This window comes from Pseudomonas sp. NFACC24-1 (assembly GCF_900115235.1).
Classification (GTDB): domain Bacteria; phylum Pseudomonadota; class Gammaproteobacteria; order Pseudomonadales; family Pseudomonadaceae; genus Aquipseudomonas; species Aquipseudomonas fluorescens_AA.
The window spans coordinates 1-57,671 of the sequence record NZ_FOVS01000008.1 but is presented as its reverse complement, the minus strand read 5'-3'; the positions used below and the strand labels follow the sequence as shown (position 1 = coordinate 57,671).

Annotated in this window: 41 protein-coding genes; 23 read left to right on the top strand and 18 right to left on the bottom strand. The window is 62.1% G+C overall.

Annotated elements, in window-relative coordinates; translation table 11 throughout:
* Positions 1-156 precede the first annotated feature (156 nt).
* Entirely contained in the window at positions 157-3,225 is a 3,069-nt protein-coding gene (locus tag BM317_RS09895; RefSeq protein ID WP_092474140.1) for a D-2-hydroxyglutarate dehydrogenase YdiJ, read from the bottom strand.
* Positions 3,226-3,382: 157 nt separating this feature from the next.
* Between BM317_RS09895 and BM317_RS09890 the strand changes: the two genes are divergently transcribed.
* Positions 3,383-4,285, top strand: a complete 903-nt coding sequence (locus tag BM317_RS09890) for a LysR substrate-binding domain-containing protein (RefSeq protein ID WP_092165426.1) — start codon at positions 3,383-3,385, stop codon at positions 4,283-4,285.
* 8 nt (positions 4,286-4,293) lie between these two features.
* On the opposite strand, the gene BM317_RS09885 is transcribed toward BM317_RS09890, so the two are convergent.
* From BM317_RS09885 to BM317_RS09870, 4 genes are all read right to left on the bottom strand, one after another.
* Complete coding sequence (locus BM317_RS09885; RefSeq protein ID WP_092474138.1) at positions 4,294-6,036, bottom strand: OPT family oligopeptide transporter; 1,743 nt, start codon at positions 6,034-6,036, stop codon at positions 4,294-4,296.
* Positions 6,037-6,352: 316 nt separating this feature from the next.
* Positions 6,353-6,760 carry a VOC family protein gene (locus BM317_RS09880; RefSeq protein WP_092165422.1) on the bottom strand — a complete coding sequence of 136 codons (408 nt, stop codon included), beginning with the start codon at positions 6,758-6,760 and terminating at the stop codon, positions 6,353-6,355.
* Between the two features lie 23 nt (positions 6,761-6,783).
* Complete coding sequence (locus tag BM317_RS09875; protein ID WP_092474136.1) at positions 6,784-7,209, bottom strand: YciI family protein; 426 nt, start codon at positions 7,207-7,209, stop codon at positions 6,784-6,786.
* Positions 7,210-7,363: 154 nt separating this feature from the next.
* On the bottom strand, positions 7,364-8,383 hold the full coding sequence (locus BM317_RS09870) for a substrate-binding domain-containing protein (protein WP_092474261.1): 1,020 nt from the start codon (positions 8,381-8,383) through the stop codon (positions 7,364-7,366).
* A gap of 445 nt (positions 8,384-8,828) precedes the next feature.
* Between BM317_RS09870 and BM317_RS09865 the strand changes: the two genes are divergently transcribed.
* Positions 8,829-10,079, top strand: a complete 1,251-nt coding sequence (locus tag BM317_RS09865; RefSeq protein WP_092474134.1) for an MFS transporter — start codon at positions 8,829-8,831, stop codon at positions 10,077-10,079.
* A gap of 113 nt (positions 10,080-10,192) precedes the next feature.
* Here the strand turns inward: BM317_RS09865 and BM317_RS09860 are convergent, their stop codons facing one another.
* The 3 genes from BM317_RS09860 to gcvA form a co-directional block, all read right to left on the bottom strand.
* Positions 10,193-10,954: a glucose 1-dehydrogenase gene (locus BM317_RS09860; RefSeq protein WP_092165416.1), complete on the bottom strand. Its 762-nt coding sequence runs from the start codon at positions 10,952-10,954 to the stop codon at positions 10,193-10,195.
* Positions 10,955-10,988: 34 nt separating this feature from the next.
* On the bottom strand, positions 10,989-11,816 hold the full coding sequence (locus tag BM317_RS09855; protein ID WP_092165414.1) for a DMT family transporter: 828 nt from the start codon (positions 11,814-11,816) through the stop codon (positions 10,989-10,991).
* A gap of 68 nt (positions 11,817-11,884) precedes the next feature.
* On the bottom strand, positions 11,885-12,790 hold the full coding sequence (gene gcvA, locus BM317_RS09850) for a transcriptional regulator GcvA (RefSeq protein ID WP_092165413.1): 906 nt from the start codon (positions 12,788-12,790) through the stop codon (positions 11,885-11,887).
* A gap of 818 nt (positions 12,791-13,608) precedes the next feature.
* Between gcvA and BM317_RS09840 the strand changes: the two genes are divergently transcribed.
* Complete coding sequence (locus BM317_RS09840) at positions 13,609-14,049, top strand: hypothetical protein (protein ID WP_092165411.1); 441 nt, start codon at positions 13,609-13,611, stop codon at positions 14,047-14,049.
* Positions 14,050-14,079: 30 nt separating this feature from the next.
* Positions 14,080-16,989: a DUF4132 domain-containing protein gene (locus BM317_RS09835; protein ID WP_092474132.1), complete on the top strand. Its 2,910-nt coding sequence runs from the start codon at positions 14,080-14,082 to the stop codon at positions 16,987-16,989.
* A gap of 54 nt (positions 16,990-17,043) precedes the next feature.
* On the opposite strand, the gene BM317_RS09830 is transcribed toward BM317_RS09835, so the two are convergent.
* Positions 17,044-17,958 (bottom strand): LysR substrate-binding domain-containing protein, encoded by a 915-nt coding sequence (locus BM317_RS09830; RefSeq protein ID WP_092142397.1) that lies wholly within the window; start codon positions 17,956-17,958, stop codon positions 17,044-17,046.
* A gap of 186 nt (positions 17,959-18,144) precedes the next feature.
* Here BM317_RS09830 and BM317_RS09825 point away from each other — a divergent pair, with 186 nt between their 5' ends.
* The 16 genes from BM317_RS09825 to BM317_RS09750 all read left to right on the top strand — a co-directional run bounded on the left by BM317_RS09825 (position 18,145) and on the right by BM317_RS09750 (position 39,227).
* On the top strand, positions 18,145-19,665 hold the full coding sequence (locus BM317_RS09825; RefSeq protein ID WP_092474130.1) for an ABC transporter substrate-binding protein: 1,521 nt from the start codon (positions 18,145-18,147) through the stop codon (positions 19,663-19,665).
* Between the two features lie 104 nt (positions 19,666-19,769).
* Positions 19,770-20,687 (top strand): ABC transporter permease, encoded by a 918-nt coding sequence (locus BM317_RS09820; protein WP_092474128.1) that lies wholly within the window; start codon positions 19,770-19,772, stop codon positions 20,685-20,687.
* A gap of 9 nt (positions 20,688-20,696) precedes the next feature.
* The gene (locus tag BM317_RS09815) at positions 20,697-21,599 is read left to right on the top strand and encodes an ABC transporter permease (protein ID WP_092474126.1); all 903 of its coding nucleotides are present in this window, start codon (positions 20,697-20,699) and stop codon (positions 21,597-21,599) included.
* A 47-nt stretch (positions 21,600-21,646) separates the two neighbouring features.
* Positions 21,647-22,663: an ABC transporter ATP-binding protein gene (locus BM317_RS09810; RefSeq protein ID WP_092474124.1), complete on the top strand. Its 1,017-nt coding sequence runs from the start codon at positions 21,647-21,649 to the stop codon at positions 22,661-22,663.
* Entirely contained in the window at positions 22,660-23,649 is a 990-nt protein-coding gene (locus tag BM317_RS09805) for an ABC transporter ATP-binding protein (protein ID WP_092474122.1), read from the top strand. Before BM317_RS09810 ends, BM317_RS09805 begins: the two co-directional genes overlap by 4 nt.
* Complete coding sequence (locus BM317_RS09800; protein WP_092165404.1) at positions 23,646-25,070, top strand: M20 family metallopeptidase; 1,425 nt, start codon at positions 23,646-23,648, stop codon at positions 25,068-25,070. Before BM317_RS09805 ends, BM317_RS09800 begins: the two co-directional genes overlap by 4 nt.
* Positions 25,067-26,221, top strand: coding sequence for a M20 family metallopeptidase (locus BM317_RS09795; protein WP_092474120.1), 1,155 nt, complete (start codon positions 25,067-25,069; stop codon positions 26,219-26,221). Before BM317_RS09800 ends, BM317_RS09795 begins: the two co-directional genes overlap by 4 nt.
* Before the next feature lie 375 nt (positions 26,222-26,596).
* Positions 26,597-27,556, top strand: a complete 960-nt coding sequence (locus tag BM317_RS09790) for an AAA family ATPase (protein WP_039589986.1) — start codon at positions 26,597-26,599, stop codon at positions 27,554-27,556.
* A gap of 9 nt (positions 27,557-27,565) precedes the next feature.
* Positions 27,566-28,510: a DUF58 domain-containing protein gene (locus BM317_RS09785; protein WP_092165402.1), complete on the top strand. Its 945-nt coding sequence runs from the start codon at positions 27,566-27,568 to the stop codon at positions 28,508-28,510.
* Positions 28,507-29,001, top strand: coding sequence for a DUF4381 domain-containing protein (locus tag BM317_RS09780; RefSeq protein WP_092474118.1), 495 nt, complete (start codon positions 28,507-28,509; stop codon positions 28,999-29,001). Before BM317_RS09785 ends, BM317_RS09780 begins: the two co-directional genes overlap by 4 nt.
* On the top strand, positions 28,994-30,073 hold the full coding sequence (locus BM317_RS09775) for a vWA domain-containing protein (protein WP_092165400.1): 1,080 nt from the start codon (positions 28,994-28,996) through the stop codon (positions 30,071-30,073). Before BM317_RS09780 ends, BM317_RS09775 begins: the two co-directional genes overlap by 8 nt.
* Positions 30,070-31,806 carry a tetratricopeptide repeat protein gene (locus tag BM317_RS09770; protein WP_092474116.1) on the top strand — a complete coding sequence of 579 codons (1,737 nt, stop codon included), beginning with the start codon at positions 30,070-30,072 and terminating at the stop codon, positions 31,804-31,806. The genes BM317_RS09775 and BM317_RS09770 overlap by 4 nt, the downstream gene beginning before the upstream one ends.
* Positions 31,803-33,440: a BatD family protein gene (locus tag BM317_RS09765; protein ID WP_092474114.1), complete on the top strand. Its 1,638-nt coding sequence runs from the start codon at positions 31,803-31,805 to the stop codon at positions 33,438-33,440. The genes BM317_RS09770 and BM317_RS09765 overlap by 4 nt, the downstream gene beginning before the upstream one ends.
* Positions 33,441-33,745: 305 nt before the next feature.
* Positions 33,746-34,990, top strand: coding sequence for an exonuclease SbcCD subunit D C-terminal domain-containing protein (locus BM317_RS09760; protein WP_092165397.1), 1,245 nt, complete (start codon positions 33,746-33,748; stop codon positions 34,988-34,990).
* On the top strand, positions 34,987-38,628 hold the full coding sequence (locus tag BM317_RS09755; RefSeq protein ID WP_092474112.1) for an AAA family ATPase: 3,642 nt from the start codon (positions 34,987-34,989) through the stop codon (positions 38,626-38,628). Before BM317_RS09760 ends, BM317_RS09755 begins: the two co-directional genes overlap by 4 nt.
* The gene (locus BM317_RS09750; RefSeq protein ID WP_092474110.1) at positions 38,625-39,227 is read left to right on the top strand and encodes a glutathione S-transferase; all 603 of its coding nucleotides are present in this window, start codon (positions 38,625-38,627) and stop codon (positions 39,225-39,227) included. The genes BM317_RS09755 and BM317_RS09750 overlap by 4 nt, the downstream gene beginning before the upstream one ends.
* Before the next feature lie 172 nt (positions 39,228-39,399).
* On the opposite strand, the gene BM317_RS31055 is transcribed toward BM317_RS09750, so the two are convergent.
* The 7 genes from BM317_RS31055 to BM317_RS09720 all read right to left on the bottom strand — a co-directional run bounded on the left by BM317_RS31055 (position 39,400) and on the right by BM317_RS09720 (position 45,760).
* Entirely contained in the window at positions 39,400-39,525 is a 126-nt protein-coding gene (locus BM317_RS31055; protein ID WP_256573475.1) for a hypothetical protein, read from the bottom strand.
* 174 nt (positions 39,526-39,699) lie between these two features.
* On the bottom strand, positions 39,700-39,879 hold the full coding sequence (locus BM317_RS09745; RefSeq protein WP_092165391.1) for a hypothetical protein: 180 nt from the start codon (positions 39,877-39,879) through the stop codon (positions 39,700-39,702).
* 156 nt (positions 39,880-40,035) lie between these two features.
* On the bottom strand, positions 40,036-41,211 hold the full coding sequence (locus BM317_RS09740) for a lactonase family protein (RefSeq protein ID WP_092165389.1): 1,176 nt from the start codon (positions 41,209-41,211) through the stop codon (positions 40,036-40,038).
* Positions 41,198-41,494, bottom strand: a complete 297-nt coding sequence (locus tag BM317_RS09735) for a DUF5629 family protein (protein WP_170842262.1) — start codon at positions 41,492-41,494, stop codon at positions 41,198-41,200. The genes BM317_RS09740 and BM317_RS09735 overlap by 14 nt, the downstream gene beginning before the upstream one ends.
* 160 nt (positions 41,495-41,654) lie before the next feature.
* Positions 41,655-43,235 carry an aldehyde dehydrogenase (NADP(+)) gene (locus BM317_RS09730; RefSeq protein ID WP_092474108.1) on the bottom strand — a complete coding sequence of 527 codons (1,581 nt, stop codon included), beginning with the start codon at positions 43,233-43,235 and terminating at the stop codon, positions 41,655-41,657.
* A gap of 12 nt (positions 43,236-43,247) precedes the next feature.
* Positions 43,248-44,240, bottom strand: a complete 993-nt coding sequence (gene araD1 / locus BM317_RS09725; protein ID WP_092474106.1) for an AraD1 family protein — start codon at positions 44,238-44,240, stop codon at positions 43,248-43,250.
* Positions 44,241-44,437: 197 nt separating this feature from the next.
* On the bottom strand, positions 44,438-45,760 hold the full coding sequence (locus BM317_RS09720; RefSeq protein WP_092474104.1) for an MFS transporter: 1,323 nt from the start codon (positions 45,758-45,760) through the stop codon (positions 44,438-44,440).
* A 193-nt stretch (positions 45,761-45,953) separates the two neighbouring features.
* Between BM317_RS09720 and BM317_RS09715 the strand changes: the two genes are divergently transcribed.
* From BM317_RS09715 to BM317_RS09705, 3 genes are all read left to right on the top strand, one after another.
* The gene (locus tag BM317_RS09715) at positions 45,954-47,690 is read left to right on the top strand and encodes an IlvD/Edd family dehydratase (RefSeq protein ID WP_092165380.1); all 1,737 of its coding nucleotides are present in this window, start codon (positions 45,954-45,956) and stop codon (positions 47,688-47,690) included.
* 268 nt (positions 47,691-47,958) lie between these two features.
* Entirely contained in the window at positions 47,959-48,678 is a 720-nt protein-coding gene (locus tag BM317_RS09710; protein WP_060741988.1) for a FadR/GntR family transcriptional regulator, read from the top strand.
* Positions 48,679-48,926: 248 nt separating this feature from the next.
* Positions 48,927-53,612, top strand: a complete 4,686-nt coding sequence (locus BM317_RS09705) for a dermonecrotic toxin domain-containing protein (protein WP_092474102.1) — start codon at positions 48,927-48,929, stop codon at positions 53,610-53,612.
* Between the two features lie 230 nt (positions 53,613-53,842).
* Here BM317_RS09705 and BM317_RS09700 read toward each other — a convergent pair whose 3' ends face one another.
* A complete protein-coding gene (locus BM317_RS09700; protein WP_092165378.1) occupies positions 53,843-56,218 on the bottom strand; it encodes an efflux RND transporter permease subunit in 2,376 nt (791 codons plus the stop codon).
* A gap of 43 nt (positions 56,219-56,261) precedes the next feature.
* Entirely contained in the window at positions 56,262-57,314 is a 1,053-nt protein-coding gene (locus BM317_RS09695; RefSeq protein ID WP_092165377.1) for a WD40/YVTN/BNR-like repeat-containing protein, read from the bottom strand.
* Positions 57,315-57,671 lie beyond the last annotated feature (357 nt).

The following is a 57,671-nucleotide window of genomic DNA, read 5'->3' as shown; positions in this document are numbered from 1 at the left end:
GAGCATAAAGGTTCTACGGTTCATCAGAACGCTCCTTCGCGCGCAGTCAGGTGCACGTTACGGCAGCGCTACTCCAGCGTTTAGGTTATGGGAGGCCAGAAAGGGGGCTTTAGCGGCCATGCTTCATTGCCTGCCCCACCGCCTTCGCGAGCAAGCTCACTCCCACAGGGGATCTGTGCCTATCTCTTTCACCCGCGCCAACAGAACCTGCAGGGGATGAAGCACAGTGACACCCTCTTGCCGCTTCACCTGGCTGCGGCAAGAGTACCCATCGGCGACCACCCTGCCCGACTGATTGAGTTTCTGCAGGAGCGGCTTCCAGGACTGCCCGTAGATCGTGTCGGACGTTCCAGCATTTCGCGCTTCATGCCCGTAGGTGCCCGACATCCCGCAACAGCCGCTGGCCTGCACTTGAAGCGTCAGCCCCATGCGCTGGAAAATCTTCTGCCATTGCCCGATGCTGCCTGGCTCATTGGTCTTTTCCGTGCAATGGGGCAGGAAGTGGTAAGGCTCTCCCTCCTCCACTGCTGCATCTTCCGGCAGCGCATCCATCAGCCACTCCTGCGCAAGCATCACCTGGGGAGCGTTGCCGCTATCCAGTGTCTTGGCATACTCCTGTCGATAGACCAGGGTCATCGCCGGATCAAGCCCCACCAATGGCACTCGATACTGCTGGAGGCTGAGCAAGGTCTGGCCGTTGAAGCTGGCGGCCTTCTCGAACGCGTTCAGGAAACCCTGAACCTGAAGCGGCTTGCCGTTGGGCGCGTACGGGGCCAGGAAGACTCGGTAGCCCAGCCTCGAGATCAGCTCAACCCAGTCAACAAGCAAGGGCGTTTCAAAAAAACGGGTGAAAGCGTCCTGAACGAGGATGACACTTTTCTCACGCTGCTCAGCGCTAAGCGCTTCCAGGCGCTCCGGAGTTGCCACCTCCACGTTCCAGCGCCGGCACACGGCGGCAAAATCCACCAGGCTGAGCAACGGGCTATCGACCATCCCGGCTACACGTTCGAGCCCCCAGCGGATCGGCCAGGCACTCATCACGAAGTTGTACAGCCGCGGCATCTTGGCGAGATACGGAACCGTGTATTCCAATGAGCCAATCAGGTAGTCCTTGAGGGGACGCAGGTAGCGGCTGTGATAAAGCTCAAGGAAGCGCGAGCGAAACTCCGGCACATTCACTTTGACAGGGCATTGGCCCGCGCAGGATTTGCAAGCCAGGCAACCGGTCATCGCCTCATAGACCTCATGGGAAAAGTCCGGCTGCCCCATCTTCCGGGCCAGGCTATTCACGGCCCGACGCGCAACGCCCGGCGCCCCGCCAGCCCCTCGAACCCGCTCGCTGGCCGCCAGTACATCGACACCCTGCTCGCCCTGCAACCTCAGCCATTCCCGGATCAACGAGGCCCGCCCCTTGGGCGAGTGAATGCGATTGCGCGTCGCCTTCCAGGACGGGCACATGGCGTCGTCAGGGTCGAAGTTGTAGCACGCGCCATTGCCATTGCAATGAACCGCCGTGTCATAGCTTTGCCAGACACGTTCATCGATAGTGCGATCCAGGGCACCGCGTATGTCCACTTCATCGACGCGGGTCAATCGTGCGCCGGGCACTGTGCTCGGGGTGGCGATCTTGCCTGGGTTGAGTTGGTTGAATGGATCGAAGGCCGCCTTCAGCGCTTGCAGCGCGGGATACAAATCACCGAAGTAATCGGGCACGTATTGCGACCTCAAGCCCTTGCCATGTTCGCCCCACAACAGTCCGCCATACTGTTGCGTCAAGGCCGCGACCGCATCGGAAATCGGCCGGATCAAGGCGGCCTGGGCCGGGTCCTTCATGTCGAGGATCGGCCGCACATGCAAGACCCCGGCGTCGACGTGACCGAACATGCCGTACTGCAGATCATGGCTATCGAGCAGCGCACGGAACGCCTGGATGAAGTCCGCCAGGTGTTCGGGTGGAACAGCGGTGTCTTCGACAAACGGCTGGGGCCTGGCCTCGCCCTTGACGTTGCCCAACAACCCCACGGCCCGCTTGCGCATCGCATAGACACGCTTGAGCGCATCGGCGCCGATGGCCAGTGTGTGGCCCAAGCGGACCACGGAAGTATCGCGCTGCAGGTGCAGGACGAACTCATGAACCTGCTGCTGAACCGCCGCTTCGTCATCCCCACTGAACTCGATGAGATTGATCCCCAGCGTCGGTGTATCAGGGTCTTCAGGGAAATACTCGGCGACGCCGTGCCAGACAATGTCCTTCATCGCCAGCATCAGCACTTTCGAGTCCACGGTCTCGATCGACAGCGGCTTCATTGCCATCAACGCCTTCGCGTCACGCAAGGCCTCCATGAACCCGGCGTAACGCACGTTCACCAGGATGGAGTATTTCGGGATAGGCAGGACGTTCAGTTTGGCTTCGACGATGAAGCCCAGGGACCCTTCGGAGCCGCAAAGAACGCTGTTCAGATTGAAGCGCCCATCGGCTTCGCGCAAATGGGCCAAGTCATAACCGGTCAGGCAACGGTTGAGTTTCGGGAAGGTGTCCCTGATCAGCTCGGCGTGGGTATCGGCGATGTCCAACGCGCACTGGTAGACCTCCCCCACCCGATCCTGGCGCTCGACCAACGCCGGCAACAGCGCGGCGTCGACAGCTGAACTGGTGAGACGATCACCGCCCAGCAACACCGTCGAAAGTTCGAGCACGTGATCGCGCGTCTTGCCGTAGGTGCAGCTCCCCTGGCCACTCGCGTCCGTATTGATCATGCCGCCAATCGTGGCGCGGTTCGACGTCGAGAGCTCGGGGGCAAAGAACAAACCGTAGGGCTTGAGCGCTGCGTTCAGTTGATCCTTGACCACACCGCTCTGTACCCTGGCCCAGCGTTCCTCGACGTTGATTTCCAGGATGCTGTTCAGATGACGGGAAAGGTCAACCACCACACCATCGGTGAGCGATTGCCCGTTGGTGCCGGTACCGCCACCGCGTGGCGTGAGCACGACCGCACGGTGCGCGGGTTCGGCGGCCAGGCGTGACAGGATCATCACGTCCTGTTCGTCCAGGGGGAATACCGCCGCTTGGGGCAGGCGCTGGTAGATGGAATTGTCGGTGGCCAATACCGTCCGGTCGCCATGGTCGCGGGCAATCTCGCCTTGGAACCCCGCCACTTGGAGCGCATTCAGAAAAGCGTCATAGGTCGCTTTCTGGGGATCAGGAGGCGATAACCGGGCAATCATGATGTATTCCTACAGGCTGAAAAGCTAATCTATGCATTCACATTACGTATGCTCAGTACAGGACGTATCGAGCAGCTGCATAAGTTTTTCATGATTCTTGCCTGCCTATACGGTCGGAGCAAACGTAATTCCTGCTGTTTTTGCATGAGCTTTATGAATGAACCCTAGACGCCTGACGCCCTCGATGTCGCTGCTGGTTGCCTTTGAGGCCGCCGCACGCCACGGCAGCTTCACCAAGGCCGCGGAAGAGTTGGCACTGACCCAAAGCGCCGTCAGCCGACAGGTGCAGACCCTGGAGGCGCAACTTGAAATCGAACTCTTCCGTCGCGAAGGCCGAAAGATTGAACTGACCGCCGCCGGCGCGCTGTATCAGCACGAACTGGCGGCCGCGTTGGGGCGTATTCGAAGCGCAACGTTGCAGGCCATCGCCTACAAGAGCGACAGCGGCCCATTGAACCTGGCCGTGCTGCCAACCCTCGGTTCCAAATGGCTGCTGCCGCGGATGCATGAATTCTATGCCAGGCACCCGGACCTGCTGGTGCACATACATTCGAGGATCATCCGCGAAGACGTTCAATCCTCCACCCATGACATGAATGCAATCATCTGCGCAGGCTCGGGGGAGTGGCCTGGCTACATTGCACATCAGTTGCTCACGGAAAAGCTGGTGGTGATCGCCAGCCCGACCGCACTGCCCGAGTACCGGACAATGTCGCCGGCGAACGTTGCCGAGCATGCCTTGTTGAACGTTGTATCAAGGCCGGGTGTCTGGTCGGACTGGTTCGACAAGCACACCGTCGACCACCGCAACATGCGATCCGGCCCGAGCTTCGAACTCACGGCCCACCTGATCCAAGCCGTGTCGGCGGGGATCGGGATTGGGCTGGTTCCACAAATCCTGGTCCAGGATGAACTGAAGAGCGGCGACCTGGTTGCGCTGTTTGAACCAATGGAAAGTGGACGCCGCTATTACCTTGTCTACGCGAGCCGATACCAACACCTGCCGGCGTTGAAGGCCTTCAGCGCCTGGCTTCTGTCGTTGCCATTTCCTGACAACTGAGGTTGCCCTCACCCATTGCCAAGCATCTGCCACAACGACGCCCCCACCCCGGTAATGCTCTCCCCGGCAATCAACCCCGCCGCCGCGGTAATGGCGAAGCGTTCCGTGAGGCTCGGCCAGCGACAGCTCACCAGCCACGTCAGCACCGCACCGAGCGCCATCATCAAGGACACGGAGGCCGGCAGGACGAAGGCCAGGCCCAGGGCCGCCGTGCTCGGCAGGTAGCGGGCCCGATGCGCTGGCAGCAGGCTGTCGAGGATCCCCAACAACAAACCCACCAGGCCGCCGATGAAAATCGCCCAGCGAATGCTCGCTGACAATGAATCCAGGCCCAGGGTCAGGGTTTGCGCCACGGCCTTCCAGGTGGCGACCGCCGGGGCCGGCCACTCTTCGGTGAGCAGCATGGTTTGCGGGTCCGGGATCAGGGCCAGATAGGCCAGCACGCCGACGATGCTACCGATGAAAATACCCAAGGTCTGTGCGATCAATTGCTTACGCGGCGTGGCGCCAATCGCCCGGCCGACCTTGAAGTCGTTCATCAAGTCGGTGCACTGCCCGGCCGAACCACCGGCGGTATTGGCGCTCAACAGGTTGATTGGCACCTGCCCCGGGGCGACGATGCCGAAACTCAGTTGAGACAATTGCCCGATGGCCCCGATCGGCGGAATACCCGTGGCGCCGACCACCCGGGCGGCCACCGCCGCCAGGCAGATCGCCAGGGGAATGGTCAACAAGGCCATCCACGGGTTGATACCGAACAACAGCACTTGCAGGCTGACCACCAGGATGATCGACAGTGCGAAACCGGCGGCAGGCCCAGGCTTGGGTATCGTCCAGATCGCCCCGCCGCCCGCCTTGGTGGACCGGTGCAATGCCCACAAGCGAATCGCCAGTGAGGCCAGGGTCGAACAGACCATCAGGCTCACCCCCGGCCAGAGCAACCACTCCACCAGCGCCGCGAACTGCGGGCCGCTGCTGCCGTGCGGCAACGTCACCAGGCCCTGTTCCAACAGCCACGGCGCCAACCCGCCCCACGCCAGCACAGCACCGAGCAGCAGGGTCAGGCCCACGCGAATACCGATGATCCCGCCGAACCCCACCAATAGCAGCGAAGGGTCAGCGGTAAAGGTCAGGCGCTCCAGTTGAGCGCTCGGAGACCAGCGCGGGATGGCCCACATGAAGGTGTCGACCGCCTTGACCAACCCGGACAGCAGCGCGGCGCTGAGCAGCACCTTCAAACGCGTCGCGGCTTCGTGGCCGTGGTTGTAGATGTGCAGCAGCGTTTCCAGGGTCGCCATGCCTTCGGGAAATTTCAGCGCCTTGTCATTGAGCAGTGAGGGTCGCAGGTACCAGGCAATCCAGATCCCCAGGAAACTCACCGAAAAGACCCAGGCCACCATGGGAATGGCATCCAACTGCTGGCCGGTCAGCAGGGTGTAGGCCGGGATGGGCGCGACCAGCCCACCGGAAATGATCGACGCCGCGGCGGAAGCCACGGTCTGGTTGATGTTGCTTTCGTGCAGGGTCCAGGGCAGTCGCCCCACTGACCGACTGGCCAAGCCTTGCCAGATGCCATAGCCGATCAGCAAGGCAATGATCGACATGTTGAACGACCAACCGATCTTCAACCCGGCGTAGACATTGGAAGGTGTCAGCAGGATACCGAGGACGATCCCCGTACTGACCGCACGCGGGCTGAGTTCGCGTTCGACTGTGGCGTTCAAAGGGATAGTGGATGAGGTTGGGTGCATGCGAAGTCCTTATCGGCACTGGGGCCACCGTCAGATTCAGACTGCCCCCTTGTGGGAGCGAGCTTGCTCGCGATGACGGTGGATCAGTTACAAGGATAGAGACTGACGCTCCGTCATCGCGAGCAAGCTCGCTCCCACTGGGTCATGTAAAGCGGCAACTCAATAAGTGAACGCAGTATTGGCGCAAGGTTCACACGATGGAGGGAATACCTGGCAAGCGTACTCGCCAGAATCGTCAATCCATGGGCAGGAAGTGAGGCCTGTCGCGAGCGCTGCCAAGGGCCAGGCGGCGCATTGCGACCAGGCAGCGTTCGACTTATGGCTGGCCCTCGCAATTGACCATCCAGGCGATTCCGAAACGGTCCTCGAACATGGCGAAGCGTTCCGCCCAGAAGGTCTTGTCCAAGGGCATCTGCACGTGACCGTCCTCACTCAAGCGTTCGAACAGCCGCTCGGCCTCCTTCACGCTGTCGACATTGAGGGAAATCGATACGCCTTGTGGTTTGCTATACGGCTGGCCCGGTGGGCAGTCGGACGCCATCAGGCTGAAATTGCCCACGGTCAGGCAGGCGTGCATGATCAGGCTGGCGTCCTTGGGCATGCCGACGTCCTCCGGCGCCTCGGCATAGGACATGGAAAACAGATCGCCGCCAAGCACATCCTTGTAAAACGCAAAGGCTTCCTTGCAGCGGCCGTTGAAGGTCAGGTAAGGGATGATTCTCATGCTGGGTTCTCCTGTCGTCGGCGTCACGATTGACCGGTCATCTGCGCCCGCAAGCGATCTTCCTGCTCGCGCAACTCGGGGGTAAAGGACTCGCCGAACTCCTCGAGTTCGAAGATCTGGCGGATTTCGATTTCGCTGTCGCTGACCATGGGGTTCGGGCAACGCTTGACCCAGTCGATGGCCTCCTGCAATGACTGGACCTTGAAGATCCAGAAGCCGGCGATCAGCTCCTTGGTCTCGGCAAAGGGCCCATCGACGACAGTCCGGTTCTTGCCGGAAAACTGCACACGCACGCCTTCGGCACTGGGATGCAGGCCTTCACCGGCGAGCATCACCCCGGCCTTGACCAACTCTTCGTTGTAGGCGCCCATGGCCGCCAGCAGTTCTTCGCTGGGCATTTCTCCGGCTTCAGACTCCGGACTGGCCTTGACGATCACCATAAATCGCATACTCGTATCTCCTGAGAATGGTCGCCCTTGTGGCGGCTCTACGGGCTAATCGAATGGCAATGGTCGAAATCGACAGCTCGACGGGATTATTTTTCGATAGATTGCTGGCGGCCTGGGAGCCAAGGCTCCCCTGCCGTGAAGTCACGTCCAACGCTCAGGGATTCCACTGGAATCGATAGATGTCTCGATAACCATTGCTTGGGTCGTACAGGAGCTTCGTCCCGCCGTCCAAGGTGATATTGTCGGCGTTGACCAAGTGAACCGGTGCCACGAAGCCGCTCACCGGCTGGCCAGCCATCAGTCGATTCAATTCATCGATCACTTGCCAGCCATGCACATTGAGCGGTTCGGCCACGGTGACGGTCTGGTAGTTTTTTTCCTGTATGCGCAAGAACGCCGAAGCGCTACCGTCGCCGGCAGACAACAGACTGATGCCGTCGCGGGGTATCGCGGCGCTGGCCAAGGTGTCAACCGCATAGTCGAAATAGATATCGTTGATGGCCAGCGTATGGGTCCAACGCTTGCCATGGCGCTGAAGCAGTTCCGTGGTGATCGCCGGCATCTTCTCGCGACTTTCGGAGATCGCGACATCGCGCACCTCCAGCAACGAGCACTCCCGACAGGCTCGAATGACGCTTTCCATGGCCTTGGCTTTCGCCATCGCGATGCTGTACCTGGAGTCGGTCAGGATCACCACTCCGGCCTTTCCGTTCGACTGCGCCACTGCCGCCATTGCCGTGATGCGAGCCACTTCCAGCGGGTCGGTCGTGACGTTCATGGCCATCGACGTGCCAACAATCGGCCCGGGGCGCTCCCCGGCGTGCCAGCCCACCACCGGCACGCCCTTGTCGGCGAAGACAGCCAGCGCCGCCTTGTTTTCAAGGGCATCGGCGCCACACAGGATGAGCCCATCGGGGTTCGCCGCCAGGGCATCGGCAAAGGCCTTTGCACGCCCGGCCGAGGATCCAGCGCCATCGAATACCCTCAGCGTCCAGCCCATCGCCTTGGCGGCCTCGCGGGCGCCCTGGGCGACGCCGACAATGCCGCCGTTGCGCATATCTTCTGCGACAATGGCGATGCTCTTGCCGCGCTGGGCCCGCGGGCCGGACTCAGGGCCGCTCCAGGGAACGGCGCCGAGGGTGGCCTTGGCCACCATTTCCTGCGCTTGCGTCACCGTCACCGGCGTGTCCGTCGCGGCTGGCAGGTCCTGGGCATACCCAGGCGTTGCCGTGAAAAGACAGAGTATCGTCATTGAAACTATCCGGAGCAACCGGGACTTGATCAAACAGGTTCGATCACCGCGCGTGATGCCGGGTCTGGAGCCGATGGCGCAATCATAATGTGACATGGCGTCTCTTTTTTTATGGATGCAGCGTTTACGTTCAGTGTCCGCAAGGATAGTCGGCTCTGCTGTCATCGGCCCAAAAGGGAAATAGCAAGTTTGTAACATCCTTTCTGCCCCGGCCCTCTGATCAGTTCCGGATCGCTGAAGGCCCACCCTTGCCGCGTCCGGCCTGGATCTGGCCAAGCCATCGTGCTCGACATCCATTGTTCGACGCACCACGAAGTGAGGAGCCTGTCGCGCGCATAGTCTGCGAGCCACCCTGGAGGAGATGGCGATGACACATACCCGTTTTTTTGGCAAAACCGTACTGGCCTGCACGTTCATCCTGGCGATGATCGGTTGGGGAATCGGCTTCTATGGCCCGCCAATTTATATGCAGGCGGTCATTGAGCGCACGGGTTGGCCAATCGCCCAGGTCTCGGCTGCCGTGACCTTGCACTTTCTCAGCGGCACGATGGTCATCGCCAACCTGCCACGACTTTATGCACGCTTCGGCATCCCCGCCATCACCTTGCTTGGCAGCATCGTCCTGGGCATCGGCGTGAACCTCTGGGCGCAGGCCAACCAGCCCTGGGTGCTGTATGTCGGCGCCGTCTGCTCGGGTATCGGCTGGGTGACATTGGGGGCCGCGGCCGTTAACACCCTCATCGCGCCGTGGTACGTCAAGGAAAGACCCAAGGCCTTGGGCAAGGCCTATAACGGCGCCAGCCTGGGAGGCGTGATCTTTTCGCCGCTGTGGGTGTGGCTGATCGAGCGTTTCGGCTTTGCCCCGGCGGCGGCGCTGATCAGCGTCATCGCCGTGCTGCTCATAGGCGCTTTCGCCTTTCTGGTTTTCAACAAAACCCCACAAAGCCAGGGACAACATCCCGACAATGCAGCCCCGCCGGCCCCCGTACCAATCAGCCCCAGCGCCGCGCCGTGGACCGTCATGCAGACGCTCAGGTCGGCCAGTTTCCGCACCCTGGCAGCCGGCATGTCCTTGGGGCTGTTCGCCCAGATCGGCTTGATCGCGCACCTGTACTCGATCCTGGTGGGACGCATGGGGGCGTATGACGCCTCATTCGCCATGGGCCTGGCCACCGCCAGTGCGATAGGCGGGCGATATGTCGCCGCACGCTTGATGACCCAAGGTATGAATCGCCGACAGCTGGCTTGCCTCGGTTACACCGTACAGATGCTGGGCACGCTGATGCTTCTGGGCCTGGACCTTCACCCGACAGTGGCCTGGATAGCCGTGGTGCTGATCGGTTCGGGCATTGGCAATGCCACCTCCTTGCCGCCGCTGATAGCACAGGCCGAGTTCAGCCGTGAACACACCGCCAGGGTGATCGCCCTGATGGTTGCGATCAGCCAGGCCACCTACGCCTTCGCCCCGGCCTTTTTTGGCCTGTTGCGCGCCGCCTTCACTGATCCGAATCACGCCATCGTCGCTGTCGTGACAGCAGCGGTCATCGTGCAGGTGCTGGCCATTTTGTCGTTCTATCGGGGCATCCCCGCTCGCCCCTTCAAGAAAACCGTTTTCTGACCTTCACTTGTGCACCTCGCCTTCCTGCAGGAGACGCATCAAGCTGACCTGCACATCGTGGTGCAGCGGCAATAATCGGACGCTGTCATTTGAAAGAAGCACTTGATAGCCGCCTACTTCCCTCCGGTCACATCCAGAAAGGTCCCCGTCACAAACGAAGCCTGCGGCCCCGCCAACCAGAGAATGGCCCGCGCCACCTCCTCCGGCTGGCCGCCACGCCCCATGGGGATCGTCTCCTTCACCCGGTCGACTCTGCCCGGTTCTCCCCCACTCGCATGCATCTGGGTATAGATATGCCCGGGGCGAACGCAGTTGACACGAATGCCCTCCCGGGCCACTTCCTTGGCATAACCGGTCGTGAACGTTTCAACCGCCCCCTTGGACGCTGCGTAGTCCACGTATTCATTCGGGCTGCCGAGGCGGGCTGACGCCGAAGAGATATTGATGACCGCACCACCACGCCCGCCATAACGGTAGGCCATGCGCCGGGTCGCGTGTTGCGCGCAGAGCATCGGGCCCAAGGTGTTGACCGCAAAGATTCGCTGCATGCGCTCGAAACCAAGATCCTCCAAGCGAGATTGGCGGGCCAATATCGAAGCGTTGTTGACCAGCACATCGATTCGTCCGAAGCGCAGGTCCAGGGTGGCGAAGAGTTCGGCAACCTGGGCTGGGTCGGCGTTATCGGCACGCACTGCCAAGGCACGGCCCCCCTTGGCTTCGACTTGCGCTGCCACCGCCAATGCCGACGCCTCATCGGCGATGTAGGTCAGCACGACGTCGTAACCTTGCTCAGCGGCCAGCAGGGCGGTCGCCGCCCCGATCCCGCGCCCGCCTCCGGTGATCAGGATCACGGGTTTTTGCGAACGGTCATTCATGGTCAATCCTCACAGCCAAATGAAAAAAGCGGCGTCAGCCGATCACCAGCGTACCGAGGGCAATGACGGCGCAGGCCAACAGCTTGCGCAAGGTCAATGCTTCGCCAAGAAATGCGTACCCGATCAAAGCGGCGAACATGACACTGGTTTCGCGCAGGGCGGACACCGCCCCCATCGGGGCATGGGCCATGGCATAGATCACGACGCCGTAGGCCAACAATGAAACCAGGCCGCCAGCGAAGGCCACGGCGATACCTGGCCGCAAGGCAAAGAGGCTTCTGGCATCCCGCAGTCCGATATAAACCAGGGGCATCATCACGCCCCACAACAGGCACATCCAGGCGGTGTAGGCCATTGGCGCCCCGGAGAGGCGAACACCTATGCCATCGACAACGCTGTAGGCGGCGATGAAAAAACCGGTGCCCAGTGCGTAGGGCAAGTCAGGCAACGCCCGCCGGCGCCCGGTATAAGCCAGCGACAGGATTCCGGTCGACACCAACGCAATACCCAGCAGTCCACTCGGCGCCACGCGCTCGCCCGCGAACAGCGAGGCGGCCAGGACAATCAGGATCGGGGATACACCGCGGGCGATTGGATAGGTCTGGCCCAGGTCGCCGGACTGGTAACTGCGCACCAGGAACAGGTTGTACCCCACGTGCAATACAGCGGAGAGTCCGATGCAAAACCAGCTGGCACGGGCGGGTAGCGCCAACAGCATCGCCACGACGACGCTCGCCAAGGCTATCGCCACGCACATGATGGTCATGGACCACAAACGGTCGGTGCCCCCACGCAGCATGGCATTCCAGCTGGCGTGTAGCAGCGCGGCGAACAAGACGAGGCAGATGATGTGTAAGGGCATGCATCATCCTAGACCGATCCAGTAGCGCTGAAAAAGCGAAGTCTCTTCATCCCTGCATGAGGAAAACCTCATGCATAAGCGTGCTGAGCGTCCAGGGCCTGGGTCACCAGCCAACGACGAAAACGGGTGATATGAGGCTGAGTCTCGATCCCTTTGGGGCATACAAAGTAATACGCCAGAGGCGAGGCGCACGGCAGTTCGAAAAGCCTTTCAAGACGGCCGTCATTGAGTTCGGCTTCGACATGCCCGCTGCGTGCCAGCGCGATACCTTGTCCCAAGAGCGCCGCCTCGATAGTCATATTGGTATCTGCGTAGCGAATGCTTTCCTTCAAGGTCGTGACCTCGACGCCCACCTGGGCAAACCACTGCTCCCATTTCGGCACCAACGCCGCGCCATCGCGTGTAAGCAGTGGATAGCGCAGCAATTCGGCGGCCGTTTGAGGCGTACCAAAGCGGGCAAGCAACACTGGGCTGGCGACCGGGAAAATCTGCTCGCGGAACAGGAATTCTGAAAACAGCGAAGGGAAATGCCCGTTGCCCAGGCGGATAGCCACGTCCGGGTCTGTCGTCGAGAAGTTGATGGGGCTATCGGTGCTGTCCAGGGTAAGCAGGATTTGCGGATGCGCTTGCGCCAAATCAGGAAGCCTGGGCAGCAACCACTTCAAGGCGAAAGAATAGGTCGTGCTCACACTCAGCCGCTGCCGCCCGTTTTGCTCGCGCAAATCGGCCAGGGTGGCCTCGAGCTTCATGAAGAACTCCCGCACGATGGGCGCAAGCGCTGCGCCTGCCGAGGTCAGGTGCAGCGAGTTACCGCGATGAAACAGTTGCAGTCCCCAGAGCTGTTCCAAATGCTTGAGCTGGTGGCTCACTGCGCTCTGTGTGACATGCAACTCCTCTGCTGCCGCGGTGAACGTGGCGTGCCGCGTAGCGGCTTCAAAGGCGCGCAGGCTCGAAGAAGGAGGAAGGTTTCGCATGATGTTCCCTTCTATGAGTAAACGCTCATGCTAGCGCCTTTGCCTCTGTCGTTGTAGGCAAGCCGTGCAACGACGGGCTTGCCGGCGCGGGGTCAGCTTGTAGTGATGTTGGATGTACCGACGCTATCACGAGCAAGCTCGGCTCCCACAGGGGTTCCCGGGTGTTCATGGCCCCCGCGTTCACCCCCTCCCCTGCGCACGGATGACGCCAATTTTCCGGCATAAAAATCAATGAAATAAAAATATATTAATAAAGCGACAGTTTCCCGACGCGCGGTACCAACGTGCCATTGCTGGCTATTTAAATCGAAGCTCATTATCCGCAGGCAACTCCCGCTAAACGTTTAGGCCAGCCGACCTGAACTACAGGATGTAATCACTCGCATCGCGCAAGGGAGCAATACTGAGATGATGACTGTTTACTTTGTTGTGATGACGATCTGCAGTGGCATCGAAGGTTGTGTCGAGGAGCGAAAACCAGGGCCTACCTTTGCTACCAGGGCAATGTGCATGGAGACAGCCCGGGTCATGGCGCCGCGCAAAGGTGTGAAGTTCAAATGTCGCAGCGAGCGTACGACGGTGGTCGAGACCTCGCCGATAGAAGGGTACGGCAAAATCGTCTCCACCAAGAGCACTGTCCAGCCTTAGCATTACGGTTTTTTCGCCGACAACAGAGGTTCATCGGTAGCTCGGCAGAGAGAGGCTGACCGCGAATATCGTCAAGATGAAAAGAGAACGCGGCGCGATGATATTTATTGCACACAGGGCTATGCTACGGTGCCATCCGCCCGGCTGGCCTGGCTTGCAAGGAACGCGTCATGGAGTTCGTGGTTCATAGCTATTGCCTGAAAGGCGCACGCCAAGAGCCTTTGCTGCCCCCTGTCACCCTGACGCCGACCGCGTCGACCTTGACAGTCGCCGAGCTCATTCGCCTGACCGTTGCCGAGCAGATCGCCGCGCTGTCGGTCCAGCACTGGCTGGAACAGATGTCGATGCGTGAAGTGCTCGACCGCCAATACCTGAGCGAGCGGGACATTCTCCGACAAGCCAGTGAAGGCGCGGTGCTCATGCCTCAGGCCAGCGCGCCTCCAGACCTGGATGTCGACGTTGAGGTCGAACGAGCCTTGAAGGGTTTTGAAAGCCGTGCGTTCCGCGTCCTGCACAACGGCGTCATGCTGCAAGGACTCGATGAGACAATCGAACTGAGTCCCCCTTCCACCCTCGCGTTTATCCGCTTGGTGCCGCTGCTTGGCGGTTGATCCTCGTTACTCACTTCTTCGGACAACATCATGCCGTCACGCCGTCCTGTGCCTGAACAAGCCACACGCCTCGCAGCACTGCGAGCATTCTGTGATAGAGCGCTGGATGACTATCCAGAGCTCAGCCACCATGACGAATTCGAGCCCGACTTCTGGGACGGCATCGACTTCCTGCGCCTGGCCGATGACTGGGTCAGGCAGCATCCCAAGGATGGACCCAAGGCACTGGCTGATGGTTTTGTGTTCCCGACCGTTTGGGACGATCTGGAGGACCGTCGCGATCAACAGCGCTACGGTCTGCAACATCGACTCTGCGATGCCTGGGTCACGGCTCATCCGGATGCCTATGGGCTGGAGCAGATCTGCGCCCGACTGCGGCACATGCTGCAATTTGCCTTCGAGGACAGCGACTATCCATTGCCCACTGACGAAGATGGCCCTGCCTATTACCGAAGAAGCCCAGACCAGGCCTGGGCCTTCCCCGATGTTCAGGCCTGCCTCCAGCGCCTGAGCGATTACCCGTCCACCCCGGCCTGGCAGACCTTCGCCGAATGGTTGCTGGATGGCAGCTGGAACCGCGAGCAGCCCCCTTCAACGCCGGGTGGTGAACAAAGGACAATCGCCGATGCGTATATCTATGGGCACAAGGAAACCAGGCGCATCGCCCTGGGCCTGATGGAAGCAGGTCGCCTCGATTACCCGCGCTTCGTTCGGGCGGCCAATACCTGGGGCCGCGCCATGATGTTCTACTCAGACGACACCGGACTGGACAGCGATGATGCGGACCTGAATCGGTACGTCGATGAAGATTTCGACGAAGACGACTCAAACGACGATGACCCGCAAGACCTCGATGATGAGTCATCTCAGCCTGACGACACTCCCACCGAGGTGCCCTCGGAACTGGCGAACTTCACCGTTCGTTACGTCGAGGACGCCCTGGCTGGATTACCCGACAACGCCGTGAGGCTGGCTGACACCTTCCGCTCCGTCGAGGTGTATCAGACACGCTGGTTGCTAGAGGCCTTGGCGGTCATCGAACGACTGGGCATGACGCCGGATGACTTTGACAGCTTCGGCGATACAGCCGCGGTGCTCCAATGCTTCCTGCTGCTCCAGGATTTGCCCAAAGACCAATCGGCAACGCTGCTCGCGGCGTTGTCCGGCTTTTCAAGAAATACCCTGCTGACCGCCCTGCCCTACGCCGGACAAGCCAGTCGGGTGGTGCTCGACGCGCTTGGCTGGCGTGATCTGCAAGCCTTCCAGCGCGAATACCTGAACATTGCACTGGCACCTCGATCCGGCTGGGGCACCGACCTGCCCAATACGCTGGATGAAACCGTGGGCGTGGTGGACCGCTACCTGCTGGACAAGGCGCTGGCCGAGGCCGACCCAGACCACCTGCGCGAGTACCTCGCGGCGCTCGAACCCTCGCATTGGGCATTTCCCGAGACGCGTGTGCTGCTCAACGCCTACCAGGGCATCGGTCGAGCCGCGCTGGAAAAGAAGTTGACCCGCCATGCACAGGCGGCAATGCGTATCTATGGCCTGCTGCCCGTCACGGATTCGGACGATGTACGCCAGCGTTATCTGACGCTCAAGAAACTGCACAAAGAGGTGCGCAAGTACGGCGCTGAACGCCAGGCCAACTCCCACGCAGCGGTGCAGGCAGGCCTGGAAAACCTGGCGCGTGTCGCCGGCTACCCCTCGGCGATTCGCCTGGAATGGGCCATGGAATCGGAGATCGCCGAATCCACCCTGACCGCCGCCACCATCGATGACTATGACGTCACCCTCGTCATCGACGGCTTGTCACCCACGCTGCACATCTGCAAGGCCGCAAAGACGCTCAAGACCGCACCGCCGGCGATTCGCAAGAACGCAGACTTCATCGCCCTCAAAACGCAGCAGACCCAGCTCAAGGAGCAGATCGGCCGCTTCTGCCGCACCCTGGAAGCGATGATGAGCAGCGGCGAAACCCTCGCCCTGGACGACCTGAAGCCGCTGTTGAAAATGCCCGCCGTTCGCCTGCTGCTGGAACAACTGATTGTGCAGGCCGACGACGCTGCGCTGGGCTGGCTCGATGCCGCGACGCTGACGGTGACTGACCTTGAAGGCCGCCAACACGTCGCTGAAAAGACTCTGCGTATCGCTCACCCTTTTCATCTGTTCACAGCAGGGCAACTGTCGGCCTGGCAGAAAGACGTGGTGACCCATCGCCGCGTGCAGCCGTTCAAACAGGCCTTTCGCGAGCTGTACCTGCTCACACCGGCCGAGCGAGACACCGGCCTATGGTCCAACCGCTTTGCCGGTCACCGCCTGAAAGCCAACGTCGCCGCCCGGTTGCTACAGGTGCGCAACTGGTCGACCGCCAGCGTCGAGGACATCTATTACGAGAGCAAGGAGCACGGCATTTACGCCCTGTTCAACTTTCTGGATACCGGTCATTACCTCTCGGAAACAGAACACTTTACCTTCGACACGATTGCGTTCCTCCGCGACCACAAAGCCATCCCCCTTGAGCAAGTACCGCCGCTGCTGTTCTCGGAAGTCATGCGTGACGCCGACCTGCTGGTCTCCGTGGCCCACGCCGCAGACGACTACAGCACCAGCCACGAAACCGTGCAACGACGCGCCGAACTGGTCGGCGAGCTGATTCGAGGGCTAGGGTTGCAAAACGTTAAATGCGAAGGACATTTTCTGCACATTACCGGCCAGCGTGCGAACTACCGCATTCATCTGGGCAGCGCCGCCATCCATATCGAACCCGGCCATTACCTGTGCATCGTGCCCGCAGGCAGCCACGTCACGGAGTTCTACCTGCCGTTCGCCGACACCGACAAGAAAATGGCCGAGGTGCTGAGCAAGATGTTCCTGTTGCTGGATGACATGAGCATCACCGATAGCCTGATCCTGGAGCAAATACAGCGCGGCGGCTGACGGTCAAGAAAATCGAATGACGTCATTCAAGCATTGAAAACACACTCACCCGGCTCAGAGCTTGGCTTTCGCCAGATCCGCAATCAGAAAATCCCTGAATGCACAAACCGCTGCCGGTAAATTGCGTCCAGCCATGCTTTGCAGTTCGATGCGCCGCGCATGCATGCCTTCGTCGAGGATCGGCAAGCATTGCAGTGCCTTGTCCGCCACCTGCTTGTGCAAGGTCATTTCGCTGGCCAGGCTGATGCCCCCCTCTTCGCGGACGAAGCTATAGAGCGAGGCAACGTAATTGGTGGTCAACACCGGGTCGAACAACAACCCCTGCACACCGCAACAGATGTCGAATAACTGCCGTATCGTGGTGTCGGCCTTGGGTAACGCAATGGGCCAGGGTTGCAACTCCGCGAGGCTGACCGCTTCACGCCCGGCCAGAGGATGAGCGTTGGAGACCACGGCAAAAATCGCCCCGCTCAGGACATGTTCGACCTTGATTTCCTTTTGCGGCGTCAGGCTGAAGGTCATCGCCAGATCGGCTTCGCCGGAGCGAACCTTCTCGGTCGCTTCGGCAGGCGCACAGACCTCCAACGTGAAATGAATGCCCTGATACTCACGCCGGAACGCGCTGATGGTCCTGGGCATGTATTCCAGCGCAAATCCTTCCGAGCAGGCCACATGCACATGACCTCGTTGCAAGCCATGCAGCTCGGTAATTTCCAGCACCACCTGCTCAGCCTCAAGCTGCGACTTGCGCGCATAAGCCGCCAGTCGTGCCCCCGCCTCGCTCAGCACCATGCCCCGGGCACGACGCTCGAACAGGCTGGCATCCAGGGCCAATTCAAGCTTGGCAATCTGCCGGCTCACCGCTGACGCCGCGACGTTCAGCCGTACCGAGGCTTCGCTGATCGATCCGCATCGCGCCACTTCAAGAAAATAGCGCAGTGCCGTGGACTGCACACCATACAGCTGCATCGGCGCCCCCAAGGTTTGCCTTTTCGGCAAAGGAAGTATCGAAATATTATTCTTGTGGCATTGATAGCCTTTCCCTACATTCGTGTCCAGATCAAAAAAAACATGACCTGGTCTTTTTACCCTCCTTTCCGCGTTTGCGATTCGCTGCCCTTTGATTCAACCACTCTCGCCAACGGAGACGACGGCATGGGCATCAAAGGTTTCGCCTGCACTATCGCGCTGATGGGCCTCATCAGCAGTTTTCCGGCTCATGCCGGTAAAGCCAACGACACCCTGGTTTACGCTTCCGACAGCGAGCCTGAAAACATCAGTCCCTATCACAACGACCTACGCGAAGGCGTGATTCTCGGCCGGCTGATCTGGGACAACCTGATCTACCGCGATCCCAACAGTGGCGAATACAAACCCATGTTGGCCACCCGCTGGACACAGGTCGACGACACCACCATCGACTTTGAGCTGCGCAAAGGCGTCAAATTTCACAACGGCGACGCCTTCACCGCCGACGACGTGGTGTTCACCCTCAATTACGTGGTGTCGCCCGAAGCGAAAGTCGTGACCGTGCAAAACGTGGACTGGATCAAGAGCGCCGAAAAAACCGGTGACTACAGCGTCCGCCTGCATTTGAAGAAGCCCTTCCCTCCGGCGCTGGAATACCTGTCCAACGCCGTTCCGATGTTCCCCAAGCAGTATTTCGAGAAGGTCGGCCTGGCGGAATTCAGCCGCAAGCCAATCGGTACCGGGCCCTATAAAGCGGTGTCGGTGGTGGCTGGCGAAGGCGTGACCATGGAGATCAACAAGGACTACTTCCCGGACAGCCCGCAAGGCAAGCCCCATATCGGCCACCTCAAGTTCCGGGTGATCCCGGATGCCGAAACCCGCCTGGCCGAGTTGATGACCGATGGTGTCGACTGGACCTGGCGTGTGACCCCGGACCAGGCTGTCGATCTCAAAGGTATGTCGAACCTGACCGTGACCAGCGGAGAAACCATGCGCATCGGCTTCCTGATTCTTGATGCGCGAGGCACCTCCACTGAAAACTCGCCGATGAAAAACCTCAAGGTGCGTCAGGCCATCAACCATGCGATCAACCGCAATGCGCTGGCCACGCAATTGGTAGGGGGCGAAGCCAAACCCCTGCAGGTTGCCTGTTATCCAGGCCAGTTCGGCTGCGATACCTCCGCGGCCACGGTCTACAACTACGACCCGGCCAAAGCCAAGGCGCTGCTCGCCGAAGCCGGTTACCCAAATGGCTTCGAGACCGAAATCTTCGCTTATCGCGACCGTGACTACGTCGAAGCCATCATCGGCAACCTGCGCGCCGTGGGCATCAACGCCAAGCTGCGCTTCTTGAAGTACGCCGCCCTGCGCGATCAGCAACGTGGCGGCAAGGTGCCCATGTCGTTTCAGGCCTGGGGCTCGTTCTCGATCCTCGACACCTCGGCGTCGGCCGGCACCTGGTTCAAGGGCAACCCGGACGACAACATCAAGGATCCGCAAGTCCAGGGCTGGCTGCAGACCGCTGACAACGCCCTCGACCCGCAACTGCGCAAGGACAACTACCGCAAGGCGTTGCAGCGCATCAGCGAACAGGCGTACTGGGCGCCGCTGTTCAACTACTCGATGAACTACGCCTACACCTCCGAACTGGCGTTCACGTCGTACCCGGACGAGCTGCCGCGTTTCGTTCAGTCCAGCTGGAAGTAATCCGCAACCGAGCGGATTGATCGAGAGGTGCCGTGGCTTGCGGACCAACCGCACCACGGACACCTCCTCACACCTGCCATCCATTGGATATGAGGAAACTTGCCATGCTTGGATTCCTTCTGCGCCGGCTGGGCATCGCTATTTGCGTGGCCATTACCGTGTCGGTGATCAGCTTTTCCCTGTTGCACCTGTCCGGTGACCTGGCCACGGCCATTGGCGGACCGGAAGCCACCAGCGAACAGATCGAACAGATCCGCGTGCAATACGGTTTGAACAAACCGCTACCGACCCAGTACTTCAACTGGCTGGGCGATTTGATGCGACTGGACTTGGGTAACTCGTTTTTCTTTCAGGAATCGGTCTACAACCTGGTCGCCAGCCGCTTGCCGATCACCCTCGGGTTAGGGGCCCTGGCGCTGGGCATCGCCTTGTTGGTGGCGATTCCACTGGGGGTGCTGGCCGCGGTCAAGCGCGACACCTGGGTCGACCGACTGGCATTGAGCATTGCCGTACTGGGCCAGGCCATGCCCAGCTTCTGGTTCGCGCTGATGTTGATCGTGGTGTTCGCGGTGACACTCAAGTGGCTGCCGGTGTCCGGCAACTCGACCCTGCTGCACTTCGTCATGCCGGCCATTGCCCTGGGCTACTACGCGACGCCGGCGATCATGCGCCTGACCCGCGCCGGCATGCTTGATGTGCTCAGCTCCGATTACATCCGCACCGCCCGCGCCAAGGGCCTGCGCCCTGCCCGCGTGTTGTTCAAGCACGCACTGCGCAACGCCTTGATTCCGGTCGTCGCGCTGGCAGCGGTGGAGTTCGGCTTCATGCTCGGCGGTTCGGTGGTGATCGAAACCGTGTTCTCCCTGCAAGGCATCGGACAACTCGCCTGGGACGCCATCGCCCGTGACGACTTTCCGGTGGTACAGGCCGTGGTCCTGCTGATTGCGGTGATCTACATCATCCTCACCTTGCTGGCCGATGTGCTCAACGCACTGCTCGACCCGCGCATCCGCGTGCGCTAGGAGGCTTACATGAGCATCCCCACGACCCTCGCGATCAATGACTACCTGCCACCCCCCAGCAGCCTGAGCCGAGTCCTTGGCAAGAGCTTTCGCCATCGTGGTTTCGCCATCGGCGCGGTGTTGTTGCTGATCATCTTCACCGGCGCACTCTTCGCCCCGTGGCTGGCGCCTCACGACCCTTATGCGCAAGACGTGATGCTGCGCATGAAACCGCCGGTATGGATGGCCAACGGCACCTGGGAATACGTCCTGGGAACCGACAAGCTGGGCCGTGATTACCTGTCGCGATTGCTCTACGGCGCACGGATTTCGCTGTTCATCGGCATCGCGGCGGCGCTGATTTCCGGCTTTATCGGCACTGTCATGGGGCTGCTGGCGGGTTACTACGGCGGCAAGGTCGATGCGTTTATCAGCTACCTGATCACCACCCGGCTGGCGATGCCCGTCGTGATGGTCGCGCTGGCCTCTGCCTCGTTGATGGGCGGCTCGCTGAAAGTGGTGATCGTGCTGCTCGGCTGCCTGTTATGGGATCGCTTCGCAGTGGTGGTCAGGGCTTCGGTGCAACAGATTCGCGATGCTGAATATGTGGCCTCGGCCCAGGCGCTGGGCTGCTCGACCCTGCGCATCCTGGTCAGTGAAATCCTGCCCAATCTGGTCGGCGCACTGATCGTCGTGGCGACGCTGGAAATGGCCCACGCGATCCTGCTGGAGTCGGCCCTGTCATTCCTTGGGGTTGGCGTGCAGCCACCGACGCCGTCCTGGGGTTTGATGATCGCCGAAGGCAAACCCTACATGTTCTTTTCCCCGTGGGTCATCGCCATTCCCGGCGTCGCCCTGATGATTCTGGTGCTGGGCATCAATCTGGTCGGCGATGGTCTGCGCGATCTGATCCTGCCCGACGGTCGCAACTGATAGACGGCCTTATTGATAGACGGCCTTACTAATAGAGGGTACCGAACATGGCACTACTCCATGTTGAAAACCTGCGTGTGGACATCCCCATGGGCAACAGCCCGACGCCGGATGACATGCTGCATGCCGTGCGCGGTCTGAGCTTTGAAGTCGAACGCGGTGAAATGTTGTGCATCGTCGGCGAATCCGGCTGCGGTAAATCCTTGACGTCGCTGGCGCTGATGGACCTGTTGCCACGCAAGGCCAAACGCACCGCGTCCCGGCTGACACTGGACGGTATCGACATGATCGGCCAGAGCGAGCGGCGCATGTGCGACCTGCGCGGAAACCGTCTGGCGATGATCTTCCAGGAGCCGATGACCTCGCTGAACCCGGCCTACAGCATTGGCGATCAGCTCAGCGAAGTGCTGACTCAGCATCGCAAGGTGTCACGCAAGGATGCCCTGGCTCGCGCCGCGCAAATGCTGGAGAAAGTCGGTATCAGCAATGCCACCGAACGCTTGCGCCAGTACCCGCATCAACTTTCAGGCGGTTTGCGCCAGCGGGTGATCATCGCCATGGCGTTGATGTGCGAACCGGACCTGATCATCGCCGATGAACCCACCACGGCCCTGGACGTGACCATCCAGGCGCAGATCCTGCGCTTGATCCGCGACATTCAGAAAGAACTCGGCCTGGCGGTGATTTTCATTACCCACGACCTTGGGCTGGTGGCACGGATCGCCGATCGGGTTGCGGTGATGTATGCCGGGGAAATCGTCGAAACCGCCCCGGCCCGGCAACTGTTCGAGAACCCGCAGCATCCGTACACCCGTGGTCTGCTGGCCAGTATTCCCATCCCTGGCCGGACCAAACCCGGCGAGGCCCTGGGTTCGATTCCAGGCCTGGTGCCAAGCCTGGTGGGCGAACAGCAGGGTTGTGCGTTCCGCAATCGTTGCGCTCAAGCGATAGCGGCCTGCGCGCAAGACATTCCCGAAATCGAGCAGGAGGGACACATGGCGCGCTGCCTGTTCGCCGCACCGGCTCCGGCACCGATTCGCCTTCTGGAGCGCGCAAGGTCATGAAAAAAGACATCACGTTGGAGCTGTGTGACATCCGTCGCGAGTTTCGAATCAACAAGGGCTTTTTCAAACCCGCCGCCACCCTGAAAGCCGTGGATGGTGTTTCCCTGCGCCTGATGCGTGGCGAGACCCTCGGCCTGGTAGGTGAGTCCGGTTGCGGAAAAAGTACCCTGGCAAAGCTACTGCTCGGTCTGTTGGCGCCGACCAGCGGTGATGTGCTGGTCAACGGCAAACATCTGGCGGCGACGGATCGCAAGGAAATGGCCCGGCACATTCAACCGATATTCCAGGACCCGTATTCCTCGCTGAACCCACGCAAGACACTGCGGGAAATCATTACCCTGCCGCTGATCGTGCATGACATCGGCAGTCCCGCCGAGCGGCGCAAGAAAACCGAAGCGATGCTCGATGTGGTCGGTCTGCCCAAGCGGGTCATCGACAGTTATCCGAGCCAACTGTCCGGCGGCCAACGGCAACGGGTAGCCATTGCCCGGGCGTTGATCATGCGCCCTGACGTGTTGATCTGCGACGAACCCACCTCGGCGCTGGACGTGTCGGTGCAGGCGCAGATTCTCAACCTGCTGCAAGACCTCAAGCGCGAGTTCGGCCTGACCTATCTGCTGATCAGCCACAACCTGGCGGTCATCGAACACCTCGCCGACCGGGTCGCGGTGATGTACTTGGGGCGCATCGTCGAAGAACGTACCCGCGAATCGTTATTCGCTGAACCCGGCCACCCGTATACCCGCGCCTTGCTGGATTCGGTGCTCACCCCCGATCCACGCCTGGGCATTCCCGAAATCGGCCTGCGCGGTTCCTTCCCCAATCCGATGTCACCGCCCTCCGGTTGCGCCTTCCATCCGCGCTGCCCGAGCTGCTTCGCTCCCTGCAAGACGGCCTACCCGGCCAATGATCCGATTATCGGCGGCAATGTGCGTTGCCACCTTCACGACAATCCCGCCCAAACACTGGAGCTCGTCCACTCATGAGTCGTTCACTGGCCATCAGCAACACCACCGAGCAATTTGATAACGGCGCATTTTTCAGTTTGCTCGAACGTAGCGTCGCCTTGCACACCGAAAGCCAGGCAACGGACAGCCGGCCCGAGTTGTATCGCTATCTCCATGAGTTCATCACCCCCCATGTCGAGGCGATGGGCTTCAGCGTCAAGATCTATGACAACCCGGTGGCAGAGCGCGGTCCCTTCATGATCGCCACACGCATCGAACACCCGGAACTGCCGACCGTGCTCAGCTACGGCCACGGTGATGTGGTGCGCGGCTATGAAGCCCAATGGCGTGAAGGCCTGTCGCCATGGCAAGTCATTGCCGAGGGCGATCGCTGGTACGGCCGCGGCACGGCGGATAACAAAGGCCAGCACCTGATCAACCTGACCGCGCTGGAGCAAACGCTCAAGGCTCGCGACGGCAAGCTGGGGTTCAACGTCAAGCTGCTGTTGGAAATGGGCGAAGAAGAAGGCTCGCCGGGCTTGAACGCGTTCTGTGCCGCCCACAGCGAAGAGCTTGCGGCGGATATATTCATTGCCTCGGACGGCCCGCGTCTGGCAGCGTCACGACCGACGATTTTTCTCGGCTCACGGGGGGTGTTCAACTTCGAGCTGGTGGTCAATCTGCGTGAAGGCGCCCATCACTCTGGCAACTGGGGCGGGCTGCTGGCCAACCCCGGGATCATTCTGGCCAATGCCATCGCGAGCATGGTCGATGAACACGGTCGGGTGAAAGTGGCGGGGCTGATGCCCGCGACACTGCCTGAGCCGGTTCGCCAGGCACTGGCCGATATTGACGTCGGCGGTGGACCGGGCGATCCGGAAATCGACGCCAACTGGGGCAACCCCGAGCTATCCCTGAGCGAAAAGGTGTTCGGCTGGAACACCCTCGACGTCATCGCCTTCAAGACCGGCAACCCGGACGCCCCCGTGCATGCGATCCCCGGCAAGGCCAATGCCCACTGCCATATCCGTTTCGTGGTGAACAGCGACTACACGACCTTTATCCCGGCTGTGCGTGCCCACCTGGATGCTCATGGTTTCAGCCATGTCGAGGTCAAGCAAAGCCACGTCGAGGTGATGCATGCCACTCGGCTGGACCCGCAAAGCCCGTGGGTCAATTGGGCACTCGGCTCCTTGGCCCAGACCACCGGGAAAAAACCCGCGTTGTTGCCAAACCTCGGTGGCTCGCTGCCCAACGATGTGTTCGCCGACGTGCTCGGCCTACCAACCTTGTGGGTGCCGCACTCGTACCCGGCCTGCTCGCAACATGCGCCGAACGAGCACTTGCTGGCACCGGTGGTCAAGGAAAGCCTGCAAATCATGGCCGGGCTGTTCTGGGACCTGGGCAACGACGCGGCACGCCTGGCCCAGGAACATCAGTTGCGGGAGCAGGCGCAATGAGCGCCACGGCACAACAGGCGCTGGACTGGCTTGCCGACCAGCGCCCCGCCATGGAAGCGCTGCTGCAGCGTATCGTCGACACCGACTCCAACAGCTATGACAAAGCCGGCGTCGACGCGGTGGGGGCACTGCTTGCGGCAGAACTGGAAGCCGACGGCATCCTGCTCAAGCGCATGCCGGTCAATGGTTTTGGCGACGTGATGCTCGCCGAAGTGCCAGGCGAACCTGGAAAGCCGGTGTTGCTGCTGGGCCATCGCGACACAGTGTTCCCCAAAGGCACCACCGCGACGCGCGGCTACAGCCGCGATGGCGACCTCGCCTATGGCCCCGGCGTCGCCGACATGAAAGGCGGCCTGGTGCTCAATTGCTTCGCCCTCAAGGCACTCAAGCGCGCCGGCCAGTTGCCCTATCCGGTGCAGGTCCTGTACACCGGTGACGAAGAAATCGGCTCCGGCAGCGCCAGGCCCCATATCGAACAGGCAGCCCGTGCCGCCCGCGCCGTGCTCAATACCGAACCCGGCCGGGCCAGTGGTAACGTGGTCAGCGCACGCAAAGGCGGTGCCACGCTGATCATCGAAGTCAGCGGCCGTGCGGCGCATGCCGGGGTCAACCATGCCGACGGCGCCAGCGCCATCGAGGCCCTGGCACGCAAGATCGTCAAGCTCCATGCCTTGACCGATTACCCGGCAGGCATCACCACTAACGTTGGCCTGATATCCGGTGGCACGTCCAGCAACACCGTCGCACCGAGCGCCTCGGCCCGGCTGGACGTGCGCTTCATCGAACTCAAGCACTGGGACCGGATCCTTACCGCAATCCTGGGCATCGTCGCCGAAGAAGAACTGATCGGCACCCACGCCATCCTCAAGGAAGCGACCACCTTTCTCCCGATGGAGGCCCGTCACAGCGAACGATTGCTGCACATCTACCAACAAAAGGCCCTGGCCCTGGGTTTCAGCGTCGAAGGCGAGTTCACCGGCGGTTGTGCCGACTCCGGGTTCACCGCCAGCCTGGGCGTTCCAACCCTGTGTGGCCTCGGGCCGGTGGGGGGCAAGGTTCATACCGATCGTGAATATCTGGAACTGGACACGCTGGTGCCTCGCGCCCAGGCGTTGGTGGCGACCATCCTGGCTGTTGGCAAGAGCCGTTGAGCTAACGGGGCGTCGAGATCAAAGTCCAAAGCAAGAACAAGAGCGGGACACATGTCCAACCTCTATGTAGCTCTACCACCGCTATCGCGAGCAAGCTCGCTCCCATAGGGGGTTGCGGGTGTTCACAACATTTGCACACGACGCAAAAACCTGTGGGAGCGAGCTCGCGATAGCGGCGGCTCAGGCGACGTCAATGTTGATTGTGTAACCGCCATCCCAAGCCAACTCACTCATACCTTGACTCCAAACCGATCACAAATCCGCACACCAGACAAAATCCCGTTAGTCGCCACCCCCCGCCATGCATTAAAGTAACGCCCCCAGCCCCGGCGTTATCCGAACGCCTGGGGCCACCCTTTCCAGGAACAGTCATCGATGGAACATCGTGAAGCGCTGCTTGCGCTGCGAACCTTTCTTTCAACGCAGATTCTCGGCCAGGAAAAACTCATCGAGCGCCTGCTCATCGCCTTGCTCGCCGACGGTCATATGCTGGTGGAAGGCGCGCCTGGGCTGGCCAAGACCAAGGCCATCAAAGAGCTGGCCGAGGGCATCGAAGCGCAGTTCCATCGTATCCAGTTCACCCCTGACCTGCTGCCCGCCGACATTACCGGCACGGAAATCTATCGGCCGGAAACCGGCAGTTTCGTGTTCCAGCAAGGGCCGATTTTCCATAACCTGGTGCTGGCGGACGAAATCAACCGCGCCCCGGCCAAGGTCCAGTCGGCCCTGCTCGAAGCCATGGCCGAGCGCCAGGTCAGTGTCGGGCGCAGCACGTATGAACTGTCGCCGCTGTTCCTGGTGATGGCCACGCAGAACCCGATCGAGCAGGAAGGCACCTACCCGCTGCCCGAAGCCCAGCTCGACCGATTCCTGATGCACGTCAAGATCGGTTTTCCCGATGCTGCCGTGGAACGCCGCATCCTCCAGCAGGCCCGGGGTGAAGCGCTGAACGGCGAGACCAAGCCCGAGCGCCGCGTGAGCCAGCAGGCGATCTTCTCCGCACGCAAGGAAATCCTCGGGTTGTACATGGCCGACGCCGTGGAGGAGTACCTGGTGCAACTGATCATGGCCACCCGCAACCCGGCCAAGTTCGATCCGGAAATGGCCGAATGGATTGCCTACGGCGCCAGTCCGCGGGGTTCCATCGCCCTTGATCGCTGTGCCCGTGCCCATGCCTGGCTGGCCGGGCGTGACTTTGTCAGCCCGGAAGATATCCAGGCCGTGCTGTTCGACGTGCTGCGCCATCGCATCATTCTGTCGTTCGAAGCCGAGGCCGCCGGCATCGACCAGGACCGGGTCGTGCAGCGGATTCTCGACGTCGTCGCTGTCGCTTGAGCATGCGTCATGAATAACCCCCTGGCGCCCGCACCGGGCATCCGCGTCAGCCTTTCGGAGCTGATCGAGATGCGCCATCGCGTGCGCGAGGTGCAACTGTTCTCGACACCGGGCCAGCGCAGCCCGCTGATCGGCCTGCACCACTCCAAGCTGCGCGGGCGCGGGGTCGATTTCGACCAGGTGCGGGTCTACCAGGCCGGCGACGACGTGCGCACCATTGACTGGCGCGTCACCGCCCGGACCCAGGAGCCTCACACCAAGCTGTTCCACGAAGAGCGGGAGCGGCCGATCTTCATCATGATCGAGCAAAGCCACCGGCTGTTCTTCGGCTCGGGGCTGATGTTCAAGTCGGTACTCGCCGCCCAGGCCGCCAGCCTGATCGGCTGGGCCGCGCTGGGGCACAACGACCGGGTCGGCGGTCTGGTGTTCGGCAACAACACCCATTACGAGGTCAAGCCGCGGCGCAGCAAACAGAGCCTGTTGCAATTGCTCAACCGGCTGGTGCGGGTCAATCAGTCACTGCACACCGAGGGCGAGCCGGACCGCGACTCGTTCGGCATCGCCCTGCGCCGGGCCCGGGAAGTGCTGCGGCCCGGCAGCCTGGTGATCGTGATTTGCGACGAGCGTGCGTTGTCCGACACCGCCGAACAGCAACTGAGCCTGCTGTCGCGCCATTGCGACCTGTTGCTGCTGCCGCTGTCGGACCCGCTGGATCACGCCTTGCCCGCCGCCGGCTTGCTGCGCTTCGCCCAGCGTGGCGCGCAGTTGGAGCTCGACACCCTGAATTTCGAACTGCGCCAGGCCTATCGCGCCCAGGCCGAGGCACGCCAGGCGCGTTGGGAATTGCTGGCGCAAAAGCTGCGAATCCTGATGATGCCCCTGAGTACCCAGGGCGACATGGTCGAGCAGTTGCGCGAATACCTGAACCCCAAGCGGGCCGGGAAAAGCCGATGAGCAGTCTCGATCAATTGCAGCCGCTGATGGCGCCACCGCCCATTGGTTTCTGGCCGCCCGCGCCAGGCTGGTGGTTGCTACTGCTGCTGTTGCCATTGCTGGGCCTGGGGCTGTGGCAATTGCGCCGGTTCATTCCCGCCAAGCGCACCACCGTCCGCAGCGAGCAACCCCTGGACCCGGTGCGCCTGGCCGCCCTGGCCGAACTCGCCCAGCTGCCCAAGCCCTACGACGGCGCGCCGGCCGGTGCCTGGTTGCAGCAACTCAACGGGCTGCTCAAGCGCCTGTGTCGCAACCACTACCCCTACAGCCAGAGCCACACCCTCAACGGGCGCAAATGGCTGGCCTTCCTGGATAACCGTTGCCCGGCCGCCGGCCTGACGCGCTGGATGGTACTGGTGGAAGGCGCCTACAAGCCCGAATGCAAGCTCGACGACAAAGCCATCGCCGGCCTGACCCAGGCGGTCGAAATCTGGATTCGCAAACATGTTTGAATTCGCCTGGCCGTGGGTGTTCGCCCTCTTGCCGCTGCCCTGGCTGATGCGCCTGGTACTGCCGGCGGCCGACAGCGGCGAGCCGGCGCTCAAGGTCAGCTTCCTCGACGACCTGGAAGGCCTGGTGGGCCGTCGAGCCCGGGCCAATCTGCCGACCTGGCGGCAACAGGCGCCCTTTATCCTGCTCTGGCTGCTGTTGCTGATCGCCGCTGCACGACCGCAGTGGCTGGGGGAACCGCTGCCCATTGCCGCCAGCGGTCGCGACCTGCTGGTGGCGGTGGACGTCTCGGGCTCCATGGACTTTCCCGACATGCAGTGGAAGGACGAAGAAGTCAGTCGCCTCGCGCTGGTCCAGCACATGCTCGGGGATTTTCTCGAAGGCCGCGAAGGAGACCGGGTCGGCCTGATCCTGTTCGGCAGCCAGGCCTACTTACAGGCGCCGCTGACCTTCGACCGCCGCACCGTGCGTCGTTGGCTCGACGAGGCGCGCATCGGCATCGCCGGCAAGAATACCGCCATCGGCGACGCCATCGGCCTGGCCCTCAAGCGCCTGCGCCAGCGTCCGGCCCACAGTCGCGTACTGATCCTGGTCACCGACGGCGCCAACAACGGCGGCGAAATCGACCCGCTGACCGCCGCGCGGCTGGCCGCCGACGAAGGCGTGAAAATCTACCCGATCGGCATTGGTGCCGACCCGGAACAAAGTGGCACGGCGGGCTTCCTCGGCGTCAACCCGAGCCTGGACCTCGACGAACCGTCCCTCAAGGACATTGCCCAGGTCACAGGCGGTCGCTATTTTCGTGCCCAGGATGGTGAGCAATTGCTGGCGATCAAAAGCACCCTCGACCAGCTCGAACCGGTGACCCAGCAACCGACCCAGGCGCGCCCTGCCCTGGCGCTGTATCACTGGCCCCTGGCCGTTGCGCTGCTGTTGAGCATATTGCTGGTGGCCCGGGCGCGCTGGCCGGACAACCCACTGCAACGTCTGTTCAACCAGCCGTTGTTCCAGCCGTCCCAACATACCGAGTGGCGCCAGCGGCTCAAGCGCCTGCGCTTGCGGAGGCGTCGATGATCGCCCTCTGGCCGCACTGGCTGCGCCCCTGGTTCGTGTTGCTGCTGCCGTTGCTCGGCTGGTTGCTCTGGCAACTGTGGCACCGGCAGAAACGGGTGGGCCGCTGGCAGATGATCCTGCCGCCAGCCTTCCACGCCGTACTGCTCAGTGGCGGCAGTGGCCGGGAAAGCCGGCTGCCATGGATTGCCCTGGGCCTGGGCTGGCTGTTGATCGTGCTGGCGTTGCTGGGGCCAAGCTGGGCGCGGGTCGAACAGACCAGCCAGAAACCCGCCGATCCGCTGATAGTGATACTGGAACTGACCCCGGAAATGCTCGCCACCGATGTCCCGCCCACGCGCCTGGAACAGGCCCGGCGCAAGGTGCTGGACCTGTTGCAGAACCGCAGCGATGCCCAGACCGCGATCATCGTCTATGCCGGCAGCGCCCACACGCTGGTGCCGCTGTCCGACGACCTGGCCACCAGCACCAACCTGCTCGAAGCCCTCGCGCCGTCGATCATGCCTCAAAGCGGCCATCGCGCCGACCTGGCCGTTCATAAAGCCATGGCCCTGCTGGACCAGGGTGAACTCGGCCACGGCCGGATCCTGCTGATCGGCTCGTCGTTGAACGAACAGGAGCGTGAAGGCATCCGCCAAGTCCTGGACGGTTCCGCTACACAATGGCTGATGCTGGGCATCGGTACCCGCGAAGGCGCACCGGTGGCCCAGGAAGATGGCAGCTACCTCAAGGATGCCCAGGGTTCGATTCTGGTACCGCGCCTGGACAGCCCGGGCCTCAAGGCCTTCGCCAACGAGCTGGACGGCCGCTACCGACCCGCGCGGCTGGACGACAGCGATCTGCGCGGCCTGGGTCTGCTGGACGGTCCTCGCCATCTGCGCAGCGACGGCCAGACGTTGCGCCTGGACACCTGGGCCGACCAGGGTTACTGGCTGCTCCTGCCCTTGTTGCTGCTGGCCGCTTGCGCCGGGCGTCGAGGCTGGCTGTTCTGCCTGCCGCTGCTTTTCGTCTTGCCGCAAACCGGCCACGCTTTCGAATTCCAGGACCTGTGGTTGCGCCCCGACCAACAGGGCCAGCACTTGCTCAAGCAAAAGCGCCCCGCCGAAGCCGCCGTCCACTTCGAAGACAGCCAATGGCAAGGCGTCGCCCTGTACGAAGCCGGCCAATACAGCGAAGCCGCCCGGCGCTTCGCCGAAGGCAACGACGCCCGTGCCCACTACAATCGTGGCAACGCCCTGGCCCGCAGCGGTGAGCTGGAAGCCGCACTGGATGCCTATGAACAAGCCCTGGAATTGCAACCCGACCTGCGCCCGGCCCAGACCAACAAGGCCCTGGTGCAGAGCCTGTTGAACGAACAGGCGCCACCGACGCCAGAGCCCAAGCCCGCCGAACGCGAGGAACCGGGCCAGGGCGAACAAACGCCGGATAGCACTTCGACGAGTCAATCTTCCGAAGCAGGCCAACCCTCCGCCGAGACAACCTCGACACCGGACGAATCCCAGCCGCCACGGACCGCACAAGCGCCCACCGCCCAGGATGTGCCGGGCAGCGAGCTGCCTGACGAGCAGACCACCACGCCGCCGCTGCGTCCCGCCGCCGGCCAGCGCAATGAAGAAGAACAACGCCAGGCCATGGAACAATGGCTGCGCCAGATCCCGGACAATCCCGGCGAGCTGCTCAGGCGTAAATTCTGGTATGAACAGCAAAGCCATCAGGCCCAGGGAAAAACCCCATGACCCGCTTCACCGCCTACCTCCTCGTCTTGCTGCTCTGGGCCTCTGGAAGCCAGGCTGCACAGCTGACGGCCAGTGTGGACCGCAGCCGCCTGAACTCCGGGGAAACGGTGGAGCTGACCCTGGAATCCAACGACGCCACGCTGTTCGGCAAACCCGACCTGGGCCCGCTCCAGGCCTTGTTCGATGTGCGCGGCACCCGTCAGGTCAACCAGTTGACGACCCTCGACGGCGAGAACCGCGCCACCACCCGCTGGATCGTCACCCTGCTGCCGCGCCAAAGCGGTACCGTGATCATTCCCCCGCTGCAACTGGGCGAAGTGACCAGCCAGCCGATCACCTTGCAAGTCATCGAAAGCGAAACCCGCAATGCGTCCGGGACCTTGGCACCGGTGTTCATCGAGGCCAGCCTCGACCAGACCCAGGTGTATGTGCAGGCCCAGGCAATCCTGACGCTGCGCATCTACCATTCGGTGTCGCTGTACGACGACAGCAGCCTGACGCCGCTGCACATCCCCGATGCCCGCACCGAACAATTGGGCGAATCGCGCACCTATGAAAAGGTCATCAACGATGTGCGCCACGGCGTGATCGAACTGCGTTATGGCATCTACCCGCAGCGCAGCGGCGAACTGACGATCCCGGCGCAGACCTTCAGCGCCACCCTGGTCGAACCGGTGGCCCAGGACGCCGCCCCTTCCGGCCCCAAGCCCGGTCAATTGATGCGGGTAAGCTCCGAGCTCCTGCAACTGAGCGTCAAGCCCAAGCCCGCCAGCTACCCGGCCGACGTGCCTTGGTTACCGGCACGCAGCCTGTCCTTGAGCGAGAGCTGGAGCCCGGAACCGACCCACAGCCAGGTGGGCGACTCCCTGACCCGCAGCCTGACCCTGGAAGCCGAAGGCCTGGCCAGCGCCCAATTACCACCGTTGCCGGCCACCGAGATCAATGGCCTGCGACGTTATCCGGACCAGCCGGTACTCAGCAGCCGCAGCAGTGAACGCGGGCTGGTGGGCAGCCGCGAAGACCGCGAGGCGCTGGTGCCCAACCGTAGCGGCACCATCGAGTTGCCACCGGTGGAAGTGGTCTGGTGGAACACCCTGGAAGATCACCTGGACCGCACCAGCCTCCCGGCGCGAACCCTGCAGGTGGCGAACAATCCGAGCCTGATGGTGGATACGCCCGCCGGCACGGCGCAGATCGTGACAACAGTCGACAGCGAGACCCTGTGGTATTGGCAACTGAGCAGCCTGATCCTGGCCTGCACGACGCTGCTCGGCTTTGGCTTGTGGTGGCGCGCCCGCTGGCAGCCGGCCATCCTGCGCTCGACCCAGGCCGGACCGAGCCCGCGCACTCTGCTGGACGACCTCAAGCGCACCTGCCTGGCCAACGACCCCCACGCCACCCGCCAGGCCCTGGATGCCTGGGCCCGCCAGCAACCGGAAACCCTGGCCGACATGGCGGCGCGTTTCGTGCCGCTGTCCGATGCCCTGGACGGCCTCAACGGCGCGCTCTACAGCGAGACCGGCCAGCATTGGCAAGGCGAAGACCTGTGGCGCGCCATCCGCACCATCCCGCCCACCGAAGGGGCGCAAGCCTCGGCCAGTGATTCCGGGTTACCGCCGTTGTACCCCAAGTAACTCACGCATTGATGCAGAGAAATAAACCCAGCCACAGTACCTGTGGCGAGAGGATTTATCCCCGCTGGGCCGCGAAGCGGCCCCAACACTGTCGACGCCATCAAACAGACAAATGGAGAGGTAGGATTCCAAGGCTGCTTCGCAGCCTATCGGGGATAAATCCCCTCGCCACAGAGTTGACTCCAGACTTGATCGGTACATCCAACGAAGTTGAACAAGTCCTCCCCCCCGTTTCCCAGTAAACTCTCCTTCTTTTAGCCGCCCTTCTCTTCATCGCGGCCACCATCTGTTTTCTGGAGTTTGCCTTGCGTCTGTTTCACACCTCCGACTGGCACCTGGGGCAAAACCTGCACGGTCAGGAACGGGATTTCGAACACGCCTGTTTCCTCGACTGGCTGCTGCGTCAGCTGACCCACGAAAAACCCGACGTGCTGCTGATCGCCGGCGACATCTTCGACACCGTCAACCCGCCGGTCAAAGCCCAGGAGCGGCTCTACGACTTCATCGTCAGCGCCCATGAGCAAAACGCCAACCTGACCATCGTGATGATCGCCGGCAACCATGACTCCGGCTCGCGAATCGAGCTACCTGCACCGCTGATGCGCCGCTTGCGCACCCACGCTCTGGGCCGGGTGCTGTGGCTGGACGACGGCCAACTGGACGTCGAGCGCCTGTTGTTGCCATTGCCCGATGCCAAGGGCAAGGTCAAGGCGTGGTGCCTGGCCCTGCCGTTCCTGCGTCCCGCCGAAGTCACCGGCGCGCAACTGGGCGACGACTACCTGCGGGGTATCGGCCAGGTGCATGAGTGGCTGATCGCCGCGGCCAACAGCAAGCGCAAGAAAGGCCAGGCGCTGATTGCCATCAGTCATGCGCACATGGCCGGCGGTTCGGTGTCCGAGGACTCCGAGCGCAGCCTGATCATCGGCAACGCCGAGGCCCTGCCCGCCAGCCTGTTCGGCCCGAGCATCAGCTATGTCGCCCTCGGCCACTTGCACAAACCGCAGAAGGTCAACGGCGAAGAGCGCATCCGCTACAGCGGCTCGCCGATCCCGCTGTCATTCTCGGAAATTGGCTACCAGCATCAGATTCTCGACATCACCCTGGACGGCGAAACCCTGGTCAAGGTCGAGCCGCGCCTGATTCCCCGGGCCGTCAACCTGCAACGCCTGGGCCCGGCTCCCCTGGCCGATATCCTTGGGCAACTCAAGGAGCTGCCCGACATCGACCTGCTGGCCGACATCCAGCGCCAACCCTGGCTGGAAGTGCGGGTGCGCCTCGACGAACCGCAGCCGGACCTGCGCCACCAGGTCGAAACCGCACTGCAAGGCAAGGCCGTGCGCCTGGTACGGATCGCCGCCGAGTACGCCGGCAACGGTGGCGCCGGCAGTGCCGATGACGGCAGCGCGCTGGTGGAACTGGATCAACTCAGCCCGCAGGAACTGTTCAGCCGCGCCTGGCAGGACACCTATGGCAACGAAGTGGATGAACAGACCCTCAAGGACTTTGCCGTGCTGTTGCAAGACGTTCAGATGGAGAGCGAGCAACCATGAAGATCCTCGCGATCCGCCTGAAAAACCTGGCGTCCCTGGCCGGGCCGTTTGAAATCGATTTCACCGCAGAACCCTTGGCCAGCGCCGGCCTGTTCGCCATTACCGGCCCAACCGGCGCCGGCAAGAGCACGCTGCTCGACGCCTTGTGCCTGGCGCTGTTCGGCGCTGTGCCGCGCCTCAACAATACCGGGCGCGATGCCAAGGTGCCGGACGTCGATGGCGAGATTGCCACGGGCGATCCGCGCACGCTGCTGCGCCGTGGCACCGGCGATGGCTTTGCCGAAGTGGATTTTCGCGGCATCGACGGACGCCGCTACCGGGCCCGCTGGGAAGCCAATCGCGCCCGGGAAAAGGCCGGCGGCAAATTACAAGCCAGCCGCCAGAGCCTGCGGGACCTGGACAACGATCAACTGTTGGCGAGCCAGAAAGGCGAATACAAGACCCAGCTCGAAGCCGCCCTGGGGCTGAACTTCGAGCAGTTCACCCGTGCCGTGTTGCTGGCCCAGAGCGAGTTCAGCGCGTTCCTCAAGGCCGATGACAACGACCGCAGCGAACTGCTGGAAAAACTCACCGACACCGCCCTGTATACCCGCCTCGGCCGCCGCGCCTTCGACAAAGCCAAGCAAGCCAAGGAAAACCACAAACAGCTGCAGGACCAGGCCACCGGTGTCACCCCGCTGCCCCCCGAAGCCCGGGCCGAGCTCGACCAGCGCTTCAACGACGCCCAGCAACAACTCAAGGCCCAACAGGCGCAACTCAAGCAACTGGAGCAGCAACACACCTGGCTGCGTGACCTGCGCCAATTGCAGGATGAACACGCCAGCGCCGCCGAACAGCTGCAACAGGCCCAGGCCGATTGGCACGTCCTGGCCGACGAACGCCTGAAACTGACCCGCCTGGAACAACTGGCGCCCCAGCGCCATCAGTTCATCCGCCAGGCGGAGCTGAGCCGACAACTTGACCCCTTGGCCGCGCAGATCCAGCAGCTCACCCAGCAACAAATCGACCTGCACCAACAGCAAGCCGAACTGGAAAAGGGCCTGGGCGTCACGCAACTGGCATTGGCCGCGGCCCGGCAACAAAGCAGCGACAACGCGCCGTTATTGCGCCAGGCTTTCGAGGAACAAAGCACCCTCGCCCGCCTCGTCAGGGACGCCAGCCAGGCCGCCGAGCATCAGGACCAGGCGCAACAGGCCTGCACCGAAGGCCAGCGCGCCATCGACACCTTGCTCGAACAGCAAAAACAAGTGGCCGAGCGCTTGCAGCGAATCGCCGGCGAGCTTGAACAAAGCACGCACCTGGCACCGCTGAGCGACGCCTGGAACGCCTATCGCGATCGCCTCCAACAACTGATGCTGATCGGCAATCGCCTGAACCAGGGCCAGGCCGAACTCTCCATGCTGGAGCAAGGCGCCGCCCGTGCCGCCGAGGAACTGGCCAGCCGCCGACAAGACCTCGAGGTGCTGTACAAGGAAGCCGGCGCCGAGCCGGAGGCCGTGGCTGAACAGATCCAATTGCTCGGCACCCTGCTGCAAGACAACCGCAAGCAACTGCGTGCCTTCGAAGACCTGACCCGGTTGTGGGCCAGTCAGCAAGAGCTGGACAACCGGGGTGCCGAGCTTGAGCGACGCCAACAACAGGCGTTGCAGGAACGTGACCGCCTGGTGCGTGAGGGTGGCGAAGCCAAGGCCGAGCTGACCATCGCCGAACAGACCCTGACCGTGACCCGCGAACTGCTAGAGCGCCAGCGCCTGGCCCGCAGCGAAAGCGTCGAACAGCTGCGCGCACAGTTGCAGGACGAGCAGCCCTGCCCGGTGTGTGGCAGCGTCGAGCATCCTTATCATCAGCCCGAAGCCCTGCTGGAAAACCTCGGACGCTTCGATGAAGCCGAAGAGGCCAACGCCCGCAAAGCCGTCGAGCGACTCAATGAAACAGTCATCGACCTGCGGGCGCAATACAGCGGGGTCATTGCCCAGCTCAAGGAACTCAAGCAACAACAGGAACAGCTTACCAGCCAGCAACAGAGCCTGGCCCCCAGCCTGGAAGCCCACCCGTTGTCAGCGCAACTGCTGGCCCAGGATGCGAGCAAGCGCGACGCCTGGCTGACCCAACAGAACAGCCAATTGCACCTGCGCATCGGCCAGGACGAACAACGCCAAGCCGCCCTGCTGACCCTGCAGCAGGACGCCGCACGCATGGGCCAGCGCTTGCGCGAGGCCGAAACGGCCAGCCAGCAGGCGTCACACCACCTAGGCAACCAGCAACAAGCACTGGCCCGCGACCGCCAGCGCCTGGACGAGGAACTGAACCACTTCAGCACCCTGCTGCCGGCGGACACCTTGCAGGCCTTGCGCAACGAGCCCGCCGCGACCTTCCTGCAGCTCGACCAACAGATTGCCCAACGCCTGGAACAACTGGAACAGCAGCGCGACGAACTGGACGAACAACGCCAGCGCCAGCAGACCCTGGAGAAAGAGCAGGACCGCCAGCAAACCCGCGCCCAGCAACTGGAAGCGGCCCGCCTGCAATTCAGCGCCCTGAGCGAGCAACAGCTGGCCTGCCAGGAGAAACTCGCGCAACTGCTCGGCGAGCACCTCAGCGCCGAACAATGGCAACAACAACTCGACCAGCGCCTGGAACAGACCCGGGAGGCCGAGGCGACGGCCAATCAGCAGTTGCAGCAAGTGCGCAACAGCCTTGTGCAACTGGCCGCCGAACTCAAGGCCCGCCAGGAACAGGCGCAGTCCCTGGACCACGAACTTCAGGCGTTGACCACAGGTATCGCGCAGTGGCGCACCGGCCATCCTGAACTGGACGATGCTGCCCTCGAAGCGCTGCTCAGCCTGGACGAGCAACACCTCGGTCAGTTGCGCCAGCGCTTGCTCAACAGCGAAAAAGCCATCGAACAGGCCAGCGTATTGCTCACCGAACGCGAGCAGCGCCTGCACAACCACCAGGCCCAGCACAACGGCAACCTGGCGCCCGAGCGACTCGCCGAAGCCCTCGCCGAACTGCAAACTCAATTCGCCGTCAGCGAACAGCGTTGCGCCGAACTGCGTGCCGAACAGGCCGAGGACCAGCGCCGGCAGAACGCCAACCAAGCCCTGGCCCAGCAAATCGAACAGGCCTACGCCGAATACCAGCGCTGGGCACGCCTCGATGCCCTGATCGGTTCGGCTACCGGCGACCGCTTCCGCAAGCTGGCCCAGGCCTACAACCTCGACTTGCTGGTGCATCACGCCAATGCCCAACTGCGGCAACTGGTGCGCCGCTATCGGCTCAAGCGTGGCGGCAGCATGCTCGGTCTGCTGGTGATGGACACGGAAATGGGGGATGAACTGCGCTCCGTGCATTCGTTGTCCGGCGGCGAAACCTTCCTGGTCTCCCTCGCCCTGGCCTTGGGCCTGGCCTCGATGGCGTCCAGCACATTGAAGATCGAATCGCTGTTCATCGACGAAGGCTTCGGCAGCCTCGATCCCGAATCGCTGCAACTGGCGATGGACGCCCTCGACGGCTTGCAGGCCCAAGGCCGCAAGGTCGCGGTGATTTCCCACGTGCAGGAAATGCACGAGCGGATCCCGGTGCAGATCCAAGTGCGACGCCAGGGCAACGGGTTGAGCACGGTGGAAGTGAAATGAGCCGCGCCACGCTCTATTCCTTCCGCCGCTGCCCCTACGCGATGCGGGCGCGCATGGCCTTGCGCTACAGCGCGGTCGACATGGCGATTGTCGAAGTCAGCCTGAAAGCCAAGCCAGACGAGATGCTCGCCCTCTCCAGCAAAGGCACGGTGCCGGTGCTGCAGGTCGATGGCCGGGTGATCGATGAAAGCCTGGAGATCATGAACTGGGCCTTGGCCCAGCACGACCCGCAAGACTGGAGGCTACTGGACGACCCCGAAGGCCAGGCATTGACGGCGGCGTTGATCGAGGAAAACGACCAGGTGTTCAAGTTGCACTTGAATCGCTACAAGTACCCCGAGCGCTACCCCGAGCACCCGAAGGAGCATTACCGCAGCCAGGGCGAAGACTTTCTGCGCCGCCTGGAGGTACTGCTAGAAACCCGACCGTTTCTGGCAGCTGAGCACCAGAGCCTGGCAGACGTGGCAGTGATGCCCTTCATACGGCAATTCGCCCACGTCGACCGCGACTGGTTTGCCCAGGCGCCCTATCCCCGGCTACAGGATTGGTTGCAGAGGTTCCTGGCGTCCGAGCTGTTTGTGGCGATCATGGCCAAGTAACGCCCTGCACAAAACCCTTGTGGCGAGGGGATTTATCCCCGCTGGGCTGCGCAGCAGCCCCAAAGCGACCAACTCGCTGTGTCAGGTTGATCAGGTTGCCTTTGAGGGGGCTGCTGCGCAGCCCAACGGGGATAAATCCCCTCGCCACAAAAGCAACCAGCCCCTGCCCCTATCAATCGTGCAGAAAACTCAGCAATCGCTCACGCGCCACTTCCAACTCACCAGTATCCGGTTGGGCCGCCGAGACAATCGGCGTGGAGTAGAGAAACAGCAACATCACTGCCAGACGCATTGCCATGGTGTCGATCCTTGTCCGCAAAGGAGTCAATTTGTCAGCGTCAAATTTAAACACATGGCCAAGTGATATTACAGCTGGATTTTTCCAGAAACGGCGAAGCCTGCGATCTTTTCTCTTTCACCCGGTGTTCAGTGAAGATGAAAAGATCGCAGGCTTCAGGCGTTGCGCGAGATTTCAGTGTTGGGTCTTGTGGTCCAGCGCCGCATAGAAGTTGGCGCTTTGTTGCAGGTATTTCTCGGTGTAGCTCTGGGTACGGTTTTTCTTGTCACTGATCTCCACATTGGCACTGGCGGGCAGCGCCACGGTGGCAGAGATGGCGGAAGCGGCGATCACGGAGAAAAGATTCAGATTCATGGCGGTAGACCTCGGATTCAGTTGGCTGACTTGCCCGGTTGGGCCGTGGAGCAAACTTACGCGCCGAGGCGTCTCGCTTTGAAATGCTTTGTAGTACTAGCGAATATCAGTCTCGTTGATACAACGGCGCAGGCCTTGAAAAACAAGGCCTGCGGTCTATTGACGCAGCATGAACTTCAAGTCGCTCGGCGCATCCATCGGCATTTTCTGCACGGTTTTACCCAGCAGGCCGGTCTTCGGATCGCGCTCGACCACCACGATCTGGTTGCTCTTCTGATTGGCAATCAGCAGGAATTTCCCGCTCGGGTCGAGGCTGAACTCCCGCGGATGATCGCCTTCGACCGAGCGCCGCTGCAGCTCTTTGAGCGTGCCCGCAGCCGGGTCAATGGCGAACACCAGCACTTCATTGGTGGTGCCACGGTTACTGACGTAGAGGAACTTGCCGTCCCTGGAAGCATGCAGCGCAGCCGCCGCCCTGCCCGGCTGGGGTTTGCCGGCGGCCAGGTCGACCAGTTGGCGCTGGGTCAGGCGGCCGTCCTGGTAATCGAACACCGCCACTTGCGCGGTCATTTCCATGGTCAGCCAGGCGTGCTTGCCGTCAGCGCTGAACAGCAGGTGACGCGGTCCGCTGCCGGGTGGCAATTGCACGAAGGCCGGCTCGGCGGCAGTCAGCGGCAGCTCGGGATTGGCCTTGGGGTCGTAGCGGTAGATGAACACCTTGTCCGCCCCCAGGTCGTTGGCGAACACGTACTTGCCATCGGGCGACGAGACCGCCGAGTGCACGTGGGCCGACATCTGCCGCTCGGGATTGACCCGGCTCGGTTGATGGCTGCTCAACTGCACCACCGGCGACAGCTTGCCGTCGGCGCCCACCGGCAATACCGCCAGGGTGCCGCCCGGGTCTTCCACGACCGAATAGTTGCTGACCAGCAGATGCCGGCCATCGCCGCTGAGGCTGGAATGGGTCGGCTCGTTGCCCAGGGACTGCACTTGATTGATCAGGCTCAGTTCATGGGTCTTCGGGTCAATGGCGTAGCTGCTGACCTTGCCCACCGGGTCTTTCTGGCCCGGCCCGTTTTCATTGACCACGAACAGCCGGGTCATGTCCTTGGAAAGGGTCAGCCACGACGGGTTGTCCGTCTTGATCACTTGCAAGGGATTGGCGTCGATCTGGCCGGTACGGCTGTCGAACTGCAACCGGTAGATACCCTGGCTCTGGCCGGCGGTGTAGGACCCCACCAGCAGTTGATGACGCTCTTCGGTGTCCGCCTGGACGCCCATGGCGCCCAGGCTGCTGGCCATCAACAGCGGCCAGAGACTACGCATTTTCATCTTCGTCGTCCTCATCGTCGTGGCCGCTGGTGGCGTCCACGCATTCCAGACGGTGGTCACCGGAATCACTGGTGATGATCCAGTGATTCGAAGCCTTGTCGAACGTTGCGGCCTGCATTTGCGCCAGCGTGAAACGCCAGCGCTCGAGGGTACGGCCGTTCATGCACTCGACGTGCAGTTGGTCCTGCTCGTCGAGCTCAAAATTGAATGCGTGCAGCCCGTCGATAATCAGCATGTCGCAGGAGTCGAGGGCAAGCAGCAGGGGGTCGGTTACGGCAGTCATGGTGATCAGTCGGTCTTTGGGAAAGTAGCCATGATAACCCAATGGGCGAGTGGACCTTGGGCCATCACTTCAGAAGCGATGTTGACCGGGCGATCGCCATCGCGAGCAAGCTCGCGATGGCGGCAGTCCATCAAACCTCAATGCAACTGCCCCTCCGCGATCAGAGCGCCTCGCGCCCCGGCACCCCATCCACCAACCGCAGGATTCCCAACGGGTTGGCGTTCTTCAGCGGCTCCGGCAGCAGGCTGTCGGGATAGTTCTGGAAGCACACCGGGCGCAGGAAGCGATCGATCGCCAATGTGCCCACCGAGGTACCCCGGGCATCGGACGTCGCCGGGTAAGGCCCGCCGTGGACCATCGAATCACACACCTCGACCCCGGTCGGATAACCGTTGAGCAGGATGCGGCCGACCTTCTGTTCCAGGAGCGGTGTCAATTCGCTGAACCGTTCGAAATCCGCCGGCTCGCCAATCATCGTCGCGGTCAGTTGGCCGTGCAGGCCGTTCAGCGCGGCGGTCAGTTGCACCTGGTCCGCCACTTCGACAAACACCGTGGTCGGGCCGAACACCTCTTCTTGCAGCGCCTCGTCACCGTTGATCAGCAGGCTGGCATCAGCCTTGAACAGCTGCGGCTGGGCCTGGTTGCCCTGCTGCTCGCGCCCGGCCAGGTGTTCAATGCCCGGGTGAGCCAGCAATTTCTGCAGGCCCTTGCCGTAGCTTTGCAGCGTGCCGGCGTTGAGCATGGTCTGGGGCGCCTGGTCGCCGATCAGCGCGGCCACTTGCTGGGTGAAGGCGGTGAACTGCGGCGAACGAATGCCGATCACCAGGCCCGGGTTGGTACAGAACTGACCGCAGCCCTGCACCACCGAGGCGGTCAAGTCGCGAGCGACGCTCTCGGCGCGGGTTTCCAGGGCTTGCGGCAACACGATCACCGGGTTGATGCTCGACATTTCGGCGAACACCGGAATCGGCTGCGGCCGTGCGGCCGCCATGTCGCACAGGGCACGCCCGCCCTTGAGAGAACCGGTGAAACCCACGGCCTGGATCGCCGGATGCTTGACCAGCCATTCGCCGACACCACCGCCGTAGATCATGTTGAACACGCCAGCCGGCATCGCGGTTTTTTCCGCCGCGCGAATGATCGCATCGGCCACGTGCTCGGCGGTCGCCATGTGGCCGCTGTGGGCCTTGAACACCACTGGGCAACCGGCCGCCAGGGCCGACGCCGTGTCGCCACCGGCGGTGGAGAATGCCAGGGGGAAGTTACTGGCGCCGAACACCGCCACCGGCCCCAGGCCGATGCGGTACTGCCGCAGGTCCGGACGCGGTAACGGCGTGCGCTCAGGCAATGCCCGGTCGATGCGTGCACCGTAGAAATCGCCTCGACGCAAGACCTTGGCGAACAGGCGCATCTGGCCGCTGGTGCGACCGCGCTCGCCCTGGATCCGTGCCGCCGGCAGCGCGGTTTCACGGCAGACCACGGCCACGAATTCATCGCCCAAGGCGTCCAGTTCATCGGCAATGGCCTCGAGGAACTCGGCCCGGCGCACCGCGCTCAGGCTCCGGTAGGCCTGATAAGCCGCAGCCGCAGCCTTGGCGGCCGCATCGACTTCTTCGGCCGTGGCCTGGATGAAATCATGGGGCAAGGCCTCGCCAGTGCTGGCGTCGACGCTTTGCAGGCGGGTCTGGCCGGCCGCGCTGCGCGCCCCGCCGATGTAGTTGTGGCCAAGGATCTGGTTCATCGCAAGTCTCCTTTAAAGTGTGCCGATAGTACCCGGGTTGAACACCGCGTCTACCGGGGCAATGCCGTTGACCAGCGGCGCGCCGAATTCAGCCTGGCTGATTTCGAACACATCCCCTGGCTGGGTGCGGATGCCGTCGGCGAACGACAGGGTCGCGGTACCGAAGAAGTGAACGTGCACATCCCCCGGGCGCAGGAACTGACTGTACTTGAAGTGGTGGAACTCCAGGTTCTCGAGGCTGTGGCACATGTTCGCCTCGCCGCTGAGGAACTCGTTCTGCCACAGCACTTCGCCATTGCGCAGGATACGACTGGTCCCGGACAGATGTTGAGGCAGTTCACCGACGCGAAGTTCCGGGCCAAAACTGCAACTGCGCAATTTCGAGTGGGCCAGGTACAGGTAATTCTTGCGCTCCATCACGTGGTCGGAAAACTCGTTGCCCACGGCGAAGCCCAGGCGATAGGGCTTGCCGTCGTGGCCGATGACATACAGGCCGCTGATTTCCGGCTCTTCACCAGCGTCTTCGGCGAAGGGTGGCAGCGGGAACGGATGGCCCGGGCGGACCACGATGCTGCCGTCGCCCTTGTAGAACCATTCCGGTTGCACGCCGGCCTGCCCGGCCTGGGGTTTACCGCCCTCCACGCCCCACTTGAAGATGCGCATGGTGTCGGTCATGGTCGCTTCGTCACCGGCCTGCTGGTGCATCTTGTCCCGGGCCGAGGCGCTGCCCAGGTGGGTCAAGCCGGTACCGCTGACCAACAGGTGCGCCGGGTCCGGGTGGTCCAGCGGTGGCAGGATACGCAAATCACCGAGCAACCGGGCGTAGTCATGACTCGCCCCCAGGCCCAGGCTGCCGACCTGCTGCTCCAGCTTCACACCTGCCTCGATGGCCGCCAGCGCCAGCTCGCGCACGGTGCCGGCGCCCTGCACTTCGCGCACCTGATCGCCCTCGACCACACCGACGCGGCGTTCGCCGTTAGGCAATTCGAACTGAACTAAACGCATATCTTTCTCCTTGTAAGCAAAACTTGAATAGGCGTAGCAGGCTTTTGTGGCGAGGGGATTTATCCCCGCTGGGCTGCACAGCAGCCCTAAAGCAGCGAACTCAATCTTCCTGGCACACCGAGTTGCTGTTTGGGGGCTGCTTCGCAGCCCAGCGGGGATAAATCCCCTCGCCACAAAAGCTCGCTCCCACAGTAGCCTCAGGTACGCGTCGCCCCACGGGCGCTGGCGGCGAACTGATCCGCCGGCAGCACATGCTTGCGCTCCAGCAGGCGATACACCACGCCGGTCAACACCAGGCCGAACACCATCACACCGGACAGGAAGTACAGCCCCGAGGCCAGGTTGCCGGTGTACTCCTTCAGCGCACCGATCACGAACGGCCCGATGTAACCGCCCAGGTTGCCCACCGAGTTGATCAGCGCAATACCCGCCGCCGCACTGGCGCCGGCAAAGAAACGCCCTGGCAAGGTCCAGAACACCGCCGTGCAGGAAAACAGCGCGAAGGCCACCAGGCAAAGCGCCGCCAGTTGCAACACCGGCACCGACAACCAGGCGCTGAGGAACAAGCCGATGGCGCCCAATACATAGAGCACGGCCAGGTGACCGTAACGATCATTCAAGCGATCGGAGCTGCGAGGAATGATCAGCAAACCGATGATGCCGAAGATGTACGGCACCGACGAGACAAAGCCAGTCACCAGGTCACTGCCACCAAACTGCTTGATCAGCGTCGGCAGCCACAAGCCCAGGCCGTAGATGCTCAGGGTCACCGGCAGGTAGAACAGCGCCAGCAACAGGACGCGCTTGTCCTTCAGGGCATGCAGCGGATTGCCGTGGCGGGTCTGGCCGTATTCCTGCAGGTCTTTTTTCAGCTCACCAGTCAGCCAGTCCTTCTCGGCCTGGTCCATCCATTTCACTTGTTGCGGACCATCCGGCAGGTAACGCAGCACCGGCCAGGTCAACAGCACCGCCGGCAGGCCGATGACGATGAACAGCCACTGCCAGCCGTGCAGGCCGAGGATCCCGTCCATCCCCAGCAAGCCGCCGGACACGGGGCCGGTGATCATCATTGCGATAGGTTGGGACAGAATGAACAGGCCCAGGATCTTGCCGCGATGGCGCACCGGGAACCACTGGGTGATGTAGTACAGCACGCCCGGGAAGAACCCGGCTTCGGCCGCACCCAGCAGAAAGCGCATCACATAGAAGCTATGCGGACCCTGCACGAACGCCATGCCGATGGTGATGGCGCCCCAGGTGATCATGATCCGGGCAAACCAGCGCCGGGCACCGAAGCGCTCCAGCATCAGGTTGCTGGGAATCTCCAGCAGGAAGTAACCAATGAAAAACAGCCCGGCACCCAGGCCGTAGGCGGCGTCGCCAATACCGATGTCGGCGCCCATGTGCAGCTTGGCGAAGCCCACCGCGGAGCGGTCCACGTAGGCGATCAGGTACAGCAGGATCAGGAAGGGAATCAGTTTCAGCGTAATGCGACGAATAAGCCGCAATTCCTGGCTCATGGGACCGGTCTCCGATTGTTGTTGTTATGGAACCTCGGGGGATTTCTCTCGCGAATGACCGCCAGGACAACCCCTCCGTTGAATCGGACTATATAGTAATACTATTTAACCAACAACACTTCCAAAGCGCGCAATTTGCGCTTATGTTACGCTCAAGCTCGAACAATATAGTCATACAATAAGAGAATCGATCATGTCTGATAAGAAACCCTCCCTGCGCTCGGCCCAATGGTTTGGCACCGCCGACAAAAACGGCTTCATGTACCGCAGCTGGATGAAAAATCAGGGCATCGCCGACCATCAGTTCCACGGCAAGCCGATCATCGGCATCTGCAACACCTGGTCGGAGCTGACGCCGTGCAACGCGCACTTCCGGCAGATCGCCGAGCACGTCAAGCGCGGCGTGATCGAAGCCGGGGGCTTCCCGGTGGAATTCCCGGTGTTCTCCAACGGCGAATCGAACCTGCGCCCCACCGCCATGCTGACCCGCAACCTGGCGAGCATGGACGTGGAAGAAGCGATTCGCGGCAACCCGATTGACGGCGTCGTGCTGCTCACCGGTTGCGACAAGACCACCCCTGCGTTGCTGATGGGCGCCGCCAGTTGCGACGTCCCGGCCATCGTCGTCACCGGCGGGCCGATGCTCAACGGCAAGCACAAAGGCCAGGACATTGGCTCCGGCACCGTGGTCTGGCAATTGAGCGAGCAGGTCAAGGCCGGCACCATCACCATTGACGATTTCCTCGCGGCCGAGGGCGGCATGTCCCGCTCGGCCGGTACCTGCAACACCATGGGCACCGCCTCGACCATGGCCTGCATGGCCGAAGCCCTCGGCACCTCCCTGCCCCACAACGCAGCGATTCCGGCGGTGGATGCACGGCGTTATGTGCTGGCCCATATGTCCGGCATGCGCGCCGTGGAAATGGTCCGTGAAGACCTCAAGCTGTCGAAGATCCTGACCAAGGAAGCCTTCGAAAACGCCATCCGGGTCAACGCGGCCATTGGCGGCTCCACCAATGCGGTGATCCACCTCAAGGCCATTGCCGGACGCATCGGCGTGCAGCTGGACCTGGACGACTGGACCCGCATCGGTCGCGGCATGCCGACCATCGTCGACCTGCAGCCGTCCGGGCGCTTTTTGATGGAAGAGTTCTACTACGCTGGCGGCCTGCCCGCCGTGCTGCGGCGCCTCGGCGAGGCCAATCTGATTCCCAATCCGAATGCCCTGACGGTCAACGGCAAGAGCATCGGCGAGAACACCAAGGACGCACCGATCTACGGCCAGGATGAAGTCATCCGCACCCTGGACAACCCGATCCGCGCCGATGGCGGTATCTGCGTGCTGCGCGGCAACCTGGCGCCACTGGGGGCGGTGCTCAAGCCGTCCGCCGCCACCGCCGAACTGATGCAGCATCGCGGTCGCGCCGTGGTGTTCGAGAACTTCGACGAGTACAAGGCCCGGATCAACGATCCGGAACTGGATGTGGACGCCAGCTCGATCCTGGTGATGAAGAACTGCGGGCCCAAGGGTTATCCGGGCATGGCCGAAGTGGGCAACATGGGCTTGCCCGCCAAGCTGCTGGCCCAGGGCGTGACGGACATGGTGCGGATTTCCGATGCGCGCATGAGCGGCACCGCCTACGGCACCGTGGTGCTGCACGTGGCACCGGAAGCAGCGGCCGGCGGACCTCTGGCGGCGGTGAAAGAAGGCGACTGGATCGAGCTCGACTGTGCCAGCGGCCGCCTGCACCTGGACATCCCCGACGCCGAACTCGCCGCACGCCTGGCCGACATCGCCCCCCCGCAGCAACTGCTGGTGGGCGGCTACCGCCAGCTGTACATCGACCACGTGTTGCAAGCGGACCAGGGTTGTGACTTCGACTTCCTGGTGGGCTGCCGCGGCGCCGAAGTACCACGCCACTCCCACTGACCCTGCAAGAGCTGCGTAGGAGCTGCGTAGGAGCTGTGTAGGAGCTGTGTAGGAGCTGTCGAGTGCAACGAGGCTGCGATCTTTCCCCAACCACTTGAATCTCAAGCGAAAGATCAAAAGATCGCAGCCTTCGGCAGCTCCTACACCCCATTCCAGCGAAGCTAGCTCCTTCGCCACAAGGTCAGGCCCAAGGGTTTGGCCTGATGAATATCCGCCACGCCTGCTATCATGCGCAACACTCCCCTCCCACAGGATCGCGCCGCGCCCCATGGATTACCGCAAACCCTCCGACCGCAAGAGCATGCATGCGCGCATCGTCCAGGAACTGGGCATGCAGATCGTTTCCGGGCGCTTCAAACCGGACGATAAACTGCCCGCCGAAGCCTTGTTGTGCGAAGAGTATGCGGTCAGCCGCCCGGTGCTGCGCGAAGCCACGCGGGTGCTGGTCGCCAAGGGCTTGGTGTATTCGCGTCCGCGCGTGGGCACGGTGGTCAAGGCCCGGCGGGAATGGCACATGCTCGACCCGGATGTGCTGCATTGGCTGATGCAGAGCAGCCCGCAGAATGAATTCTTCAACCTGCTGACCAGCGTGCGCAGCATCATCGAGCCGGCCGCCGCCGCCCTCGCCGCCCAGTTCGCCGACGAGGCCGACATCGCCGCCATCCGCGAAGCCTACCAACGCATGGAAGCAGCCCCGACCCCCGAGGCCGTGCTGCAACCGGACCTGGACTTCCACAGCCGCATCGCCGACGCCACCCACAACGACCTGCTCGCCAACCTGTGCAACATGTTGTCGGTGGCCATCGCCGAAGCCCTCAAGCACTCCAACCAGCGGCCCAACCTGCATGAGCTGGCGATGCCACGGCACAAGGCGATCCTCACCGCCATCGAGAACCGCGATGCCCTCGGTGCCCGCCACGCCACCCTGGTGCAACTGGACGATGCCCGTAGCGCGCTGAACGTCGTGCTGGGCAACGACCCCGCCTGATAAGGTCCGACTTGTGGGAGCAAAGCTTGCTCGCGACAGTGGACTGGAGTGCGCCCCATCGCGAGCAAGCTTTGCTCCCACAGGGTCGTGGCTTGACTGAGCAGCTTTGCTCCTACGAGGCTTGGCTTGACTGACTGACCAGCATTATTCTCAGCGGGTGGTATTTATGTACCACCCGCACCGAACCGAGAAGTCGATACTTTTCTCGCCGTCATCCCGACGGCCATGTTTTGTGAAAAGGACTTCTCATGACCGCTCCCTCCCCCGCAGACTCCATCTCCGCGTTGACGCAAAGTGTCAGCCTGCAATTCGCCAGCCATCCGACCTTCGAACAGATTGCGCAACGCATGCTCGAACAAGCGATCAAGCGAACACACCCCTGGCTGGACATCGACCTCTCCACTGTCCAATTGGCGACTCCGGACGCCGCCGGACGCGCCTGGCAATTCCAGCCGTTCATGCCCGTGGTGCTCGATCACCTGGCCGTTGGCACACCCGTGGATTTCAGCCCACGGGGCAACCTGGATTGTTTTCTCTCCGACACCCCACCGCACCGGCTCCGGGCAGGCAACCAGGAAGTGGACATCCAGGTCATCAAGAACTCGCTGCTGGAACTGGCCTGGAGCGTACCGCTCGGGCTGGAGGATGCGCTGGTCCGTTATTGGGGCGACGACATTGACGCAACCGGTGCGAACAGCCACGGCAACCGCTGGCGCTGGCTCAGCGATGTGCTGAGGAACATGCTGAGTATCCGCGGGCTGCAACAGCCCGGGCTCGCTGACACGGCCCGCGAAACCCTTGACCAGGTCGTCCGTTGGCCGGACCGGGAGCGACGCTTTCGTCTCGACCGACAGGCGCCTGTGTACGCCTACAACCTGGAAACCCGAATCACCCGGGGCACCACCAGCAGCGTACTGGTCGGCAGCGAGATCCTCCTGGTCCGCGCCACAAAAGGCACCACCGACGTCCTGCTGTGCAGCCCCGGCAGCGCCGTGCAATCCTTTGCTTCCCTGGACGCCTTCAATCGGCATTGGGGCGCATCGATCGCCAGCCGCTACACCGTCGACACCGTCACCTGCCAGCGCTACGAGATAAGCGGCGACGTCTTCGAGAGCCAGGCGGCGATGCTGCTGGAGCAACAACTGGCCGACCTGAAGGCTGTGCAACTGCCCGCCGGGATCGACCTGCAAAGCCTGAAGAACCTCTACAACGACTTGAGCGACCCGGCTCGCTACCTGCTGGAAGCCCCGCGACTCTCGCCGCAAACCTCGGCACGCCTGGCTCCCTTGCTGCCCCGCTGGCTGAAAAAAAGCGCCATCGCCGACCAGACGACGCTCCAGCACTACAGCCTGGCCCTGGCCAGTGCCAAAAAGCGCCATCAGGGCCAAACCTTCCTCAGCGGCATCGAGGACATCAAGGCCTTTACCGCCAGCGCCTTGTCCAGCGCCATGAGGCAAACGAACGACAGCAGCCCGGGCAAGGTGCCATCGAGCCAATACCAACCCGACGATGTGCTCCTGAACTTCACCGTTTCCGCAGGCTACCCCGGGACCATCGGCCTCAGCGAGAAGCGACAGATGAGCCTGATCGAGCTGGCCATCCACAATCTCGTCGCCCGCCCCAGCGGCCACTTCACGCTCAGCCATCGCCTGGGCCTGACGCTGCCGACCTGGTTGACCCCGGACTTCGTTACCGCGCTGGTCGAACAGGTCGACATTGGCACGACCTATCCTCGCTACCTGCAACAGCACCTGCTCGGTGACTCGCCCCAGGCAAAGAACCGCCAACGGATGTTCGCCGAACAGATCCCTGCGCAACTGGCCCTTGATGCGCTGAAACAGCGGCTGGACAACGAAAACGGCATGACCCTGCAAGGCTTGCGCCTGCTGGAAGCCGTTCTCCAACCTGACGCGGCGAGCCAACAGGTCAACGGTCGCCCGGTGGTCATTCGTCACCTGGGTTTGATGCGCAAGCCCCAGGCCCAGCCCGATACCGTGACCAACATGTTCCTTATCGAAGCGCAGGACACCACGGTCGGCCCGCACCTGCTGTATCGGCCGCTTTACGCCCCTGCGCTGCAAGAGTTCCCGACACGGGAGGCGCTGTTTCAGGCCATTGCCGCGGCCGGGGACCTGCAGAATAGCGTCCTGACCTGGCTGCCCGACGCCGCTCGCCCGGTGTACGCCAACGGCGGTTTCCTGGAGCCACACATCGTGCGGTTCTTTCCCGGTGATGAGTTCAGTGCTCCCGACAAACCCGCCCCGGCCACACTCGCCACGCAGGACACCCATGGCGAACTGCTGCAAGCGCTGCACAACGGCGAGCTGATGCAGTACCTCTATGGCTGCAATGCCCAGGCCCTGGTCGCCCAGGCCGACCGGAACTCGGTGTCCAATCGCGAGAGCCGCTGGGCCGTGTTGCTCCAGGGCGGCAGCCTGTTGTTCAACACATTGCTGCTCCCTTTATTGCGCGGCCCGGTCATGACCACTGTCTGGCTATGGAACCTGATGGCCAGTGCCCAGGACATTCCAGCCCTGATCAGCGAGGACCCGGTGGCACGGGAGCTGGCCGCCGTCGACCTGCTCGTCAACCTGGCCATGCTGGTGAGCCAACTGCCCATCGGTCATGCGCCGGTCACCCGTGCGGCGGTGCCCGAATCGCTGAAGAAGCAAGCCATGCTCCCCCCAGCACCACGGGCCATTGCCGAGCAGTGGCCCGTGCCGGCACCGCCCACCGTCGTGGAGGGAACCGTCGCCGTGCCTGGCGCCCACGCCGAAGCCGCCAGTAGACACCTGGACTTCAGTTTCGCCAGCGCCGGCCAGCGCCTGACATCGGAACAACGCACCCGGCTGCTGCGCTTGCAGGCATCGCGTCCTCCGGCAATGCCCGAACCCATCGGATATGGCCCGTACAAGGGTCTGTACGTGATCGACAAAAAATGGCACGCCGAGGTGGAAGACGTTCTGTATCAGGTCAACCCTGAAGCGGACGGCAGCGCGACCATCGTCGACCCGCTCGACCCCAGCCGGAACGGTCCACCGTTGAAAGCCGATGCCCAGGGCCGCTGGTCTCTGGATTTGCGTCTGCGCCTGCTGGGCGGTGCACCGCCCAAGCGGATGGATACACAGCGTCGTGCCAATCTGCAGCGCATCAAGGAATTGACCGACGAACTCAACCAATGGGCCACACAGGAAGCCGATCGACAAAAAGCCCTCGACGTTGCCCTTCAAGTGATGACAAGGCTCCAGGAAGGCAGCACTTACACCGAAGCGCAGCGGGAGCCGAAACGCAAAATATTCCATGACCTGCTCCAGGAGCAGACCGAAGTTTATTTGAAACTGGTGAAGAGTGCGTCCGAACGCGCCAGCCTGGGTATCGGGCTTACACCTAAGTACATGCGCGGACTCTTTGAAAACGTGATCAACAATGCCCGTAAGGCCGTCGTGGTCACCGAAATGGATTACATAGCCGCCAAGAACAGGGACCCCAGGTTTCGAGCAGAAAGCGATGTCCGGGAAGTCCTTACCCACCACATGCAGGACTACATCAAGTTCCTCGACCTCATGAGCGACATCAATGATCGAGCGATCTACTGGCTGGAACTCAAGGACGAATACCTTGAGCGCCTCTTGAACTTCGATGCCGATGGCGCCCAGGCGTTCGAACGCCTGACCAGGGATCGTCCGTTGAACGAAGGCAATGCCATCAGCCGCAAAGCCCTGCAACTTTCTACGCTTCCCATGCTGTCGATCAAAAATCCCCAATCGGACGTGCCCGCCGTCCTGCTTCGCATCGTCGTACCGCTGGGGGAACAAACGCGCTCCCACAGCGAGCTACGGCTGTATGAGCTGACGCCGCAGGAACAACTCGAAATCCTGACAAGCCTGACCGAGCGCTACGGCAAGACCCTGGATGCGCTGCAAGGGGTCAAGACCCTCTACCCCGACGATATCCACGAGTCCTATTTCGACAGGCTGGTCAAGTTGGTCGACAGTCTTTACCAGGAGGTGTCGGGCAAACTCGCCGCCGAAATCAAACCCGAGCCCAAACCACGCAAGCGCCCGCCGAAACGCCCCAGACCAGCCGCTGCACACGCCCAGAAAAAGCTGATCAGGACCCGCCACAATGGCGTCTTGATTGGCGACCTGAAACCGGCCGGAACATCCTTGCCGATTGAAGTCGTCGAGCTGCGCTCGCAAGTCGATGACGAGATCCTCGCCACCTATTCCCGCCATGATGATGTCTGGGATGTCGTCGAAGTACGCCGCCCGGTCCCGGCACCCGAGACAAGATCGGTCAAGGCGATCAAGGCCGATGCGCGGAAACTGCTCGACGAGCTGGACGCACGCATGCATCGCGCTGAAAGCTACAAGAAACACTGCCGCCATCCTCAGGAAATCGAGGAGATCATGAACAATGAGGCGAGTCGGTTTCGCAAGCTTGCCGAGGAACTCGACCGGGCGTTCACCGCAGCGCAAACCCCGCTTACCCCGGCAGACCAGGCACTGAGCCAACAGTTGTCAGACGCGGTATCCAGCCTGACCGCCAAGGGCAGTGCCCTGCGCACCGAATTGAGCCTGCAATTGCCGCCTACCGACGGCAACCTGCGGTTCCTGTTCGAAAAGAACCTGATACAAGTCGCACGACTCGGCGAACGCACGGCCTTGAAAGGAAGCCGCAAGGATTTCCTCGAGGAGTACGCCATCAACGACCGTAATGGCTCTCCCCTCTGGTATGCGCATTTTCACTACGAAACGGCTGACACACCGAAGGACAATTTCAGCGTCGCGCACCTGAAGACCAAGGAACAACGCAAGGAGCACTACCACTCACTGCTGGCCAAGGCCACCAGCCCTTATGCGGTGGTGAACGTGCATCGAGGACAGCTTGGCAAGTCGTTGGCGCAGAGCAAGTTCTTGCCGTTGGCGCCTTGATGGCCAACACCACAACCGATGGTTGTGGCGCCTACCCCTTGCTCCCGCCGGGCGGCGTGTAGGAGCTGCCGAAGGCTGCGATCTTTTGATCTTTCGCTTGAGATTCAAGTGTCTGGGGAAAGATCGCAGCCTCGTTGCACTCGACAGCTCCTACATTTCGCAAGCTCCCTCGCCACAGGTTCATTCCAGATGGCTGGGGTGGAAAACTTCAACAGCCTAGCCTCCACCAATCAATGGGCAAACAACGAATTGCCCTTCTGCCCCGCCAGTTTCTCCGGCTTGATCAGGAAGCGCGCCAGCGCCGGCAACAGCCACAGTGCACCGAACATGTTCCACAGCAGCATGAACGTCAGCATCAAGCCCATGTCGGCCTGGAACTTGATGGCCGAGAAGATCCAGGTGCAGACACCGATGGCCAGGCACAGGCCGGTGAACAGCACCGCCTTGCCGGTGGACTTCAGCGTCTGGTAATAAGCCTCCTGCAACGGCAACCCGGCCCGCAGGAAGCTTTCCAGGCGACTGTAGATATAGATGCCGTAGTCGACGCCGATCCCGACGCCAAGCGCGACCACCGGCAGCGTCGCGACTTTCACACCGATGCCCATGAAGGCCATCAGGGCGTTACCCAGCACCGACGTCAGCACCAGCGGAAGTACAATGCACAGCGTCGCCGCCCAGGAACGGAAGGTGATCATGCACATGGTCGCCACGCAGATGTACACCAGGATCAGGATGGTCAGTTCCGATTCCTTGATCACTTCATTGGTGGCCGCCTCGATGCCAGCGTTACCGGCGGCGAGGATGAACTCCAGGCCATCACGGTTGTTTTCCTTGGCGAAGTCCTGCACCGCCTTCACCGCGCGGTCCAGGGTCTCGGCCTTGTGGTCGTTGAGGAACACCAGCACCGGCGCCAGGGAGCAGCTGTTGTTGTACAGGCCATCGGCCCGGGCGATGGAGTTGTTCAGCACATCAGGGTTGCGCGACAGGGTCTCCCATTTCAGGTTGCCCTCGTTCATGCCCTTGATCATCTGCTTGGACACGGTCACCAGGGAAATCGCCGACTGCACGCCCTCGGTGTTCTGCATCTTCCACATCAATTCGTCGATGGGGGCCATGGCTTCATAGCGCGAGCAACCTTCGGCCTTGGTCTTGACCATCACCACCAGTACATCGGAGCTGGTGGAGTAATTGCTGATGATGAAGTTGTTGTCCTGGTTGTAGCGCGAGTCCGGACGCAGTTCCGGCGCGCCCTGGTCCAGGTCGCCGATCTTCAGGTTCTGGCTGTACCAGAGGCCACCGCCAAAGGCGAGCACCGCCAGGGCAATGGACACCGGCGCGACCTTGGCGCTGGCGAAGTTCGACAGCAGGCGCCAGAACGGATGTTCGCGGGTCGCATCTTTCTTGCTGCGCTCGACCGCGCGCTTGCTGATGCCGGCGTAGGAGATCGCTACCGGCAGCAGGATCAGGTTGGTGAACACGATCACCGCCACGCCGATGGAGGCGCCGATGGCCAGTTCGCGGATCACGCCGATGTCGATGATCAGCAAGGTGATGAAGCCCACGGCGTCCGCCAGGATCGCGATCATCCCCGGCAGGAACAACTGGCGGAAGGTACGCCGCGCCGCCGTCAGGGCGTTGTCCGCCTCGCTGGACTGCAAGGCGATGCCATTGATTTTCTGCACCCCGTGGGAAATGCCGATGGCGAAGATCAGGAACGGCACCAGCATCGAGTACGGATCCAGGCCGAAACCGGCGGCGTGCATCAGCCCCAGTTGCCACACCACCGCCACCAGGGTGGTGGTCAACACCGCCACGGTGCTGCGCATGCAGTGAGTGAACCAGTACAACAGGACCAGGGTGATGACGAAGGCCACGCCGAAGAACAGCACCACCATGACCAGGCCATCGATCAGGTCACCGACTTTCTTGGCGAAACCGACGATATGGATCTGCACATTCGGGTTCTGGGCTTCGAACTTGTTGCGGATCTTGTCTTCAAGCTCGTGGGAAAACTTCCGATAGTCGAGGGCGAGCAATTTGCCCTGGTCCTGCGGATCGGGATAGGACTCCAGCAGCGGGATGTCGATAATGCTCGACTTGAAGTCGTTGGCCACCAGGCGCCCGACCTGGCCGGACTTGAGCACGTTGTTGCGCAGCAGGTCGAGGCTGTCGGCCGAGCCGTTGTAGCTCTGGGGGATCACCTCGCCGCCGGCGAAGCCCTCCTCCGTCACTTCGGTCCAACGCACGCTGGGGCTCCACAACGACTTGAGCCCGGAACGGTCGACACCGGAGATGTAGAAGACCTCGTCGTGGATCTGGCGCAGGGTCTCCATGTAGTCCTTGGAGAAGATGTCGCCATTGGTGGCTTCCACGGAAATGCGCACCGTGTTGCCCAGGTTCGCCAGGTCGTTGCGGTGTTCGAGCATCTTCTGGATGAAGGGGTGCTCGAGGGGGATCATTTTTTCGAAACTGGTGGAGGGGCGGATCAGCGTGGCCTGCCAGAACAGGAAGATGCTGACCAGCAGGCAAATGACGATCACTGCCGGGCGGTTGTTGAAAATCAGGCGCTCGAGGAACGTCGCCTTGTCTTGGTGATGACTGCTCATGGGGTCCGCCTTCTTGTTTTTATGCCCGTCTTGCAGGCCTGACTCATTTGCTCAGTTCGGCGCCGGTGGAAGTGGTGGCGCGCACGCCGCCTTGCCCTGCCAGGATCAGGTTGCCGTTGCCTGCCGCCGTGACGGCCGCCACGGAGATTCGGTCCGGACGGTTGAACACGCTGAAGGTCTCGCCGTCGTCGGTACTGCGCACCACGCTGCCGCCGTTGCCGACAATCACGATGGAACCGTCCGCCAGCAGCGTGGCGCCCGACAGGCCGAATTCCAGGCTGCCCCGGGCGGCCTTGAGCTCGACCTGCTCCCAGGTGCCGCCAAAATCGGTGGAACGGTACAGGTTGCCGCGCAAGCCGTAGGCCAGCAGCGTCGAAGGCTGGGCGGTGCCGATGACCCCGAACAGCGAGCCTTCGTACGGGCCTTCGACCTTCTCCCAGGTCTGCCCACCATCGGCGGAGCGGAACATGCTGCCGGCCTCGCCGACAATGAACAACCCGGCGTCTTTCACGGCCGCGATCGCATTGAGGTGGAACTGGTCTTCGTTTTCGAGACGGTCGCTGGCGTCTTCCCAATGCTTGCCGCCGTCGGTGGTTTCCAGCAGCGCACCGTACGCACCCACGGCAAAACCGTTGCTGGCGTCCTTGAACCAGACGTCCAGCAGCGGCGCTTCACGGGTGAGGTCTTCGTATTGCTTGGTCCAGGTGCTGCCACCGTCGTCGCTGGCGAGGATCTGCGCGTCGTGCCCCACGGCCCAGCCGTGCTTGTCGTCGACGAAAAATACCGCGGTGAGCAGTTGGCGGGTCGGCACCTTGGCCTGGGTCCAGGACGTGCCCTGGTCGTCGGAATAGACAATGTGCCCACGATCACCGACCGCCACCAGGCGCTGGCCGGCATGGACCACATCGAGCATCAGGGTTTTGCTGGCCTTGGCCGACTCGACGGAATAGATGACATCGGACGTCGACGCCGCAACGGCCATCACCGGTGCCGACAACACCGCAGAGCCCAGCAGCGAGAGCGCCGAAGCCAGCAACGCGATTCTGCGCAGCATCGGCGGCCGGCAGCGGCCCACAGCCATGACAGGCTCATTCATAGACCTTTCCCCCATTATTATTGTTATGGCTTGGTACGTTGCCAGTCCTGGAGCATAGTCCTGAAACCTGCAATCTAGAGCCACTTCGGAAGCTGGCCTATCCTATCGGGCTTTCGAAAGGTCTGACAATCGACGCCGCGTTATCTTTTGTTAACCGAGAGGGTTGGCGCTGGGGGTGAATGGCGGGGTATTCGGTGGGGTGATAGCGAAGGCTGGCTAGGCCAGGGGATTACCTTTTTGATCGTTCCCACGCTCTGCGTGGGAATGCATCCCGTGACGCTGCGTCACCTTGCAGAAGCGGAACGCGGAGCGTCCCTGGCGGCGTTCCCACGCAGAGCGTGGGAACGATCATGTGGG

What these genes read in the sequence shown, in the direction of transcription:
- BM317_RS09815 (WP_092474126.1), top strand. Translation starts at nt 20,697, where the DNA reads ATGAGCATCCCCACGACCCTCGCGATCAATGACTACCTGCCACCCCCC.
- BM317_RS09800 (WP_092165404.1), top strand. Translation starts at nt 23,646, where the DNA reads ATGAGTCGTTCACTGGCCATCAGCAACACCACCGAGCAATTTGATAAC.
- BM317_RS09885 (WP_092474138.1), bottom strand. Translation starts at nt 6,036, where the DNA reads ATGCACCCAACCTCATCCACTATCCCTTTGAACGCCACAGTCGAACGC.
- BM317_RS09765 (WP_092474114.1), top strand. Translation starts at nt 31,803, where the DNA reads ATGACCCGCTTCACCGCCTACCTCCTCGTCTTGCTGCTCTGGGCCTCT.
- BM317_RS09860 (WP_092165416.1), bottom strand. Translation starts at nt 10,954, where the DNA reads ATGAATGACCGTTCGCAAAAACCCGTGATCCTGATCACCGGAGGCGGG.
- BM317_RS09890 (WP_092165426.1), top strand. Translation starts at nt 3,383, where the DNA reads ATGAACCCTAGACGCCTGACGCCCTCGATGTCGCTGCTGGTTGCCTTT.
- BM317_RS09755 (WP_092474112.1), top strand. Translation starts at nt 34,987, where the DNA reads ATGAAGATCCTCGCGATCCGCCTGAAAAACCTGGCGTCCCTGGCCGGG.
- BM317_RS09695 (WP_092165377.1), bottom strand. Translation starts at nt 57,314, where the DNA reads ATGAATGAGCCTGTCATGGCTGTGGGCCGCTGCCGGCCGCCGATGCTG.
- BM317_RS09790 (WP_039589986.1), top strand. Translation starts at nt 26,597, where the DNA reads ATGGAACATCGTGAAGCGCTGCTTGCGCTGCGAACCTTTCTTTCAACG.
- BM317_RS09720 (WP_092474104.1), bottom strand. Translation starts at nt 45,760, where the DNA reads ATGAGCCAGGAATTGCGGCTTATTCGTCGCATTACGCTGAAACTGATT.
- BM317_RS09710 (WP_060741988.1), top strand. Translation starts at nt 47,959, where the DNA reads ATGGATTACCGCAAACCCTCCGACCGCAAGAGCATGCATGCGCGCATC.
- gcvA (WP_092165413.1), bottom strand. Translation starts at nt 12,790, where the DNA reads ATGCGAAACCTTCCTCCTTCTTCGAGCCTGCGCGCCTTTGAAGCCGCT.
- BM317_RS09735 (WP_170842262.1), bottom strand. Translation starts at nt 41,494, where the DNA reads ATGACTGCCGTAACCGACCCCCTGCTGCTTGCCCTCGACTCCTGCGAC.
- BM317_RS09840 (WP_092165411.1), top strand. Translation starts at nt 13,609, where the DNA reads ATGGAGTTCGTGGTTCATAGCTATTGCCTGAAAGGCGCACGCCAAGAG.
- BM317_RS09750 (WP_092474110.1), top strand. Translation starts at nt 38,625, where the DNA reads ATGAGCCGCGCCACGCTCTATTCCTTCCGCCGCTGCCCCTACGCGATG.
- BM317_RS09770 (WP_092474116.1), top strand. Translation starts at nt 30,070, where the DNA reads ATGATCGCCCTCTGGCCGCACTGGCTGCGCCCCTGGTTCGTGTTGCTG.
- BM317_RS09855 (WP_092165414.1), bottom strand. Translation starts at nt 11,816, where the DNA reads ATGCCCTTACACATCATCTGCCTCGTCTTGTTCGCCGCGCTGCTACAC.
- BM317_RS09875 (WP_092474136.1), bottom strand. Translation starts at nt 7,209, where the DNA reads ATGCGATTTATGGTGATCGTCAAGGCCAGTCCGGAGTCTGAAGCCGGA.
- araD1 (WP_092474106.1), bottom strand. Translation starts at nt 44,240, where the DNA reads ATGCGTTTAGTTCAGTTCGAATTGCCTAACGGCGAACGCCGCGTCGGT.
- BM317_RS09730 (WP_092474108.1), bottom strand. Translation starts at nt 43,235, where the DNA reads ATGAACCAGATCCTTGGCCACAACTACATCGGCGGGGCGCGCAGCGCG.
- BM317_RS09835 (WP_092474132.1), top strand. Translation starts at nt 14,080, where the DNA reads ATGCCGTCACGCCGTCCTGTGCCTGAACAAGCCACACGCCTCGCAGCA.
- BM317_RS09880 (WP_092165422.1), bottom strand. Translation starts at nt 6,760, where the DNA reads ATGAGAATCATCCCTTACCTGACCTTCAACGGCCGCTGCAAGGAAGCC.
- BM317_RS09820 (WP_092474128.1), top strand. Translation starts at nt 19,770, where the DNA reads ATGCTTGGATTCCTTCTGCGCCGGCTGGGCATCGCTATTTGCGTGGCC.
- BM317_RS09740 (WP_092165389.1), bottom strand. Translation starts at nt 41,211, where the DNA reads ATGAAAATGCGTAGTCTCTGGCCGCTGTTGATGGCCAGCAGCCTGGGC.
- BM317_RS09780 (WP_092474118.1), top strand. Translation starts at nt 28,507, where the DNA reads ATGAGCAGTCTCGATCAATTGCAGCCGCTGATGGCGCCACCGCCCATT.
- BM317_RS09715 (WP_092165380.1), top strand. Translation starts at nt 45,954, where the DNA reads ATGTCTGATAAGAAACCCTCCCTGCGCTCGGCCCAATGGTTTGGCACC.
- BM317_RS09830 (WP_092142397.1), bottom strand. Translation starts at nt 17,958, where the DNA reads ATGCAGCTGTATGGTGTGCAGTCCACGGCACTGCGCTATTTTCTTGAA.
- BM317_RS09795 (WP_092474120.1), top strand. Translation starts at nt 25,067, where the DNA reads ATGAGCGCCACGGCACAACAGGCGCTGGACTGGCTTGCCGACCAGCGC.
- BM317_RS09745 (WP_092165391.1), bottom strand. Translation starts at nt 39,879, where the DNA reads ATGAATCTGAATCTTTTCTCCGTGATCGCCGCTTCCGCCATCTCTGCC.
- BM317_RS09895 (WP_092474140.1), bottom strand. Translation starts at nt 3,225, where the DNA reads ATGATTGCCCGGTTATCGCCTCCTGATCCCCAGAAAGCGACCTATGAC.
- BM317_RS09825 (WP_092474130.1), top strand. Translation starts at nt 18,145, where the DNA reads ATGGGCATCAAAGGTTTCGCCTGCACTATCGCGCTGATGGGCCTCATC.
- BM317_RS09865 (WP_092474134.1), top strand. Translation starts at nt 8,829, where the DNA reads ATGACACATACCCGTTTTTTTGGCAAAACCGTACTGGCCTGCACGTTC.
- BM317_RS09775 (WP_092165400.1), top strand. Translation starts at nt 28,994, where the DNA reads ATGTTTGAATTCGCCTGGCCGTGGGTGTTCGCCCTCTTGCCGCTGCCC.
- BM317_RS09805 (WP_092474122.1), top strand. Translation starts at nt 22,660, where the DNA reads ATGAAAAAAGACATCACGTTGGAGCTGTGTGACATCCGTCGCGAGTTT.
- BM317_RS31055 (WP_256573475.1), bottom strand. Translation starts at nt 39,525, where the DNA reads ATGGCAATGCGTCTGGCAGTGATGTTGCTGTTTCTCTACTCCACGCCG.
- BM317_RS09785 (WP_092165402.1), top strand. Translation starts at nt 27,566, where the DNA reads ATGAATAACCCCCTGGCGCCCGCACCGGGCATCCGCGTCAGCCTTTCG.
- BM317_RS09700 (WP_092165378.1), bottom strand. Translation starts at nt 56,218, where the DNA reads ATGAGCAGTCATCACCAAGACAAGGCGACGTTCCTCGAGCGCCTGATT.
- BM317_RS09705 (WP_092474102.1), top strand. Translation starts at nt 48,927, where the DNA reads ATGACCGCTCCCTCCCCCGCAGACTCCATCTCCGCGTTGACGCAAAGT.
- BM317_RS09810 (WP_092474124.1), top strand. Translation starts at nt 21,647, where the DNA reads ATGGCACTACTCCATGTTGAAAACCTGCGTGTGGACATCCCCATGGGC.